Source organism: Desulfonatronospira thiodismutans ASO3-1, assembly GCF_000174435.1.
GTDB lineage: Bacteria > Desulfobacterota > Desulfovibrionia > Desulfovibrionales > Desulfonatronovibrionaceae > Desulfonatronospira > Desulfonatronospira thiodismutans.
The window spans coordinates 295,744-353,414 of sequence record NZ_ACJN02000001.1; the positions used below are offsets into that span (position 1 = coordinate 295,744).

At 50.1% G+C, this 57,671-nt stretch carries 51 protein-coding genes, 1 tRNA gene and 2 riboswitches (2 of these 54 only partly in view); of the genes, 23 read left to right on the plus strand and 29 right to left on the minus strand.

Going from position 1 to position 57,671, the window contains the following annotated elements; genetic code table 11:
• Positions 1-626 carry the 5' end (the start) of an ATP-binding protein gene (locus DTHIO_RS01405; RefSeq protein WP_208596359.1) on the minus strand. Its footprint begins 748 nt before the window's first position, so only the first 626 of its 1,374 coding nucleotides appear in the window; it begins with the start codon at positions 624-626; its stop codon lies beyond the left edge, outside the window.
• A gap of 536 nt (positions 627-1,162) precedes the next feature.
• On the opposite strand from DTHIO_RS01405, the gene DTHIO_RS01415 reads away from it, so the two are divergent.
• Positions 1,163-1,780, plus strand: coding sequence for a type IV toxin-antitoxin system AbiEi family antitoxin domain-containing protein (locus DTHIO_RS01415; RefSeq protein WP_008868573.1), 618 nt, complete (start codon positions 1,163-1,165; stop codon positions 1,778-1,780).
• Positions 1,777-2,559, plus strand: a complete 783-nt coding sequence (locus DTHIO_RS01420; RefSeq protein WP_008868574.1) for a nucleotidyl transferase AbiEii/AbiGii toxin family protein — start codon at positions 1,777-1,779, stop codon at positions 2,557-2,559. Before DTHIO_RS01415 ends, DTHIO_RS01420 begins: the two co-directional genes overlap by 4 nt.
• A gap of 594 nt (positions 2,560-3,153) precedes the next feature.
• Here DTHIO_RS01420 and DTHIO_RS01425 read toward each other — a convergent pair.
• The 4 genes from DTHIO_RS01425 to DTHIO_RS21290 all read right to left on the minus strand — a co-directional run bounded on the left by DTHIO_RS01425 (position 3,154) and on the right by DTHIO_RS21290 (position 6,908).
• Positions 3,154-3,960 (minus strand): glycine/sarcosine N-methyltransferase, encoded by an 807-nt coding sequence (locus tag DTHIO_RS01425; protein ID WP_008868575.1) that lies wholly within the window; start codon positions 3,958-3,960, stop codon positions 3,154-3,156.
• A gap of 10 nt (positions 3,961-3,970) precedes the next feature.
• Complete coding sequence (locus DTHIO_RS01430; RefSeq protein ID WP_008868576.1) at positions 3,971-4,618, minus strand: hypothetical protein; 648 nt, start codon at positions 4,616-4,618, stop codon at positions 3,971-3,973.
• A 148-nt stretch (positions 4,619-4,766) separates the two neighbouring features.
• Positions 4,767-5,064, minus strand: a riboswitch (cobalamin riboswitch).
• Positions 5,065-5,152: 88 nt separating this feature from the next.
• Positions 5,153-6,211: a sirohydrochlorin cobaltochelatase gene (locus DTHIO_RS19375; RefSeq protein WP_008868577.1), complete on the minus strand. Its 1,059-nt coding sequence runs from the start codon at positions 6,209-6,211 to the stop codon at positions 5,153-5,155.
• A 164-nt stretch (positions 6,212-6,375) separates the two neighbouring features.
• A riboswitch (cobalamin riboswitch) is annotated at positions 6,376-6,599 on the minus strand.
• Between the two features lie 171 nt (positions 6,600-6,770).
• On the minus strand, positions 6,771-6,908 hold the full coding sequence (locus DTHIO_RS21290; protein WP_153305054.1) for a hypothetical protein: 138 nt from the start codon (positions 6,906-6,908) through the stop codon (positions 6,771-6,773).
• 327 nt (positions 6,909-7,235) lie between these two features.
• Between DTHIO_RS21290 and DTHIO_RS01440 the strand changes: the two genes are divergently transcribed.
• From DTHIO_RS01440 to DTHIO_RS01450, 3 genes are all read left to right on the plus strand, one after another.
• Positions 7,236-8,396, plus strand: a complete 1,161-nt coding sequence (locus DTHIO_RS01440; protein ID WP_008868578.1) for an iron ABC transporter substrate-binding protein — start codon at positions 7,236-7,238, stop codon at positions 8,394-8,396.
• Between the two features lie 188 nt (positions 8,397-8,584).
• A complete protein-coding gene (locus tag DTHIO_RS01445) occupies positions 8,585-9,658 on the plus strand; it encodes a FecCD family ABC transporter permease (protein ID WP_008868579.1) in 1,074 nt (357 codons plus the stop codon).
• Positions 9,655-10,413, plus strand: coding sequence for an ABC transporter ATP-binding protein (locus DTHIO_RS01450; RefSeq protein ID WP_008868580.1), 759 nt, complete (start codon positions 9,655-9,657; stop codon positions 10,411-10,413). The genes DTHIO_RS01445 and DTHIO_RS01450 overlap by 4 nt, the downstream gene beginning before the upstream one ends.
• Positions 10,414-10,846: 433 nt before the next feature.
• Here the strand turns inward: DTHIO_RS01450 and DTHIO_RS01455 are convergent, their stop codons facing one another.
• The 7 genes from DTHIO_RS01455 to DTHIO_RS01485 all read right to left on the minus strand — a co-directional run bounded on the left by DTHIO_RS01455 (position 10,847) and on the right by DTHIO_RS01485 (position 18,251).
• Entirely contained in the window at positions 10,847-11,341 is a 495-nt protein-coding gene (locus DTHIO_RS01455) for a rubrerythrin family protein (protein WP_008868581.1), read from the minus strand.
• 77 nt (positions 11,342-11,418) lie between these two features.
• Entirely contained in the window at positions 11,419-12,234 is an 816-nt protein-coding gene (locus tag DTHIO_RS01460) for an ion transporter (RefSeq protein WP_008868582.1), read from the minus strand.
• A gap of 308 nt (positions 12,235-12,542) precedes the next feature.
• A complete protein-coding gene (nifS, locus tag DTHIO_RS01465) occupies positions 12,543-13,730 on the minus strand; it encodes a cysteine desulfurase NifS (protein WP_008868583.1) in 1,188 nt (395 codons plus the stop codon).
• Positions 13,727-14,572, minus strand: coding sequence for a Fe-S cluster assembly protein NifU (gene nifU, locus DTHIO_RS01470; protein WP_008868584.1), 846 nt, complete (start codon positions 14,570-14,572; stop codon positions 13,727-13,729). The genes nifS and nifU overlap by 4 nt, the downstream gene beginning before the upstream one ends.
• Positions 14,573-14,846: 274 nt before the next feature.
• The gene (locus DTHIO_RS01475; RefSeq protein WP_040417364.1) at positions 14,847-15,443 is read right to left on the minus strand and encodes a stage II sporulation protein M; all 597 of its coding nucleotides are present in this window, start codon (positions 15,441-15,443) and stop codon (positions 14,847-14,849) included.
• Between the two features lie 35 nt (positions 15,444-15,478).
• Positions 15,479-16,849: an MBL fold metallo-hydrolase gene (locus DTHIO_RS01480; RefSeq protein ID WP_008868586.1), complete on the minus strand. Its 1,371-nt coding sequence runs from the start codon at positions 16,847-16,849 to the stop codon at positions 15,479-15,481.
• Positions 16,850-17,102: 253 nt separating this feature from the next.
• Positions 17,103-18,251, minus strand: a complete 1,149-nt coding sequence (locus DTHIO_RS01485; protein ID WP_008868587.1) for an amidohydrolase family protein — start codon at positions 18,249-18,251, stop codon at positions 17,103-17,105.
• A 125-nt stretch (positions 18,252-18,376) separates the two neighbouring features.
• Here DTHIO_RS01485 and DTHIO_RS01490 point away from each other — a divergent pair, with 125 nt between their 5' ends.
• Positions 18,377-19,150, plus strand: a complete 774-nt coding sequence (locus tag DTHIO_RS01490) for an HD domain-containing protein (RefSeq protein WP_008868588.1) — start codon at positions 18,377-18,379, stop codon at positions 19,148-19,150.
• Positions 19,151-19,254: 104 nt separating this feature from the next.
• Complete coding sequence (locus DTHIO_RS01495) at positions 19,255-20,637, plus strand: sigma-54-dependent transcriptional regulator (RefSeq protein WP_008868589.1); 1,383 nt, start codon at positions 19,255-19,257, stop codon at positions 20,635-20,637.
• 14 nt (positions 20,638-20,651) lie between these two features.
• On the opposite strand, the gene DTHIO_RS01500 is transcribed toward DTHIO_RS01495, so the two are convergent.
• Positions 20,652-21,302 (minus strand): HAD family hydrolase, encoded by a 651-nt coding sequence (locus tag DTHIO_RS01500; protein WP_008868590.1) that lies wholly within the window; start codon positions 21,300-21,302, stop codon positions 20,652-20,654.
• A gap of 127 nt (positions 21,303-21,429) precedes the next feature.
• On the opposite strand from DTHIO_RS01500, the gene DTHIO_RS01505 reads away from it, so the two are divergent.
• Complete coding sequence (locus tag DTHIO_RS01505) at positions 21,430-21,990, plus strand: Uma2 family endonuclease (protein WP_008868591.1); 561 nt, start codon at positions 21,430-21,432, stop codon at positions 21,988-21,990.
• Positions 21,991-22,029: 39 nt separating this feature from the next.
• Here DTHIO_RS01505 and DTHIO_RS22845 read toward each other — a convergent pair whose 3' ends face one another.
• The gene (locus tag DTHIO_RS22845) at positions 22,030-22,326 is read right to left on the minus strand and encodes a type II toxin-antitoxin system PemK/MazF family toxin (RefSeq protein ID WP_353740052.1); all 297 of its coding nucleotides are present in this window, start codon (positions 22,324-22,326) and stop codon (positions 22,030-22,032) included.
• Here DTHIO_RS22845 and DTHIO_RS22195 point away from each other — a divergent pair.
• Positions 22,258-22,440: a hypothetical protein gene (locus tag DTHIO_RS22195; protein WP_244156287.1), complete on the plus strand. Its 183-nt coding sequence runs from the start codon at positions 22,258-22,260 to the stop codon at positions 22,438-22,440. The genes DTHIO_RS22845 and DTHIO_RS22195 overlap by 69 nt on opposite strands.
• On the opposite strand, the gene DTHIO_RS22850 is transcribed toward DTHIO_RS22195, so the two are convergent.
• The 3 genes from DTHIO_RS22850 to DTHIO_RS01525 all read right to left on the minus strand — a co-directional run bounded on the left by DTHIO_RS22850 (position 22,353) and on the right by DTHIO_RS01525 (position 24,172).
• The gene (locus DTHIO_RS22850) at positions 22,353-22,565 is read right to left on the minus strand and encodes an antitoxin MazE family protein (protein WP_008868593.1); all 213 of its coding nucleotides are present in this window, start codon (positions 22,563-22,565) and stop codon (positions 22,353-22,355) included. The two genes, DTHIO_RS22195 and DTHIO_RS22850, sit on opposite strands and share 88 nt — an antisense overlap.
• Before the next feature lie 218 nt (positions 22,566-22,783).
• Positions 22,784-23,530, minus strand: a complete 747-nt coding sequence (locus tag DTHIO_RS01520; protein WP_008868594.1) for a purine nucleoside phosphorylase YfiH/LACC1 family protein — start codon at positions 23,528-23,530, stop codon at positions 22,784-22,786.
• Between the two features lie 42 nt (positions 23,531-23,572).
• Positions 23,573-24,172, minus strand: a complete 600-nt coding sequence (locus DTHIO_RS01525; RefSeq protein ID WP_008868595.1) for a 5-formyltetrahydrofolate cyclo-ligase — start codon at positions 24,170-24,172, stop codon at positions 23,573-23,575.
• A 1,679-nt stretch (positions 24,173-25,851) separates the two neighbouring features.
• Between DTHIO_RS01525 and DTHIO_RS21775 the strand changes: the two genes are divergently transcribed.
• Positions 25,852-26,022 carry a hypothetical protein gene (locus DTHIO_RS21775; RefSeq protein ID WP_008868596.1) on the plus strand — a complete coding sequence of 57 codons (171 nt, stop codon included), beginning with the start codon at positions 25,852-25,854 and terminating at the stop codon, positions 26,020-26,022.
• A 695-nt stretch (positions 26,023-26,717) separates the two neighbouring features.
• Here DTHIO_RS21775 and uvrA read toward each other — a convergent pair.
• Complete coding sequence (gene uvrA, locus DTHIO_RS01530; RefSeq protein ID WP_008868597.1) at positions 26,718-29,468, minus strand: excinuclease ABC subunit UvrA; 2,751 nt, start codon at positions 29,466-29,468, stop codon at positions 26,718-26,720.
• Between the two features lie 266 nt (positions 29,469-29,734).
• Here uvrA and hypF point away from each other — a divergent pair, with 266 nt between their 5' ends.
• The 4 genes from hypF to DTHIO_RS01550 all read left to right on the plus strand — a co-directional run bounded on the left by hypF (position 29,735) and on the right by DTHIO_RS01550 (position 34,279).
• A complete protein-coding gene (hypF, locus tag DTHIO_RS01535) occupies positions 29,735-32,041 on the plus strand; it encodes a carbamoyltransferase HypF (RefSeq protein WP_008868598.1) in 2,307 nt (768 codons plus the stop codon).
• 1,109 nt (positions 32,042-33,150) lie between these two features.
• On the plus strand, positions 33,151-33,750 hold the full coding sequence (locus tag DTHIO_RS01540) for a DUF8043 domain-containing protein (RefSeq protein WP_008868599.1): 600 nt from the start codon (positions 33,151-33,153) through the stop codon (positions 33,748-33,750).
• 23 nt (positions 33,751-33,773) lie between these two features.
• On the plus strand, positions 33,774-34,124 hold the full coding sequence (locus tag DTHIO_RS01545; protein WP_008868600.1) for a hypothetical protein: 351 nt from the start codon (positions 33,774-33,776) through the stop codon (positions 34,122-34,124).
• Between the two features lie 78 nt (positions 34,125-34,202).
• Positions 34,203-34,279 (plus strand) — tRNA-Met (locus DTHIO_RS01550).
• A gap of 233 nt (positions 34,280-34,512) precedes the next feature.
• Here DTHIO_RS01550 and DTHIO_RS22605 read toward each other — a convergent pair.
• Positions 34,513-34,647 carry a hypothetical protein gene (locus DTHIO_RS22605; RefSeq protein ID WP_008868601.1) on the minus strand — a complete coding sequence of 45 codons (135 nt, stop codon included), beginning with the start codon at positions 34,645-34,647 and terminating at the stop codon, positions 34,513-34,515.
• A 324-nt stretch (positions 34,648-34,971) separates the two neighbouring features.
• Between DTHIO_RS22605 and DTHIO_RS01555 the strand changes: the two genes are divergently transcribed.
• The 4 genes from DTHIO_RS01555 to DTHIO_RS01570 all read left to right on the plus strand — a co-directional run bounded on the left by DTHIO_RS01555 (position 34,972) and on the right by DTHIO_RS01570 (position 36,615).
• Positions 34,972-35,466 carry a hypothetical protein gene (locus tag DTHIO_RS01555; protein WP_008868602.1) on the plus strand — a complete coding sequence of 165 codons (495 nt, stop codon included), beginning with the start codon at positions 34,972-34,974 and terminating at the stop codon, positions 35,464-35,466.
• Positions 35,451-35,765, plus strand: coding sequence for a type II toxin-antitoxin system PemK/MazF family toxin (locus DTHIO_RS22855; RefSeq protein ID WP_008868603.1), 315 nt, complete (start codon positions 35,451-35,453; stop codon positions 35,763-35,765). The genes DTHIO_RS01555 and DTHIO_RS22855 overlap by 16 nt, the downstream gene beginning before the upstream one ends.
• Before the next feature lie 372 nt (positions 35,766-36,137).
• A complete protein-coding gene (locus DTHIO_RS22860; protein WP_008868604.1) occupies positions 36,138-36,383 on the plus strand; it encodes a DUF4160 domain-containing protein in 246 nt (81 codons plus the stop codon).
• The gene (locus DTHIO_RS01570; protein ID WP_008868605.1) at positions 36,367-36,615 is read left to right on the plus strand and encodes a DUF2442 domain-containing protein; all 249 of its coding nucleotides are present in this window, start codon (positions 36,367-36,369) and stop codon (positions 36,613-36,615) included. Before DTHIO_RS22860 ends, DTHIO_RS01570 begins: the two co-directional genes overlap by 17 nt.
• A gap of 270 nt (positions 36,616-36,885) precedes the next feature.
• Here DTHIO_RS01570 and DTHIO_RS01575 read toward each other — a convergent pair whose 3' ends face one another.
• Entirely contained in the window at positions 36,886-37,704 is an 819-nt protein-coding gene (locus DTHIO_RS01575) for a tyrosine-type recombinase/integrase (protein ID WP_161598612.1), read from the minus strand.
• A gap of 604 nt (positions 37,705-38,308) precedes the next feature.
• On the opposite strand from DTHIO_RS01575, the gene DTHIO_RS01580 reads away from it, so the two are divergent.
• From DTHIO_RS01580 to DTHIO_RS01600, 4 genes are all read left to right on the plus strand, one after another.
• Positions 38,309-41,932: a PAS domain S-box protein gene (locus tag DTHIO_RS01580; RefSeq protein WP_008868607.1), complete on the plus strand. Its 3,624-nt coding sequence runs from the start codon at positions 38,309-38,311 to the stop codon at positions 41,930-41,932.
• Positions 41,933-42,280: 348 nt separating this feature from the next.
• Positions 42,281-45,415: a response regulator gene (locus DTHIO_RS19385; RefSeq protein ID WP_008868608.1), complete on the plus strand. Its 3,135-nt coding sequence runs from the start codon at positions 42,281-42,283 to the stop codon at positions 45,413-45,415.
• 68 nt (positions 45,416-45,483) lie between these two features.
• A complete protein-coding gene (locus tag DTHIO_RS19390; RefSeq protein WP_008868609.1) occupies positions 45,484-49,524 on the plus strand; it encodes a response regulator in 4,041 nt (1,346 codons plus the stop codon).
• A gap of 31 nt (positions 49,525-49,555) precedes the next feature.
• A complete protein-coding gene (locus tag DTHIO_RS01600) occupies positions 49,556-49,744 on the plus strand; it encodes a hypothetical protein (protein ID WP_008868610.1) in 189 nt (62 codons plus the stop codon).
• A gap of 21 nt (positions 49,745-49,765) precedes the next feature.
• Here the strand turns inward: DTHIO_RS01600 and DTHIO_RS21925 are convergent, their stop codons facing one another.
• The 4 genes from DTHIO_RS21925 to DTHIO_RS21785 form a co-directional block, all read right to left on the minus strand.
• Positions 49,766-49,948 carry a hypothetical protein gene (locus DTHIO_RS21925; protein ID WP_040417377.1) on the minus strand — a complete coding sequence of 61 codons (183 nt, stop codon included), beginning with the start codon at positions 49,946-49,948 and terminating at the stop codon, positions 49,766-49,768.
• A gap of 721 nt (positions 49,949-50,669) precedes the next feature.
• Positions 50,670-50,957, minus strand: coding sequence for a DUF2442 domain-containing protein (locus DTHIO_RS01610; protein WP_008868611.1), 288 nt, complete (start codon positions 50,955-50,957; stop codon positions 50,670-50,672).
• Positions 50,917-51,156 (minus strand): DUF4160 domain-containing protein, encoded by a 240-nt coding sequence (locus DTHIO_RS01615; protein WP_008868612.1) that lies wholly within the window; start codon positions 51,154-51,156, stop codon positions 50,917-50,919. The genes DTHIO_RS01610 and DTHIO_RS01615 overlap by 41 nt, the downstream gene beginning before the upstream one ends.
• A 525-nt stretch (positions 51,157-51,681) precedes the next feature.
• Positions 51,682-51,993: a hypothetical protein gene (locus tag DTHIO_RS21785; protein ID WP_008868613.1), complete on the minus strand. Its 312-nt coding sequence runs from the start codon at positions 51,991-51,993 to the stop codon at positions 51,682-51,684.
• An 808-nt stretch (positions 51,994-52,801) separates the two neighbouring features.
• Here DTHIO_RS21785 and DTHIO_RS01625 point away from each other — a divergent pair.
• Positions 52,802-52,978 (plus strand): tyrosine-type recombinase/integrase, encoded by a 177-nt coding sequence (locus DTHIO_RS01625; RefSeq protein ID WP_337833158.1) that lies wholly within the window; start codon positions 52,802-52,804, stop codon positions 52,976-52,978.
• 56 nt (positions 52,979-53,034) lie between these two features.
• Here the strand turns inward: DTHIO_RS01625 and DTHIO_RS19395 are convergent, their stop codons facing one another.
• From DTHIO_RS19395 to DTHIO_RS01660, 5 genes are all read right to left on the minus strand, one after another.
• Positions 53,035-54,036, minus strand: a complete 1,002-nt coding sequence (locus tag DTHIO_RS19395; protein ID WP_008868615.1) for an Rpn family recombination-promoting nuclease/putative transposase — start codon at positions 54,034-54,036, stop codon at positions 53,035-53,037.
• A gap of 1,446 nt (positions 54,037-55,482) precedes the next feature.
• Positions 55,483-56,034, minus strand: a complete 552-nt coding sequence (locus DTHIO_RS01645; RefSeq protein WP_040417757.1) for a tetratricopeptide repeat protein — start codon at positions 56,032-56,034, stop codon at positions 55,483-55,485.
• Positions 56,035-56,039: 5 nt separating this feature from the next.
• Positions 56,040-56,669: a C39 family peptidase gene (locus DTHIO_RS01650; protein WP_083803904.1), complete on the minus strand. Its 630-nt coding sequence runs from the start codon at positions 56,667-56,669 to the stop codon at positions 56,040-56,042.
• A complete protein-coding gene (locus DTHIO_RS01655) occupies positions 56,575-56,973 on the minus strand; it encodes a PA2779 family protein (RefSeq protein ID WP_008868618.1) in 399 nt (132 codons plus the stop codon). The genes DTHIO_RS01650 and DTHIO_RS01655 overlap by 95 nt, the downstream gene beginning before the upstream one ends.
• Positions 56,974-57,104: 131 nt before the next feature.
• Positions 57,105-57,671 carry the 3' portion of an SDR family NAD(P)-dependent oxidoreductase gene (locus DTHIO_RS01660; RefSeq protein ID WP_008868619.1) on the minus strand. It continues 180 nt past the right edge of the window, so only the last 567 of its 747 coding nucleotides appear in the window; its start codon lies beyond the right edge, outside the window — the gene reads right to left on this strand; its stop codon occupies positions 57,105-57,107.

Genomic DNA, 57,671 nt, shown 5'->3' on the forward strand with positions numbered 1-57,671 from the left:
TGAACCCGGCTGACCTGCTTATAGCTCTTGGTTGCAGCAAAAACTGATACTGCTTCGGGCATTCCGCCTACAAAGTAATAAGAACGCAGCAAACTCAGCAGTCGTCCATGAACAATCTCTCCTATGGATTGGCCCGGCTCATAATTAAGTATAAAGGAACCAAGCTTTTCTTCCCCAATGCCCATCAGAAATTCAGAAAATGTCATGGGCCCCATATGCAGATACTGTATTCGGCCTACAGGCATGGAGAAAGAATGGTCGGACAAGACAAACTCCAGCAAAGACCCGGCACTTAAAACAGGCAACCAGGGCTTGTCTTCGTAAAAATACCGTAATGCCGGAATCGCCTCGGGAACAGACTGAATCTCATCCAGAAAAAGCAGGGAATTTTGACTGACTTGTTTCATTCCCGGCAGAAATTCAATCTGCTGGATAATATGATCAGGGTCTTTGGTATTAAATATTTCGGATAATTCTGGATAGCGCTCTAAGTTTAACTCAAGCAAATCCTTGCCATATTCTTTTGCAAACAGCTGAACAAGCGTAGACTTGCCGACCTGACGGGCGCCGCGGATGACCAGGGGCTTTCGTCTGCTGTCCTTGAGCCAGCTATCCAGAAATTGCAAATGATGGCGGTACATTTCAAATTTATACAGCTTATTTCCCTACACTAAGCATTAAAATACAGGGGTGTTTTGTGCAATGCAGTATGATTTTGAAGGTATCTTATAATCAACCATCCACCCTTGTCAAGCTTGCCACCTGTAAGCATCAGGGTGCCGGAATCACGCTTCTGGCGTGAGTGCCAGGGACTAAAAACGAGTACCCCTTGAATGCTTACTGCCACCTTATTCTTGTTAATCATAATTATCATCAGTGCCTGGGAAGATTTTTTTGGCACCCCAGTTGAATGCCCTGCGGGCTAGCTCATTGAGCTATTCAATCACGCCAAAGGCGTGACAGGCTGGGCAAGCAGGATTTCAGTGGTAACTCACTAATTTTTTTACTTTTTTGATAGTGAAAGCCTATGAGTAATAGGCCCCCACATGGTCATGCAAAAATATCTGTTGGCTCTGGGCATATTTGCTTACAAAACCTGCTTGACAATTCCCATTTTTTATTTCTAAAAATCAGCATATTTGCTGCATAATGGAAATATATTATGAACTGGATTGAATTCAAAAACAAAATGTTTGACCTTGGCTGTTTCAGTATCCATCAGGTATATGCGTGGCAGCCGGGATTTGATCGCAACAACCTGGTCCGGTGGACAAAAAAGGGGTACCTGGTACATCTGCGGCGTGGATGGTACGCCTTTCCTGAATACAAGGACAAGCCGGAATTCGCCGAATATATCGCCGGCAGAATCTATAACCCCTCCTACATCAGTCTGCACTCGGCACTCGCATTTTATGGCTTGATTCCCGAATCCGTGGTCCAAATAACCAGCGTCACCTCACTGAAAACCGCCTCATTTACCAACGAATTCGGTGAGTACTCCTACAAAAGCGTCAAGAGCGATTTGATGTTCGGCTATTTCCGCCGCCCAATTGCAGACGGTCGGACAACCCCCTATGCGACCAGTGAGAAGGCGCTGCTGGACCTGCTCTATCTGTATCCCTTCTATAATACAGAGTCCGAGCTTCTCGAACTCCGGCTCGATGGGGATATACTGCGTACGCACTGGGACAGGCGGACATGGCTGACAATGGGAAAGAGCTTTCAATGTGCACGTCTTGAAAAGCGCATGCAATTACTGGAAAAGGTGTATAACCTATGATCTCAATCGAACAGCTCAAAAATTACTATCCGGCTTCAATGGCTGAGAATGCGGTCTTTCAAAAGCATATCCTCAAAGAGTATGTGCAGCTGTTGACTCTGGATTATCTTTCCTCCACAGAGCACATCCGTAAAATGACCTTTATCGGAGGCACGAACCTGCGTCTGACCAAGGGCATCGATCGTTTCTCCGAAGACTTGGATTTTGACTGCAAAAACCTGATTGAAGAAGACTTCATCCGGATGTCAGATGATGTTCTCACCTTCCTGCAACGCAGTGGGTTTAAAGTTAAGGCCAGAGCCCGAGAAAAGAGCGGGTTGAAGGCGTTTCGACGCAGCCTGTATTTTCCGGAGCTTCTGTTTAACTTAGGCATTTCCGGACATCGCGAAGCGCGATTTCTCCTGAAACTTGAAGCCCAGGATCAGCAGACACCCTATGAGCCGGCTATGGAATTCATCAAGGGCTGCGGTTTGTTTTTCCCATTTCCAGTTCCGTCCCAGGCAGTGCTGTGTGCCATGAAGATAGCCGCCATGCTCGACAGGGGTAAAGGACGTGATTATTACGACGTCATGTTCCTGCTGTCACGGACAGAACCGGATTATCAGTTTCTTGGGCATCGTTTTGCTATTCACAACCTTGCCGAACTTAAGGCTGCTGTTGAAAAGTCACTGCAAGCAGTTGATATGCGCCAAAAACAAAAGGATTTCGAGCACCTTCTTTTTAATCGTGACCACAGCCGGCGTATCCTGCATTTTGCTGAGTTTATACGTTCCCTGTAATACAGGGATTTACCCGCAGCTGCGCTGCCCCGCGGCTGCGCCGCTGTTTCTCGTTCTTCGTTCTTACTGGACAGTCAGAAGTTCTCGCACAACACCTTGAATTTACAGCACTTTTTTAAACTTGCACATTCAGAATGCATGCAGCACAACCACCTGAAATCATGACCTTTTTTCTTCAACTATTAACAATTAACCGATAACTTTTAACTCTCAAGTTTCTTAGTTCTTTGTTAAAACCAAGAACCAAGAACGGCGGCGATGCCGCAGAACGAGGAACACCTTCCAATCCCCTGGTACTGGATATTACGCAAAAAGCTGGAGTACAAAAGGTAATGCATTTATCCTAATTTAATACTCCGGAGAGAAATATGAAAGGCGGTCAATGACAATGATGGTCCAGGTTAAAAATTAGCCGGCATTTTTCTGAGACATCGGGCCAGGCCCTGGCCGGAAAACATGGACAGACAACTCCACAACCATTGAAAACCGGTTTCCATCCATAATGGTTACCCTTGATGGACAAGACAGTCTTGCAGTGCCTGCAAAAAAATTTGCAGGCACTTTTTTAAGCAGACTAACGCAGGCTCAAGACTGTCAGCTCTGGTCAGGTATGCCTTTATCCGCTACATGGATATAAAAATCAGGTTCCTCGCCTCTGAAGGTTTCCTGAAAATCCCCGTAAGTGGTCACTGACCCAAAGCCGGTCTCGTAGAGAAGTTTCTGCATGTAAGCCTTGCGCAGGGGAAACATGTTCAGATGAAACACAGAAGCGTCTGGAAAGGTATACTCAAACTGGACCAGATCGTCCTTCACCTGCACCGGTTCTGCAGATACGTTCTCGCCGCAGTAATAATATTTGTGTTTGGAGGAATAACCTTCATCCAGGATACGGTCATAGTTTCTCTGGTCCACTATAAGCACCCCGTCCGGCTTGAGTTTGCTGTAGAATTCGGACAGCACCCTGCGCCGGTCGTGTTCATCAAAAAGGTGGGTAAAGGAATTGCCCAGGCAGATAAGGGCGTCGTATTCGCCCTGCACATCAAAGCTGAGTCGTCTCCAGTCCGTATGCACCGTGCTCAGGATATATCCTTTGTCCCGGGCGTTTTCAAAGGCCTGCACCAGCATGTTGGCGCTTCCGTCCACGCTGACCACCCTGTAGCCCTGTTCAAGAAACCTCACCGAATGAAAGCCGGTGCCGGCGGCCACGTCCATAATGCTCTGCACATTCCTCTGTCTGAAAATATCATAAAAAAAAGACCCCTCGCTTTTGGCTCTCTTCTCCCAGTCTATGAGCTCATCCCACTTGTTTACAAAGCAGTCTTCGTAGTCGTGAAGGTATTGATCAGTCAGCAAGCAACCCTTGCTCTGCAATATTTCTTTTTGTTCCTTGTCTGCGTACATAATACACCTCCTATTGAATGGTTCTGGAAATTTCCGAGATCATGTTCTGTGCCCGCCATCCAGAGACAGAAACACTGTTTAAGAGATCAATAAATGAAATCTTCTGGCCGTTACTGCGCACATTGATGGCCTGCATTGCTCCTGGAGAAAGCTCCATGAGCTTTATATTGAACATTTTATGACCATGATATACTTCATTGAACAAAAGACTGTTGTCAATAAGCGATCTTTTAATGGGCAGGCGTATATCCTGAATATTAAGCTGTCCCAGGTGACTGCCCCTGTCTTCAAAGACCATGATGCCATCGTTGATTGCCGCCTTTTCAATGACAACATGTTCATCGCCTCCATCGTCAAGCACTGCATGCCGGGTAAAATTTTGAAACAATCCAAAATCCAGTGTTTTTACCTGCCTGTCATTGATATAAGCATAAACATCCGGCTTATCATTGCAGTACATATAGCACTCTTCTAAGCAATCCACATGCTCTCCCGCGGGCAGAAGACTTCTGACATCCCCGGGTGAATCAAAAAGCCGGTATACATTGATATTGTACTCCCGGCAGAACTGCAGCACAGCTTCCGCACCCGTCCTGGTCATACGCATACTGCGGCTTTTCATGCACACCCCGTGCATTTCCAGGTGGATAGTATCCATTTTTTCCTCCTTGAACGGTTTGGAGGACAGCCGGCGCTTCTGTCCGTTTTCTTGCAAAAAAAATCCCCGGATCGAAATACACTTCGATCCGGGGATGTCCCGTTTTCATCCTCGAATAGGCTCGGCCGCCACCCTGCGCCGAAGGGGCGGTCCAATAAGGTCTCAGGCAGGTCTTCTGACTTGCGGATCGTCCTACTTGCCCAGCACTCACTTCAGGTACTAATTGTTGCCAGTTAAACCGGTTGGCTCCTTGCAGTACAACCTGATTATAAGCAACAAACAGAAATGAAGTGAGTGCTGGGCTTGCCGCGCCTTCCCCTGTTTCTGTCCAGAGTGGCTTAATGCGGCTTTCGTCCCCGCTCACAGCCGCGGGCCGGTTCCCGATTTACACGGGATTCCCTTTTCATTTCCCCTGACTGGGGAAAACCTGAGACGACTGTCCTTAATTATTATTTACTCAAGTAAAAAAAGACGTTCTTGTCAAGTTGCAAAATTAGCCCCTGCAAAAAAATCATGCAGACGCTTCATGTACTGTTAATGCAATTGCTCAACGGCCTTTTTCAGTTGATCCAGCCAGATGTTGACAAAATCATCGTACTCTCCAGTGCCTTTTAAAACTACTTCTGTCTCAATGCCGGCATCCTGCAACCTTTGCTTCCAGGGATCACCGTGGTGATGGTCATGATCGTGGTCATGGCCGTGGTCATGAGAATGGTTATGTTCGTGATCATGATTGTGTTCGTGTCCATGATCGTGGGAATGGTCATGGCCGGAATTGTCCTTGCCGGCCACATCCCTGATGGTATGCGCTCCCACTACGGACATGAATGGCACAAGATAGGCCTTATCAATGCCCTTGGCTTTAACTTCTTCTTTTACATCTTCAAAAGAAGGTGACCCGCCAAGACAGCCGAGAGTGGCCATGAACACGTTTTCATCCTTTCTTTGCAGCTTGTAGGCCAGGGCCTGGTAAAAGGCATTGCTGGGATGATAAGACCCGTGTCCCACCCAGATGACCGCCTCGTCCGCTTTTCTATCTGCTGGAAGATTGTCCAGCATGCTGTCCCGGACCCTTTCCATTACATCCGGTGAACCCAAAAGAGGCGAACTGAGGCTCACCTGCTTCAGGTTGCTCTGCATATCCTGAAAGGCACCCACAACCGACCTGAGTTCATGAAACTCCACACCTCCGATTGTATGCAGGGACATAACCGCTACGTGCGTAAAGCCTTCATCCTCCATTCTGGCCAGGGCCATGGCCGGGGAATCAAAATGCTTGTCCTTTTTGGCCAGAGAATGCCTGACCATCCTGGAAGTGTAAGCCCAGCGTACAGGCACCTCTGGGAAGGCTTCTTTGGTCATTTTCTCAATATTGTCCAAAGCAGGCTGAGCCTGGGGATAACTGGAACCGAAAGCAGCAAGCAGAATACCTTTTTTCATATCTTTGTCCTCGTCATGATGATGGTGTTCATGCCCATGGTCGTGATCGTGATCATGGTCATGATCGTGTCCGTGACTGTGCGCATGACAGCCCTGAATCATCATGAACATGGGCAATAAAAGCAATGTCAGCGAAAGCAATACTTGTCTCATACCTATCTCCTTATTGATGTTTAAACAAAAAAAATCCCGCACTTACTTGGACTGATCTGCGTCAGCCACAGGGCAGCATAAGAATGCAGCCCAAGTAAGTGCGGGATTTCCCGGTTTTATCCTGCCACTCACTGCGCAAGACTCTCCTGCCACGAAGAATGCTGTCTTACGCGCTCACTCAGGCAGGTCTTCTGACTTCCGGATCATCCTCCACCGCGCCTTCCCACCCAGCACTTACTTTTTTCTTGAAGGAAAAAATTTAGAAAAGTAAGTGCCGGGCAGTGGCCTCATGCGGCATTCGTCCCCGGTTACAGCGGCGGGCCCGTCCCTGATTTGCACAGGGTTCCCTATTAAGCTCATTTTGAGCACCCAAGTGATTGAGAGCACCTTATCCACAGGTAAGCCGGACAGTCAAGAAAGAAAATCCAGAACTTATGGCAATTCTGTTTTTATGTTTTGTGTTTCGCTTTCGAGAAGTCTCACCACATCCGGTTTCCACCGGACCCAACAGTGTTGGTTGTATAGCGCAGGACTTTTTTGCAGACATAGCCTCCAGTAATCACTTGTCCCAGACCACAGAATATGGATCCGCACTGGTTATCTTGTCCGCTGTTTGCGCATTTCCGGAAAAGGATTCCATCTCCACTATGTATTTCTGAAGCTTATCCATGGGAATGCGGGCCAGCTCCCTGGACATTAATTGTTACAAATCGCTCCCTGGACACCATATACTCTGCATACTTCAGCCCTTCAACGTGTTACTGCACAACCGACATTGTTTTCATTTTGACATCTTTTTTTTATTCGTGTAACGATCTGCACTTCTGCCTGGCACGCTGAACCCGTAAATTTTTGTTCATGGTCTACCGGGGCAGATTCCAGGGATACATAATCCTTGCCATTTGTACTCAGGCGTTAATGCTCAGAGGCCGATAATCTCTGCCTGGCTTAGCTGAAAACCACTGTATTGCCTTGGAGATACTTCGAAAGAGGACATAAAACCTTTATTTAAGGAGATACAAATATGCTTAAACCTGCACCTGGACATTTCTTCGGCAATTTTCTCCGGCCCGGATTTGCTTTCCTCGCCGGCATGGTCATGCTGGCGATTCTGGCGGCACCAATCGGAACCCTGGAAGCCAAAGACAAAATAAGCATAACCGACAATACCGGCCGGGAACTGAGCATCCCCTCCCAGGTGGACAGGGTCATCTGCTCCGGCTCAGGCTGCCTGAGGCTTTTGACCTATATTCAGGCCCATGACCGCATTGTGGGCGTGGACAGCATGGAAAAACGCGATTCAGGCATCAATCCCCGCCCCTATGCCCTGGCCAACCCCCAGTTCAAGGATTACCCGCTTTTCGGAGAATTCCGCGGGCACGACTCCCCGGAACTTATAGCCGGACTTGATCCCCAGCCCCAGGTAATCTTCAAGGTCAACCCTGATTCAGGACCCAACCCGGACCAGTTGCAGGACAAAACCGGTATCCCGGTGATAAGCCTCTACTACGGCAATCTAACTCATGCCAGAGATGACCTGGACGACTCTCTGCTCCTCATGGGCAGGGTCATGGACGAGGAAGAAAGGGCCCGGGAGGTAATAGAGTATTTTGACGACCTGGAAGAGGACCTCAGAAGCCGCACCCGGGACATCCCGGAACAGGACAGGCCCACCTGCTACATCGGAGGGGTGGCTCACAGAGGCCCCCACGGTTTTCAGTCCACCGAACCATCTTATGCACCTTTTGAATTTTTAAATGCCCGCAATGTGGCTGACGAACTGAACACCGAAGATAAAAGGCTGGATCACGCCACAGTATCCAAAGAAAAAATCATGATCTGGGACCCGGAAATTATTTTTCTGGACCTGTCCACTATGCAGCTGGACAGAGGGGCCAACGCCAGAGACCAGCTGCAGCGAGACCCGGCATACAGGCATCTCAGCGCTGTTGCTGAAGGCAGGGTGTACGGGGTGTTCCCATATAATTACTATACGCAGAACTTTGAAACCATTTTCGCCAATGCCTATTATATCGGCAGCGTTCTCTATCCTGAACGCTTCCAGGATATTGACCCCATGCGCAAGGCTGAAGAGATTTCCGTATTTCTGAATGAGGACAAGGCCTTTGAAGAGATGAACCGTCAGTTTGACGGCATGGGTTTTTCAAGGATCGACCTGGAATAAACGGAACCATTCAGGGGGTCCTCGGTATTGATTACTGGCACCAGTCTTGGGGACTGTCCCCGCTGAGTACTATCTATGCAGGTTCACACAACTTAGCTTTTGTCATATATTAATTTGTACAGGAAAGGTTATCGCGGGGACTGTCCTCAAGCCGGTCTCCGCACCAACTGAATGGTTAAAAATAAGCTATGTCACACTTCGAGAACGGACACCTGCCTCCTGAGTACAGGACATATATCCGGCGCAAGGGACTGTTTCTTATCTTTCTTGCTGTCCTGGGGGTATTGTTTTTCATCCTGGCCATATCCAAGGGGGCTGTTTACATTCCAGCCTCTGATGTTCTGCGCATCCTCCTTGGCCAGGGCGAAGAGTCGCGCTTTCAGACCATAGTTTTAAATATCCGCCTGCCCCACGCCCTGGCCGCTTTTCTGGCCGGAGCCGGACTGGCCGCTGCCGGCGCAGCCATGCAGTCAATACTTAGAAACCCTCTGGGGTCTCCCTTCACCCTGGGCATTTCCCAGGCCGGTGCGTTCGGGGCCGCCCTGGCCGTCATGATCCTGGGAGCCGGAGTCATGCAGAGCACCCAGGTGGGGGCGGTAAGCATATTAAACCCCTACCTGACCACCATAGTGGCCTTTATCTTCTGCATGCTGACTTCCATGGTCATCGTGGCCATCTCCAGGCTGCGCGGGGCCACCCCGGAAGTACTGGTCCTGAGCGGCGTGGCCCTGGGGGCCCTGTTCAACGCCGGGACCATGTTTCTGCAGTATTTTGCCGACGACATACAGCTGGCGGCCATGGTCTTCTGGACCTTCGGGGACGTAGGCCGCGCAGGCTGGAATGAAATCCGCATTATGGCCGTGGTGGTGGCCGTATGCCTGGTTTTTTTCGTCTACAACCGCTGGAACTACAACGCCATCGAGGCCGGCGACGAGACAGCCAGAGGACTTGGGGTCAGGGTGGACCGGGTCCGCCTTCTGGGCATGCTCATGGCTTCCCTGGCCACGGCCACAATAGTCTCCTTTCTGGGAATCATAGGTTTTGTGGGTCTTATCTGCCCGCACATAGTGCGCCGGGTCATCGGCGATGATCACCGTTTTCTCATGCCCGCCTCCTGCCTCACCGGGGGGGTGCTGCTTCTGGCCTCGGATCTGGCCGCCAGGCTCATTCTGGCCCCGCATGTTCTGCCGGTATCTGTACTCACCGCCTTTCTGGGGGCACCGGCATTTCTGTATCTGCTGATAAAGGGGCGCAGGCCATGATTCTCAATGTACAGGACCTGTGCATAGGATACGACCAGGGACTGGTACTCAAAAACCTGGACTTCAGGGTGGCCCACGGGGAAATACTGGGCATCCTGGGCCCCAATGGCGCAGGCAAGACCACCCTGTTGCGCTGCATCAACCGCATCCTCAAGCCAAGCCAGGGCCGGGTACTGGTCAAAGACCGCGATGTTCTCAGGATGCGCTCCGAGGAGATAGCCAGGAACCTGAGCTACGTGGCCCAGAAAACGGAAATGGGACGCATGACCGCTTTTGATGCCGTACTTCTGGGACGCAGGCCTTATCTTGGGTGGAAAGTGACCCACAATGACCTGCGCATAGTTGACGCCGCCATCAAACGCCTGGGACTGGAAGAACTCGCCCTGCGCCACCTGGACCAGATGAGCGGAGGCGAGCTGCAGAAGGTATGCATCGCCCGGGCCCTGGTGCAGGAGCCCACGGTCATGCTTCTGGACGAGCCCACCAGCAGCCTGGACCTGAAAAATCAGCTGGAAATCCTGCGCACCATCGACTTTGTAGTCCAGGAACACGAACTGGCAGCGGTCATGACCATGCACGACCTGAACCTGGCCCTGCGTTTCGCGCATAAGTTTTTGTTTCTAAAAGACGGCGGTATTTATCACCACGGCGGGATAGAAGAATTGACCCCGGAGATGGTTAAGGCGGTCTACGGGGTAGAGGTGGATATTTTGAATCACCAGGGCAACCTGGTAATAGTCCCCAAAAACAATTAGCAAGAACCTGCCTGTATATTTCAGCCAAGCTGAAAACTTCGTAACTATTCACCACCTGAGGACGAGTAGCCAGGGTCCGGGGGTTCGGCAAACTGGGTCCCGCACTTACTTTTCTATGTCCAACCAATTTTCAAAGCAAAGTTTGCCAGAAAGTAAGTGCGGGATTTGAGCGACGTAGGAAGAGTTAATCAAAACCGTAAAACACCGAACTTGATTCAAAGCATGTTACAGGAATATCCTGGCTTTCAATCCCGTGTATAGGTTTTGATTTACTCTTCCTTGAAGCGAGTTTTTACGTCCTGTTTGCCGAATCTCCGGACCACTGGAAATATATATGGTGAACAGTTACAAAGCTTCAACCAAAAAAGCCAGTGGCACTGAAGATTCTACTTCTGCGCCACTGGCTCATACCTTTTAAAAATACAAACCGGTTTTATTCAGGCTTGTAAAAGGCCTTCTTGACTGCGTTGCAGATGGGGCACTTGTCCGGTGCATCGTTTTCTACAGTGTATCCGCACACAGAACAGATGTAGTACTCCGCCTCTTCCAGGTTTTCCATCTTTTCCAGGGCCTTCTTATACAGGTTGGCATGGACCTCTTCCACGTCATTGGCAAACTGAAAGCTTCTTTTCACCGCATTGTGGCCTTCTTCCTCGGCTTCCTTGATCATCTGGGGATACATATGCTTGAACTCGTGGGTCTCCCCGGCAATGGCCGTTTCCAGGTTCTCTTTTGTGGTCTTGATTTCCCCCATGTTTTTCAGATGAGTATGGGCATGCACTGTCTCGGCTTCGGCAGCAGCCCGAAACAGTCTGGCCACCTGGGGAAATCCTTCCTTCTCAGCCTGCTTGGCAAAGGCCAGGTATTTGCGGTTGGCCTGGGACTCACCGGCAAAGGCATCCTGCAGATTCTTCTGGGTCTTGCTCATAATCTACCTCCTGTGTTGCTAAATGTTCGTATTAGTAACTATTACTATCTATTTCTTTTCTGTCTGTCAACACTTTTTTATCTTCTTTTTTCCCTGAGCAGTTCTTCCATCTTGGAGTCCATATCATCCAGGCGTTTTTCAAGCCGGGTGAGTACTACTGCCGGGTCCTGCTTGGACCCCTCTTCTATGGCCCGGTCTTCCATTGCCCCTACTATGATACCTACAACCAGGTTGATGACAGTATAAGTAGTCACCAGGATAAAAGGCACGAAAAAAAGCCAGGCATGGGGGTAGACTTCCATTACCGGCCGGACCACATCCTCGGACCAGCCCTCCAGGGTCATGACCTGAAACAGGGTATACAGGGAAGCCCCGATACTGCCGAACATATCCGGAAATTCCTGTCCGAACAGCTTGGTGGACATGACTGCGCCCACATAAAAGACAATGGCGATGATCCCGGCCACAGAACTTACCCCGGGCAGGGCATGAAGCATGGCTCCCACCACCCGCCGCATGCTTGGCAGGGCGGAAATCATGCGCATCACCCGGAGCACCCTCAAGGACCTCAGGACTGCAAGCCCGGCTTGCTCCGGGACCAGGGAGACGGCCACCACCAGGAAATCAAAGACATTCCAGCCGTCTCTTGGAAACTGCCTGCGCTGGGCATACATCTTGATGAGCAGTTCCACCACAAAAAAGCCCAGGCACAGCTTGTCAATGGTCAAGAGAACCGGCCCGGCCAGGGACATGATTCTGTCCGAGGTTTCCAGCCCGAGAACAATACCGTTTAGTATGATTACAGCTATAACCAGGCGCTGGAACTTCTGGTTCTCTACCAGGGCAAGGGCCCTGGACTGCAGGCCTTCGGGCTTATGTATTTCTTGTTGCATGGTTGTGTTAAAGCCTTGTTTTACTTTCCGACTGTTCGCAGCTGCATCAAGCAGAAAGGTTCGGGGATTACTTATTCTATATTGCTATCAAAATGATTTTAATCAGCGTAGATCAGTTTACCCCGTGAAATCTCTTATTATTTCACTGGGGCGAGATCAGCGGCTAAAATATTTCTTCTTCATGCAAATGGTGACATCAAAGGCAAAGAATCTTGGCCGCTGATTGCGCAGATCTCCGCAGATAAGAAAAGCATTGCCAAAGGGTTTGTAGTGATAAACATTAAGATCATCTTGATTGCAAATTGGAATTAGTACCGGGGCGCTGATGCTGCCGGCTCGCGGCCCTGGCCAAAGGGGGACATATCCCGCAGCTTGTTGATAATCCCTGGCAGGTGGTCCAGGACCAGGTCCACTTCCTCCTGGGTGGTATAACGGCTGAGGCTGAAGCGGATTGAGCCGTGCACGTGAGTGAAGGGTACACCCATGGCCCGCAGCACAGAAGAGGGTTCCAGGTTGCCCGAAGTGCAGGCAGACCCGGAACTGGCACACACGCCCAGAGTATCCAGCATGAGCAGGATAGCCTCCCCCTCCACGTACTTGAAGGAAATATTCAGGGTATTGGGCAGTCTGGACTCCCGGTCACCGTTGATCCTGGTCTGCTCCACTTCTCTGGTCAAACCCTGCTCCAGCCTGTCCCGCAGGGCAGCTACCCGGGTATTTTCCTCGGCTATATCCATGGCCGCCAACTGCATGGCCCTGCCCAGGCCGACAATACCGGCGGTGTTTTCCGTGCCTGCCCGGCGCCCGTTTTCCTGGTGCCCGCCCAGGATAAAAGGCCTGAAAGGCGCTTTCTTGCGCACAAACATGGCCCCCACACCCTTGGGAGCATGAATCTTGTGCCCGGACAGGGCCAGGTAATCCACAGGGAGCTTTTGCATGGACAGGTCAAGTTTTCCAATGACCTGCACCGCGTCGGTATGAAAAAGTACCCCCCTCTCCTTGACCATTTCGGCCATGGCCTGCACCGGATAAATATTGCCTGTCTCATTGTTGGCATACATTACCGACACTAAGGCCGTATCCGGACGCAGGCTTTCCCTGAGCTGATCCAGGTTCACCCGGCCGTATCCGTCCACCGGCAGATAAGTCACCTCGTACCCCCTGCCCTCGAGATACTTGCATGTGTTTAGAACCGCCGGATGCTCCACCCGGGTGGTAACCAGGTGGCGTTTGTCCGGCTGGGAGTTCACCGCGGCGAAAATGGCTGCATTGTCCCCTTCGGTGCCGCCGGAGGTAAAAATGATCTCCTCCGGGGAGCAGTCCAGGGCCTGTGCTGCACGCTCCCTGGCCTGGGCCAGGTGCTTTTGTACCTGACCGCCGAAGGTATGCATGCTGGAGGGGTTGCCGTACAGGGTATCCATGAAGGGAAGCATCTCTTCCATTACTTCCGGGGCCACCCTGGTGGTGGCGTTATTATCCAGATATGTGACTTTCACAACCGCACCTCCTCCACCTGGATCTGAGAATCAACGCGCTCTTTGAGCTTTTTTTCCACCACTTCCTTGGCCGTGAGATGGCTGGACGGACATCCGGCACACGCTCCGCGAAAGGAAACCATGACCTTTGGTCCTTCAATATCCACCAGTTCTATATCTCCTCCATCCTTGTGCAGGCTTGGCCGGATCTCCTCGTCCACTACCCTGGTCACCAGCTGCATGCGCTTGATATTGGTCATGGGCCTTTCTTCGCTCACCGGCTCCACAGGGGTAAGAGTTTGTGAGCGCACCTGGTCCAAAAGCTTTTCTATCTCTGCGTGGCAATCTTCACAGCCACCCCCGGCCTTGGTATAATGAGTCACATCCTCCACCGAGGTCAGGTTATTATCCCGGATGGCCCTCTTTATCTCTTCATCCGTGACACCGAAGCATTCGCAGACCACTTCCCCCTCAAGATCACGGGTGGCAGCCTCTTCACCACGCAGGTTTTTCAGAGCCGCTTCCAGGGCCTGCTGCCCCATTACCGAGCAGTGCATCTTTTCCTTGGGAAGCCCTCCGAGTTCCCGGGCAATATCTTTATTGGTGATCCTGGATGCCTCGTCCACGGTCTTGCCCTTTAAAAGCTCGGTCAAGACCGAACTGGAGGCGATGGCGCTGGCGCAGCCGAAAGTCTGGAAACTGGCGTCCTGAATGACACCCGAATCATCCACCTTCAAAAAGAGCTTCAGGGCATCCCCGCAGGCCAGACTGCCCACCTCGCCCACTGCGTCGGCATCGCTTATTTCGCCTGCGTTTTTGGGGTTCAAGAAAAATTCTTTAACCTTATCCGTGTATTCCCACATTCCTTCCTCCGGGATATTAATGTTGAAAATCAAACCTGATCTTTAAGAATCTGGCTACTTTTCACCTAAATGATAGTGACCTCCAGTGGTCCGGAAATTCGGCAAACAGGACGTAAAAACTCGCTCCCCCCCGGCCACTGGCTTTTCGTCCGCAGGTGCTGAATAGTCACAGAATCTGAAGCTTAAAACAGCCTACATAATCTGATCCGAAATTTTCTTCTTTACGCAGCTTTTAGAACAAAAGCAGACCCCAAAGAGCATAGTTGCTCACAATCTACATCAAGAGCTCCAGCAGGTGGTACCGGCCTTCCAGGATGGCCGCCACAAAAAGCAACGGCACCACAAAGACGGCAAAGACGCAGTGCACCCTTTTCAGACGTTCCACCCAGCCCGGCTGCTCCTGGTCCATGCGGAAACCCACGCCCCGCCACATGCCGACTCCAAAAGCGATGAACATGGCCGGCAGTTCAAAAATTCCGTGCGGACCGAGCATGATCAAAAAATCCAGCCCGGAGAAATGATCCATCCAGTTGATGAACCAGCCGAGCATAAATCCGTTCAGTGCAGCCAGGGCCAGGGGTACCGCGCCAAAAAAGACAATAAAGCACAAGGCCAGGTAACTGGCTATAAGGTTGTGCACAAAGATACGCAGGATAAATTCCCAGGCCCCCAGCCCTTCGAACTGTTCCACCAGTGTTCCGAACTGGGCCTCCATGAAATCAAAATGTTCGGATTGACTCCAGGCCACGACCGCAGCGGCGCAATAGATCATAAACGCAGCCAGAACCCACATCCTGGCCGCCTTGATGGTCATAACCGCCTGGCTCAACACATATTCCGGAAACTTCTGCATCTTATTGACCTGCGGCATTGCTCATTTTTGCATGCTCAAGAATCATAAAAAACTCACGAAGACACTATCTCGCAAAGAGATCTGGAGCAGGCCTGAATGGAACCCAGGCAGTTTTCCACTTCCCTTATCCCGTGTTGCCGCAGAAGGGAAACAGCTATGACCGCCCTCTTTCCGCTGCCGCAAAACGCGGTTACCGGCCTGCCGGGGCCTATCTCCTGCATCCTTTGCGGCAGTTCTCCCAGGAAAATATGCTGGGCACCCGGGAGATGTGCCTTGTGAAACTCTTTTCTGGTACGCACGTCGAGAATAGTAAAGTCTTCCCCGGAACTAAGACGTTTTTGCAGTTCTCCAGCAAAAACAACAGGGGCATGCTCGTAGCGCTTTCCCTGTACCGACCATTCATGCAGACCTCCTTCCAGCCAGCCCCTGACCCGGTCGAATCCCAGCCGCAACAGATATTCCCAGGCTGAATCCAGGTCCCGGTGTGACTCCGCGATCAAACCCACCTCCTGGTCCAGGGGCACAAACCAGCCTGCATATCTGGGCAGCATATCCAGGGGGACAGAAAGGGATCCGGGAATAAAGGCCCCGCAATAGGCCTCGGGGCTGCGCACATCTAAGGCCAGCATGCCCTCCTGCATGGCCTGGCCGAAATCTTCCGCGCCCATGGGCTGTAATGAGTTAAACGGGACTATGGCCGGCGGGCCGTCAAGATTGTACTTTTCCATGCGCGAAAAATAAGGCGGGTAAGAATGCTCTTCCCCCTGTTTGGCCTGTATAAAAGCTTCCCGGCTTTGTGCCTGCAGATCCGGATTGCAAAGCCTTTCATATCCCAGGGTGGAAAACTTTCTCTCCGCAAGGCCCTCCCCGCAGGCCGAGCCTGCTCCATGAGCCGGATAGACAACTGTCTGATCTCCCAGGGTAAGCAGCCTGGAAAAAATGCTGTCATAAAGCTGGCCGGCCATTTCCTCTTCCTGTCCAGGGTAAAAATCAGTTCGCCCGCTACCGCCGATGAAAAGCGCATCCCCGGTAAATACCCCAATGGGAGCATCTCCAGTGGACAGGTCATGGATAACAAGGGAGATGCTTTCCGGGGTATGCCCGGGGGTCTTCAAGACCTTGAGCCTGACCTGCCCCAGGTGGAATTCATCTCCTTCCCGGGCGGGCAGACCGTAAGCAAAGTCCAGCTCTTCACCGTGATAAATACCGGCTCCGGTGATTTCGGCCAGCTCCCTTGAGCCCACAACAAAATCCTCGTTGCGGTGGGTCTCGAAAATATGGGTTATCCGGCCCCCCTGGCTGCGGACAATATCCAGGTATACCTGGCAGTCCCGCCTGGGATCCACAACTGCAAACACCCCTTCGCTGCCCACAATATAGGAAAACTGGGCCAGACCCGGATTCTCTATCCTTTCCAGAAACATAACACTCCTTTAACAGCTTGAAGTTTAAGCAACCTTTAACACTACAGCGAAACTTATAAAATTTTTCAACCTGTCTAAACTGGGGACAGGCACCCCCGCACTTATTTTTATTACAAACGATCTTGGTTTTATTGGAAAAAATAAGTGCGGGGAGAGCCAGTCCCCGGAGGTCAATCATAAGTTTCGCTGTAGTGTTAATGCCAGGCCGGTTTAATAACTGCAAAACGGTTGTTTGTCACCTGGCAGATGCCTGTCACGCTTCAGCGGTATAAACAGCACTGCCTTCCCCGTACACTGCCTCCGGATAACCGGCCAGATCAAAGGGATCATCTTTCCAGCAGATAAAAGAGGCCCATTTGCCCTTTTCCAGGGTGCCAAGCCTGTCATCTAAACCAAGAAGGGCGGCATTCTTTCTGGTCAGGATTTCCACCACCTCCTGTCTGGACAGCCCCAGGCGCAGAAACCAGCGGGTCTGCAGGAATAACTGCCGTGCAGGGGTTACAGGGTGGTCGGTCATGAGACCGTACTCCACCCCTGAATCCAGAAGGTGCTTCAGGTTGCGCCAGTTCTCGTGTTTCAGCTCCACCTTGTAGGCAAAAGCATCCACGGGTCCGTAAACTACGGGAATACCCCGCCTGGACAGTTCTTTGAAGATATCGCCATGGTGTACACCCATGGCGTGCTCCACACTTACACGCAATGAAAACTCATCCACCAGTCTCAATAGGGCGGCAATATCATCGATCTTGTGCACGTGCACCCTTAAAACAAGCTCTCCCTTCAGAACCTTAAGCAGAGTCTCTTCTTCCGCGGACAGGATGATTTCTTTTTTCTTTTCCTCGTCCGCCGCCTGGCGGCGCTTTTCCTTGACAAGCACCTCATCCAGCCTGTTGCGCAGCATGGCCAGCGCCCCCATTCTAGTCGTGGGCCTGGAGCCGTTCCAGGAGGTAGTGGACATGGGATTATATCCCAGGGCTGCCTTGAGTCCGGCCCTGTCCACAAAGGCCCTGGTGCTGTCAGAGGCATAGTTTCGAATAACCGCGCTTTTGCCGCCAATTATATTACCGCTTCCCGGAAGTATGCAGGAATAAAGCACCCCTGCTTCCACAGCCTCCTGCAGGGCCTGGTCATCCATCTGCAGCGAATCCAGTGCATCGGCCATGACCAGAATCGGATCCTGCCTGTCGTTGGATTCGGCCTCGGCCCTGGGCTCACCGGCCCGGACCATGCCTATGTGGCTGTGGGGATCAATAAATGCCGGGGTTATGACCCGGCATTCCCGGATAATTTCCCCGTATACCTCGGGAAAGACCCCAACTATGCCGGAATCATCAAACACAAGGCAGGCATCCTGAACAACCTGCCTGCCGGTGTATATGGTCTCTGCGCGTACGCAATACATATGTGCCTTCTCTTTGTTTTTGGTTCAGTTATGCCTTATTACCGCTAAACGCTTGTCCTTTGAGGCGTTGTAATTTAAAAGTAAGTCACTACATTCAATCAACAACCCGCTAACCAAAAATCCAAATGAATATCAAACCATATCTGAATTATTTCCAGGATTATGTCCAGGCTTTCATGGACGCTGCACCTGCTGGGGATTTAAACTTTGAGCTGAAAAAAGAGCACAGCCTGAGGGTAATGGAACAGGCCCGGGAGCTGGCATCTTATCATGGCTTTGACCCGCAATCATGTTTTTTGACTTCTCTGGCCGGGCTTTTTCACGACCTGGGCCGCTTTGAGCAGTACTGGCTTTACCGGACATTCAACGACAAAATATCCGTCAACCACGGCCTTTTAAGTACAAAGATCCTGCACAGGGAAAAGGTTTTAAGAAAACTTTCTGCACCTGATAAAAGGTGCGTTCTTCTATCTGTACTTTACCACAATAGAAAAAGCCTGCCCCGGACCCTTGCCCCGGGCATCAGGGCAGTGGCCGGTGCAGTTCGGGACGCGGACAAACTGGATATATATCCCATTATTTTACACCACATCTCCCGGGATTCAAAGGGCAGCAACACCATCACCCTGGAGCTTGAGGATGCAAACGAAGTCAGCCCGGAAATACTGGAGCAGGTAAGATCCGGCAGGCTGGCCGATTACCACAGGATGCGCTATAAGAACGACTTTCTGCTGCTCATGTCCTCCTGGATATACGATCTCAACTATGCTTATTCCTGTCGCCGGGTACTTCAAAAAGGCTACTTAGACACCATTTTTGCCATGCTGCCCCAAAACAGCCTCATGCACTCCCTCAGAGACAGTCTGCTGGCATACCTGCAAAAGTACGCGAAAGGATGACAGCTTGAAAAAAGATGACAGCAGAATAAAAAAAAGCTAAAGAGGACACTTGATAAATAAATCCCAGACGCCTTTCATGTATAACCCCGAACCCCGCTTTTTATATGTCCGGAAAAATTTTGATAATCGATGACGAGGAAGACATCCGGCTTTCCCTGCGAGGAATTCTGGAAGACGAAAACTACCAGACCCTGGAAGCCGAAAGCGGTGAGCAGGGACTTGGACTTCTGGGCCCGGGCGTGGACCTGGTCCTGCTGGACATCTGGCTGCCGGGCATGGACGGCCTTGAGGTCTTAAACCGCCTCAGGGAAAGCCACCCCAACCTGCCAGTGGTCATGATCTCCGGTCACGGCAATATCCAGACCGCTGTACAGGCCATCAAGAGCGGCGCCTTTGATTTCATAGAAAAGCCTTTGTCCCTGGAAAAGGTGCTCATCACCTCGGAAAAGGCCCTGGAGTTTTCCAGGCTCAGGCGGGAAAACCGCAAGCTGCGCCTGAGCAGCAAATCCGCGGAAGTGCACAGGATAACCGGCGAGTCAGACCATATCGAGGAACTTCGGCAGAACATTGAACAGGTGGCCCCCACCGAGGCCTGGGTGCTCATTACCGGCGAAAACGGCACCGGCAAGGAAATTGTGGCCAGGTCCCTGCACATCAAAAGCAACAGAGCCGATCATCCCCTCATTGCAGTCAACTGTGCGGCCATCCCGGAAGAACTCATTGAATCGGAACTCTTCGGCCATGAAAAAGGCTCCTTTACCGGAGCATCATCTTGCAAGCAGGGCAAGTTTGAGCTGGCTGACGGGGGCACCCTTTTTCTGGATGAAATAGGAGACATGAGCCTCAAGACCCAGGCCAAGATACTTCGAATCCTGCAGGAGCAGAGTTTTGAGCGAGTGGGCGGACACAAAACCATAAACGTCAACGTCCGGGTCATCGCCGCCACCAACAAGAACCTGCAGCAGGAGATGAAGAAGGGCAATTTCCGGGAGGATCTGTTTTACAGGCTGAACGTCTTTCCCCTGAACCTGCCTCCCTTGCGGGACAGAAAAAAAGACATCCCGCCCCTTCTGGAGGAATTCACATCTCAGTTGAGCCAGGAGCACAATTTCAAACCCCTGAGTTTCAGTCCTGATGCCATAAGCATACTGCAGAAACACCCCTGGCCGGGAAATGTACGCGAACTCAAGAACTTTGTTGAGAGGATGTATATACTGCATCAGGGCAAGGAGATCAGCGCTTCCATGCTCCCGGCGGAAATCAGGGAGGCTGCACTCTCAGGGCAGGGACCTGATAAAAGTGCCCCCGACATACCAGATGCCATGCCCCACGACTTCAAACAGGCCAGGTCCCTGTTCGAAGCCAGGTTCCTGGATCAGAAACTCAAAGAACATGAAGGCAATGTGTCCAGACTGGCCGAGGCCATAGGCCTGGAAAGAAGCTACCTCTACCGCAAGCTCAAGAACTACAATATAAGCACGGAGTGAAAAACATCCGTTTTTCAAAAATATTCGGAAAGCTCCTGTGGCGACTCCAGAATATAATGTGCTCCGGCCTGCAGCAGTTCTTCTCTGCCCCGGAAGCCCCAGGCAGCTCCAAGGGCGGTCATTTTTGCCCTGAGCGCAGTATACATATCCACGTTGGAATCACCCAGGAAATATACCTGGTCCGGTTTCAGGCCCATTCTGGCAGCCACCTCCAGAGCCGGTTCAGGATCAGGCTTGACAGCCCCATTGGGCAGGGCTCCCTGCACCACCTGAAAATACCCGTCCGGAAAAAAGTGTCCCACAGTATGCAGGGTGGCCTCATGGGGCTTGTTGGACAAAACAGCCATGGGAATCTCATTTCGGGCCAGTTCTTCCAGCGCCTCAAGTACCCCCGGGTACGGAGCGGTCCTGTTTGCCCAGCGCCTGGAGTACTCCTCTCGGGCCGCCAGGATGCATTCATTGATGACCGACTGGTCCTGGACATCCTCAGGTACAGCCCGCCTGATGAGCATGGTCAGCCCGTCGCCTACGAAATTGCGGTAGGCATCCACCGGATGCGTGCTCCAACCCCTGCCCTTGAGAACACTGTTCACAGTATCCGCCAGATCCTGCAGAGTGTTCAGAAGTGTTCCGTCCAGATCAAAAATTATCCCCTTATTGCTCATTTTTTCCTTCTTTTTTGCAGAGATTCATGATAATTTGAAATACAGTATTCCAGCACACTGACCAACCGATCATAGTTCGTATATCAGCCAGGATACCGTCCTGGCAAACTTATTTAAGGAGATTGGTATGGGAGAAGCTCACCCCGTGCAGCCCATGACGGCTGCAGAATACTTGGACTGGGAACCGGCCCAGCTGGAAAAGTATCAGTATATCCATGGTGAGGTTTTTGCCATGGGCGGAGCCTCCAGGCGGCATGTTACCATAACCTTGAATCTCGCGTCTTCTCTGGATCAGGCATTGGAAGGCTCGCCCTGCCGGGTTTATATGGCGGACATGAAGCTGGAAATAAAAAAGGAAGAGATTTATTTTTATCCAGATGTCCTGGTCACCTGTGATCCGGAGGACCACAAAGCAGAACAGTTCATGCGCTCCCCTGTTGTGGTGGGCGAGGTTTTGTCCGAGTCCACCGCGGCTTTTGACCGGGGAGACAAAGCGACATATTACCGAAGCCTGCCCTCATTGAAAGAATTCGTGCTCATTGACCCGGAGCGCAGGCGCATGGAACTATACCGCCGCACCCAGCAGGACACCTGGGAACTCCTGGACATCCCCCCGGAACACCACCTGCCCCTGCACAGCCTGGAACTGGAAATCCCCTGGCAGCGCATATTCCGCAATGTGGACTGAAACAGCCTCCCGAAACAATTTGTCAAGCAGCCATGACAGCTATCCAATTCCCATCCAGACAGTCAGAAGCCGCTCTACTTCCCGCATGTACTCGTATTCGAGATGGCCAAAAGGCTCTCTCAACTTATCACTTGGCAGGGTTGTAATTTTGTCCACCATGACTTCAGATACAGACAGCAGTCCGTTCTGGACTGTCGGATCTACTCGAAGCCGAAATAAGGGCGCATCACGCAGCTTGCTGGTTATAGGCAGGATTGTAACAGATGGGTGGACGCCAAAAAAGTCCGACTGGATGACCAGGGCTGGGCGAGGCTTGCCGTAGGTTCCTGGTTGCACAACAGGCAATATGTCGCCTCTTCCCATTACTCCCAGCCTTCCCTGTCGGATACGTCCTCGATCCAGGACAGAACTTCCTTCTCCTGGGGATCATTCGCTACAAGCAGGCTCTGACGGCGGCATTCCTCCCCAAATCCCTCCTCTCGGGTATCAGGAATCCAAATCTGGATAGGACGCATACCAGCGGACCTCAACCCCTCTCGATGTTTACGCACTCGTTCTTTTACTGGAACAGTCATCTTAAGCTCTCCTTATGTTTCATGTAACCAGTAAGTGTATAAAAGTCAATTTATCCAAAGACCCCGGCTCGGGGGATATAAATATTTATCTCTTCCTCCTGCCTTGCTCCGCGGCTCTAGGGCCGCTTCCCTCCGGGGCGTAGGCCCTATGGGCCGGAGGCGGCCCGGGCGTGAGAAATTTCTTCCAGGATGAATTGCTTGTCACTTCCTGTTTAAACTCAGGCAAAAATATTTATTATACTGGCCTGCCTTCCGCCTTTTTTTTCCCGTCGATAGGAGAAAAAGAGCTCTTCCCGGCACATGGTGCACATATCCAGGGAAAAAACATTCTGCGGGAGCAGTCCGGCCTGCAGGAGCTGATCCCGGGTCAGGGACCACAGGTCCATTGTTTTTTGCTCCTGATGATAATAATCGGCAAATTCCGGAGTCCAATGTTCCTCAAAAGGCTCGAACCTGGCACAGCATGGCCCCAGGGAGGGGCCGCGCACAGCCGCCAGGTCTGCCGGACTGAGATTGTAGTATTTACACAAATCTCTTACGGCGGTTTCAGGAAACCCGGCCCGGTTGCCCCGCCAGCCGCAGTGCAGGGCCAGGACGTATTCCTGGGACTTGTGTGCAAGCATGACCGGCTGGCAGTCAGCGGTCTTGATCACAGCACCCCGGCCAGGCCGGGACAGTCCAAGACCGTCGCCTTCCAGGGACGACCCGTCCAGGCAGTCTTCATCAGGGTCAAAATGAACAAGCGTACCGTGCACCTGCCTAAGCTCCACCCACCCGGACAGTCCCAGTTCATCCTTCAAAGCCCTGCGATTGGCCCCGGCCCGTGCAGGTTCATCCTCCACATCCAGGGAAATGTTGCCCTGCCCGAAACTTCCCGAACTTACCCCGCCCAGCCTGGTTCCGAAAATACAGGTCACTTTTTCCAGGCCGGGAAAAGAAAAACTTATATACTGCGGACTATTCATAGTTGCACTCCAGTAGTCAGGTTCCCGCACTTTTACCCATTTTCAGCTTGACTTATTTTGGGTAAAAACTTCAATGGTCCTTGTTTCGGTAAATATAAAATGCATGGGTATATCCCAGGGATCTGCCGGAAGTCTTTCCACCACCTGGAAATCGTATGCAAAGCCCGCAAGCAGCGGCCCTGGGTCTGACAGCAGGCTGAAATAGCGGTCATAAAAACCCTGGCCGAAACCCAGGCGGTATCCGGATTCGTCAAAGGCCACCCCGGGCACCACCGCCACAGAGGGAGCATGATTCTCAAAGATATTCTCCTGTTTCGGCTCCGGCTCGTAGATATTGCAAAACCCCGGCCTCAGGCAGCTCAGGTCCTGCACCCGGTAAAATTCCATCCTGCCGGGCCGGTGCGGGTCACAGTACGGGGCGTACACCTCACGGCCCTGCTGCAGAAGTTCCCGCAACAGAGGCTTAGTGTCCACCTCGCTTTTGATGGGCAGATAGACCAGAAAACAGGTGTGCTGCATGAGCTTCTTAGTAGAGAGAAAATTTTCTATGACGGCAGCGCTTTTGGCATTTACCTCCCCGGGGTCTAAGGAACTTCTTTGCCTGAGCATCGCAGCCCGCAATTCTTTTTTGTCCGCATGCATAAGATTTGACCTTCAGTTTTTCAGAGGATATATGCCTTTTATCTGTTAACTGTTATTTGTTATTCGGTTTTTCCAGGTAAGGCAACTCCCGGAAAATAGAATTATAAACCTGGGTGGGTGGCGACCTTTTAATTTTCCGCATGTTGCCCAGAACTCCCCACCCTGAAACTGTTACGTTATTTTAAGGTAGTTGCCTTAATCAAGCTCCAGTAGGAGTATTTATTCAGATGCATGCGACAGAGTGTTGCCACGCCTCGATCTGCTCCCCTCCTTGGCTAAGGAGGGGTTGGGGGTGGTTCGATATTTAGCTCCCTTCCTTAACCGGCTTCTTCCCAGGCCAAGCAGGGGAGCTGGACCGTGGCCTGGATTTACTTGGGTGGTGGACTTCTGGAATGTTTATAAGGAAGGGATTTCATACAACCACCCCCGGCCCCTCCTTGGCTAAGGAGGGGAGCTACACCGTGGCCTGGATTTACTTGGGTGGTGAAAACTTAGGCAACTCCCGGAAAATAGAATTATAAACTTGGGTAGGCGGCGACCTTTTAATTTTCCGCATGTTGCCCAGAACTCCCCACCCTGAAACTGTTACGTTATTTTAAGGTAGTTGCCTTAATCAAGCTCCAGTAGGAGTATTTATTCAGATGCATGCGACAGAGTGTTGCCACGCCTCGATCTGCTCCCCTCCTTGGCTAAGGAGGGGTTGGGGGGTGGTTCGATACTTAGCTCCCTTCCTTAACCGGCTTCTTCCCAGGCCAAGCAGGGGAGCTGGACCGTGGCCTGGATTTACTTGGGTGGTGGACTTCTGGAATGTTTATAAGGAAGGGATTTCATACAACCACCCCCGGCCCCTCCTTGGCTAAGGAGGGGAGCTACACCGTGGCCTGGATTTACTTGGGTGGTGAAAACTTAGGCAACTCCCGGAAAATAGAATTATAAACTTGGGTAGGCGGCGACCTTTTAATTTTCCGCATGTTGCCCAGAACTCCCCACCCTGAAACTGTTACGTTATTTTAAGGTAGTTGCCTTAATCAAGCTCCAGTAGGAGTATTTATTCAGATGCATGCGACAGAGTGTTGCCACGCCTCGATCTGCTCCCCTCCTTGGCTAAGGAGGGGAGCTACACCGTGGCCTGGATTTACTTGGGTGGTGAAAGCTTAGGCAACTCCCGGAAAATAGAATTATAAACTTGGGTAGGCGGCGACCTTTTAATTTTCCGCATGTTGCCCAGAACTCCCCACCCTGAAACTGTTACGTTATTTTAAGGTAGTTGCCTTAATCAAGCTCCAGTAGGAGTATTTATTCAGATGCATGCGACAGAGTCTTGCCACGCCTCGATCTGCTCCCCTCCTTGGCTAAGGAGGGGTTGGGGGGTGGTTCGATATTTAGCTCCCTTCCTTAACCGGCTTCTTCCCAGGCCAAGCAGGGGAGCTGTACCGTGGCCTGGATTTACTTGTGTGGTGGACTTCTGGAATGTTTATAAGGAAGGGATTTCATACAACCACCCCCGGCCCCTCCTTGGCTAAGGAGGGGAGCTACACCGTGGCCTGGATTTACTTGGGTGGTGAAAACTTAGGCAACTCCCGGAAAATAGAATTAACAATTAACTGATAACCGATAACTGGCACCCCCCTGAATGGTTACAGTTTAAGCCGTCTGTAAAAAACAAAGAGGAAACAGTCATGAACATACCAATATTCAGAGGCGTTATACTGGGCGGCACCGTGGGCCTGACCGCCAGCCTGATCTTTGGCATCGACCCCCTGCGGGCACTTATCCTGGGAGTTTTGTGCGGCCTTCTGGGTGTGGCCACCCGCGTGGCCATAGAAAACAGAAAAGAAAAAGACAAGTAGAGCTGCACTAACGCGGGCCATGCCCGCAACCCAGTTATCTGTTATTTGTTAATTGTTATCAGGGTAAGGCAGTGAATTCAGGCTTTTGTTCTTCAACAATTAACAATTATGGATGTTCAAAATACCAATATGCCGTTACTGTTCAGACGTATCTGTTTAGCGCTTTGCATGTGGCATGGGGACTGGCTCTTCCGGGACCCACTTGTCCCAAAAAATGAGATGTTTTAAGCACAAAATGATGCTCAAGTGGGTCCCGGAGTGCCTGTCCCCTGCTTTCCTTAAAAGCGCTAAACAGATACTTCAGACATAACCGTTGAAAGCCTGTTACAAAAAACAAGAATTTTTAGACAGGATTAACAGGATGGACAGGATAAGCAATCAGCGGCCGGAAGCCGCAGATTGCATTAGCCATCCGGCACTCATGAATGCCGGAAGAAAGTGAGTGCCGGATTGAAGACCTTTTAGCCCGCCTTCCGGGCGGGATAAAAATGCTTTTCTCTTAATCCATCTCTTAATCTATGCCTGCCACGCGTCTTTGTCGTGGTTAATCCTGTCAAAAAACTCTTCTCTTTATTGTTGCAGACAAAGCATAACTATGGCGGTACATCAGTATTTTTCTGATCCCTTAACTGATAACAATTTCTAATTTTTTATGCCAGGGCTTCAAGAGTAAGTCACTACACTGACTGCCCTTATCAAGTCTCAAGGGATAGAAACCTGCCCGTAACCGACCCGGGGTTGTCCCTGACTTCCTCCGGTGTACCCCGGGCCACAATGTATCCTCCGCTGTCCCCGCCTCCGGGACCCAGGTCCAGGAGATAATCCGCACAGGCCACCACGTCTAAGTTGTGCTCGATGACAATTATCGAAGCCCCTTTGTCCACCAGCTGGTTCAGGACCTGGATAAGCTTGCCCACCTCGTGGGTATGCAGGCCTGTGGTGGGCTCGTCCAGCACGTACAGGGTCCCTGGAAGGCTCTTCTTGGACAGCTCCCTGGATATCTTTATCCTCTGGGCCTCTCCTCCCGAAAGAGTAGTGGCCGGCTGACCCAGCCTCAGGTATTCCAGGCCTACTTCCTCCAGGATGCCCAGCTTGCGCTCCAGGACCGGGTAATTCTGGAAAAATACCCTGGCCTGAGCCACGGACATATCCAGAACCTGAGCGATATTATACCCCCTGTACTCAATGTCCAGGGTCTCCCGGTTGTACCGCTGCCCCCCGCACACCTCGCAGGTCACGAACACATCCGGCAGAAAATGCATCTCCACCCTTATCTGTCCGTCTCCGCTGCAGGACTCGCAGCGACCCCCGCGCACGTTGAAGCTGAAACGCCCCGGCTTGTACCCGCGCTTTCTTGCATCTTTGGTTTCGGCGAAAATATTTCTGATTTCATCAAAGACCTTGGTATATGTGGCCGGATTGGACCTGGGGGTCCGGCCGATGGGTGACTGGTCAATGGGCACCACCTTGGCGATATGCTCCGCCCCTTCAATTCCGGCAATGCTTCCGGGTTCATCCACCTTGAGTCCCCTGGCCAGGGCCAGGTGCTTGTACAGCGAATCCACCACCAGCGAGCTCTTGCCAGAGCCGGAAACTCCAGTGACCACCACCAGCTGGTTCAGGGGAATGTCGCAGTCTACGTTTTTGAGGTTGTTGGTGCTCACTCCGCGCAGAGTCAGGCAGCGACCGGAGTTTCGCCTTTTATCCGGCCTGGGGATAGTCATCTCCCGGCGCAGGTACTTGCCTGTAAGGGTATTGGAACCAAGCAGGGCATCCACGCTTCCCTGGTGCACCACTTCCCCGCCCAGAGCTCCGGAACCGGGGCCGAGCTCCAGTACGTGGTCCGCGCTTCTGATGGTGGCCTCGTCATGCTCCACCACCAGCACGGTGTTGCCCCGGCCCTGGAGTTCGCGCAGGGTGGACAGCAATCGGTCGTTGTCCCTGGGATGCAGGCCTATGCTTGGCTCGTCCAGGACATAGGTCACCCCCACCAGGCCGGAGCCCAGCTGCCCTGCCAGGCGGATGCGCTGGGCCTCCCCCCCGGACAGGGTGGACATGTTCCGGGCCAGATTTATATAATCCAGGCCAACGTTGACCAGAAATTTGAGCCTGTGGCTCAGTTCATTTATAAGCGGCTCTGCAATCCTGGCCTGGGACTGCTCAAATTTCAGGCTTTGCAGCCACTCTAAGGCCTTGTGAATGGACAAACGGGTAAATTCGTAGATGTTTTTCCCGTTTACGTGCACGGACAAGGACTCGGGCCTCAGCCTGGCCCCCCTGCATACAGGACAGGGCCTGGACTGCCTGTATCTGGCCAGTTCATCACGCCAGACCGGGCCGATGGCGAACCCCTCCTCCAGGAGGCTAAGCACCCCCTCGAAACCAAGTTCCTTGTCTCCGGCAAAAAGCGCTTCTAAGGCCTCCGGGGGGAAATCAGCCAGCCGGGTGTCTAAGTCAAAGCCGTATTTGCGGCCCAGGGCCAGCAGGTCGTCCTTGTACCTGGCAAAGACCGCAGGCTTTTTCCAGGGGATGATTGCTCCCCGGTTCAGGCTCAGGCCCTTGTTGGGGGCTATCAGGTCCGGCTCAAAATACTCCACGCTGCCGATACCCGAACATTCCGGGCAGGCCCCCTGGGGACTGTTGAAGGAAAAAAGCTGCGGGCTGGGAGCAGGCATGGAGATCTTGCAGTCAGGGCATACCGCCTGGGTGCTGTAAAAAATGTCCCGGCCGTCCACAATGGACACCAGCAGGCTGTCCTGGCCATAAGCCAGGGCCAGTTCAACCGAGTCGGCCAGCCTTTTGCGCATGTCCGGCTTGTGCACTAAGCGGTCCACCACCAGCTCTATGCGGTGTTTGCGGTTTTTATCCAGCGCGGGCAGAGTGTCTAAGCTCTGGACCTCGCCGTTTATGCGCACCCGGACAAACCCCTGGGACTTGAGCTTTTTCAAAAGCTCCTGGTGCGTACCCTTTTTGTTGTTCACTAAGGGGCTTAAAATCATAAACTTTGTACCCTGGGGCATGTCCATGATATGTTCTATGATGCGGCTGGCGGACTGGGCCTGTACCTCCAGGCCGCACTCGGGACAGGTGGAAGTCCCAAGCCTGGCGTAAAAGACCCTTAAAAAATCGTACACCTCGGTCACCGTGCCCACAGTGGAGCGCGGATTCCTGGACAGGGTATGCTGCTCAATGGAGATGGCCGGGGAAAGCCCCTCAATCTTGTCCACTAAGGGCTTGTCCATCTGCGGCAGAAACTGCCTGGCGTAAACGGACAGGGATTCCACGTAGCGCCTCTGCCCCTCGGCATAGATAATATCAAAGGCCAGGGTTGACTTGCCCGACCCTGAAGGACCACAAAGGACCACCAGCTTGTTGCGGGGAATTTCTAAGGACAGGGACTTGAGGTTATGCTGCCTGGCCCCGCTTATGCGAATTGAATTTTCCATAGTTTATAAAGGTGAAGGTTGTTTATCAGGCAAGGACATGAAGGCTTCTTGTCTTTTCCGGTTTAAAATCTTAAATCAGTTAACACTACAGCGAAACTTATGATTGGCCTCCGGGGACTGGCTCTTTTGCCGCCGAGATTTTTGAGCAGTTGAAGGTTTTCCATCGGCAAAAGTGCCTGTCCCCAGTTGAGATACCATAGTGTATTTTATAAGTTTCGCTGTAGTGTTAATGGCTTCGATTATTATTTTTATCCAAACAGAAAATTATGAGGCGTAAGAGATATATTGTCAATGGCCGGGTCCAGGGAGTAGGCTTCAGGCCCTCTGTCTACCGTATGGCCGCTCAACACGGCCTTACTGGTTCGGTGCAGAACACCTCCCTTGGCGTGGTCATCGAAGTCCAGGGCAAAGAGGAGGCACTGGCCTGGTTTGAAGAAGAACTCAGGGGCAACCCCCCGCCCTTAGCTGAAATTACCCGGATTCAGACAGACGAGACAACACCTGAGGCAGGTGAATCCGGATTCATCATCCTGGAAAGCTCTGCCCTGGAGCAAAGCCAGGTGCTCATAAGCCCCGACTCCGCCGTATGCAGCGACTGTACCCGGGAGATACTGGACCCTAAGGACCGAAGATATCTCTATCCCTTCACCAACTGCACCAACTGCGGCCCCAGGTATACCATTACCGGGCTTATCCCCTATGACCGGCAAAACACCTCCATGGCCTGCTTTGAAATGTGCCTCCAATGCCGCCGGGAGTACAGCGACCCCGGAGACCGGCGTTTCCATGCCCAGCCCAATGCCTGTCCCCAGTGCGGCCCCGGGCTCTGGCTGACAGATGCGGACGGCAACAGGATTTCAGAACATGATTCCCCCCTGAAGAAAAGCGCTTACCTGCTTAAACAGGGCAACATCCTGGCCATAAAAGGCCTCGGCGGTTTTCACCTGGCCTGCGACGCTGCCGATCAGGAAGCCGTTCGGGAACTTCGTCGCCGCAAGAACCGACCGCACAAACCCCTGGCTGTCATGGTCCCGGACATAGCTGCCGCTGTAGAGCTGGCGGAGCTAAGCCCATTGGAAGCAGAAATCCTGCAGAGCCCCTCCAGCCCCATCCTGGCGGTGAAGCCCATCCAGCCCTGCCCCTTGAGCCCCGAACTGGCCCCGGATACAGACCTGCTGGGCATCATGCTGGCATACACCCCCCTGCACCTGGTTCTCTTTGAACACTTCAAGGCTCTGCTCACCCGGCAGGAAATACCCGCCCTGGTCATGACCTCGGGCAACATGAACTCCGAGCCCATAAGTCTTGGCAACCGGGAGGCCCTGGGGCGTCTGGGTCAAATTGCTGATTACTTTCTTCTGCATGACCGGGACATCCTGGTGCGCTGCGATGACTCGGTAATGTGCGCCCGCGGCCCCGGGCCTGCCTACTTGCGTCGGGCCAGGGGATATACCCCGCAGCCGGTATTTCTGTCCCGGGACGGCCCATCTGTTCTGGGCACAGGCCCGGAACTCAAAAACACCTTCTGTCTCACCAGAAATGACCAGGCCTTTGTCTCCCAGCACATAGGCGACCTGCAGAACCTGGAAAACTACGGTTTTTACCGGGAGTGCATAGCCCATCTGCAGCACGTACTGCAGGTCAACCCGGAAATGGTGATCAGCGACCTGCACCCTGACTACCTGAGCACCAGGTACGCCAGGCAGGAGTCCGGTCTGCCGGTGCAGGCCCTGCAGCATCACTACGCCCACATCCTGTCTGTCATGGCTGAAAACTGTTTTGAAGGCCCGTGCCTGGGCCTGGCCCTGGACGGAGCCGGGCTGGGGGATGACGGCACCCTGTGGGGAGGCGAGCTTTTGCTGGTGGACAACCGGGACATGACCCTGCAAAGAGTGGGCAGCTTTGAGCCCGTGCCCCTGCCCGGAGGAGACCTGGCCGTGCGCGAGCCCTGGCGTATCGCTGCCGGCTTTATCCATAGTCTGGGCATGGAGCATTCCGTACTGGCCAGGGATTTTGAGCAAGGGCTGACTAAAGAGGAGATGCTTTTGAGGCAGATGATAGAAAAAAACATCAACTCCCCCCTCTCCAGCGGGTGCGGTCGTCTTTTTGACGCAGTGGCCGCCATGCTCGGGCTGGTCAGAAGCATCAGCTACGAAGGCCAGGGGGCTGTTCTCCTGGAAAAAATCCAGTCCCACGGACAAGAAACCGCATACGAGCTGCCGGTTCACCACCGCAATGGGCTTGGCATTCTGGACACCCTGACCCTGTTTCGTCAAATTCTGAAAGACCATATTAGTGGCCTGAGCCCGGCCATAATCAGCCGCAGGTTTCACCTGTCCCTGGTCCGGGGCCTGTGCCTGTGGGCCGCGCAGGCAGGAAACGCCACCGGCATCAGGACCATAGGCCTTAGCGGCGGTGTCATGCACAACCTGACCCTGGCCCGGGAGCTTGAAGCAGGTCTTGTCCGGAGATCGTTCAATGTTTTGACGCACAGATTCCTGCCCCCGGGAGACGCCTGCGTCAGCCTGGGCCAGGCCGTGTACGGCCGGCATCTTGCACGCCTGAAAACATAAACCTGCAGTGCTTTTCCCTTGTAAAACCCTTAGGCGCTGTCAGAAATTTCAAACCAACATGCTGGTAACTTTATCTGACATCCTGCTCCCCTGTATAGGCTTAAGTGCACGGCGTAAACTCCCCTCCTTAGCCTGGGAAGGGCCGGGAAAGGAAGGGAGCTAAATATCGAACCACCCCCAGCCCTTCCTTAACCAAGGAGGGGAGCACATCGAGGGGCGACAACACTCTGTCGCATGCATCTGCATAAATACTCCTACTGGAGCTTGATTAAGGCAACTACCTGAAAATAACGTAACAGTTCTAGGGTGGGGAGTTCTGGGCAACATGCGGAAAATTAAAAGGTCGCCACCCACCCAAGTTTATAATTCTATTTTCCGGGAGTTGCCTAAGCTTTCACCACCCAAGTAAATCCAGGCCACGGTGTAGCTCCCCTCCTTAGCCAAGGAGGGGAGCAGATCGAGGCGTGGCAACACTCTGTCGCATGCATCTGAATAAATACTCCTACTGGAGCTTGATTAAGGCAACTACCTGAAAATAACGTAACAGTTCTAGGGTGGGGAGTTCTGGGCAACATGCGGAAAATTAAAAGGTCGCCGCCTACCCAAGTTTATAATTCTATTTTCCGGGAGTTGCCTAAGCTTTCACCACCCAAGTAAATCCAGGCCACGGTGTAGCTCCCCTCCTTAGCCAAGGAGGGGCCGGGGGTGGTTGTATGAAATCCCTTCCTTATAAACATTCCAGAAGTCCACCACCCAAGTAAATCCAGGCCACGGTGTAGCTCCCCTCCTTAGCCAAGGAGGGGAGCAGATCGAGGCGTGGCAACACTCTGTCGCATGCATCTGTCAAACACTCCATCTGGCTCGTGATTAAACTTCCACCACCAAAGTAAATCCAGGCCACGGTTTAGCTCCCCTCCTTAGCCAAGGAGGGGTCGGGGGTGGTTGTAACCGATCCCTTCCCTATTAACAATTAACAAATAACTGAGTTGCGCGCGTACCCCGCTTTAGTTAAACCTCAGTGGCATGCAACTTGAATTAAGAATTTCATACAACAGTTGCAGCAAAATTTTCCCTTTCAGAAGTTATTTCATTCCCCCAAGGAGGAGCAGATGATAATTATCGACGGCCATCAGACCGATTTCAACGTAAGCAATTTCAACAACCTTGAGGACCTCCTGGTCAAGGTCATAAAGGACAGGGATCTGGGAGAGAGGGTGGTCACGGACGTCCTGGTCAACGAAGAATCCTTTTCGGAAATATACCCGCATCAGGCAGAGGATGTGGACACATCCGACATAGAAAAGGTGGAAATAAGAACCATGGACTCCATCACCATGGCCATGAATATCACCAGAGAACTTTACAAGGTGGTCACCCTCATGTCCAAAGGCGGGTCCGAAGTGGCGGAACTGTTCAGACAAGGGGAAGAGACCCGGGCCCTGGAAATGTATCAGGACCTTCTGTCCGTGGTGCGTGACTTCATGAATACCGTCACTGTGCTGAAGCAGGATTACCAGCTCACCAGCCAGGAGGATCTGGACAAGGGCATTGAAAAACTCTCTGAACTGTTCAGCGAGATGATCGAGGTCCAGGAAAAAAATGACTGGAATCTCCTGGCGGACCTCCTGGAATACGAATTCCTGCCCTTAGTGGATACCTGGAAGAAAATCGTTTCCGAACTCAGGGCAGAAGTCCGCCAGGCCGCCTGATAAACCCTGCAAAGGAGTCAAATATGAAAGACGGACCTGCATGCCTGGATATAGCCCTGGAACTGGGCCGGGAGGAATTGACCCACCTGCAGGAGGCAAATCTGGATGAAGCGGAAAGACTTTCCCTGAAGCGCAAGGATGTGATGGACAGGGCCTTTGCGGCCCCTCCTGTACAGGAAAAAGACGAATTCCTGGAAAAGCTTGATCGCCTGCAGAACCTGCAAAACAGAATAACCGCCTCTGCCAGAGAGCTGCATGCCACTCTGAGCCAGGAGCTTAAAAAGATAAGAACTGAAAACAAGAGATTTACAGGCTACAGAAAAGCTTCCACGGTTACGCCCATGTTTAACGCCAAGCTGCACAAAAAAGGCTGAAAAACACTTGGGGCTGCACCTTGCAAATTTAATCCTTGACACAGCCAGAGCAAATCATTATAAATATAAATTCGTTGATGCGGGGTGGAGCAGTATGGTAGCTCGTCGGGCTCATAACCCGAAGGTCATCGGTTCAAATCCGGTCCCCGCTACCAAGAAAATCAAAGGCTTAGAGGCAACAGCTTCTAAGCCTTTTTCATTTTTGATACCCGATTGCTACCCAACAAAAAAAACCGGGGCACCCCAAAGGAGCAACCCGGCCTTGTGCTAATTTTTTTCAGAACCTATCCTGCCTTTTCCTGCTGCCTGGCCTCTTCATATTGTCTGGCCAACTCCTTTGGTTTGACGGTTACGCCGGGGTTAGTGGTGGAGCACTGCCCCGGAATTTTTATTTATCCATTTCCTTTCCCTCTCTAAGCCGTTCCACGCACATGAGCAGCAGGGCCTTGATAGTCAGACCCATTTCAGCCACCAGGACCTTCAACTTTTTAAATACGCTTTTTACACAAAAGCTGTCAGACATTTTTTGCAAAAAACCATACGGGAAAAAATATTTTTTAAAATAAAAAAGACTAATAAAATCAGCACATAAACAAAAAACTTGGAGTTAATTCGAATTTTCCGGTTCTAAGTGAAAGAGGCTTGCTGGACACTCATATAATGCCACTAAGGATTAGTCTTGAAGCTGTTTTTTTGGGTTATTTTTTTTAAAATCTTGACATCAGGATCGAAAGCAACTTACCTTTTATCCAGAGGCAAACTGAACATATCTAAACTAAATATAAATCAAGCCGATTAGATTTTTGGTAACATATCATCAAACCTTAACCTTGATGGGGTGGTTAAAATGAAAATGGGTGCACCAAAGACGATAACTGAAGAATTGATGAACAAAATCTATCAAATGTATGATTCAGGGATGATCAATGAAATTACTTTACAGAGCATTGTTAATAAAGCTAAGCCATTAGCTTGCATTGAGCCAGTTCATTATGAATATATCATGGGCGCAGTAGCATGCCTTCGAAAAGATGAGACTTCTATGAGAAAGTGCTACAATAGAGTGTTAACTAACCATCCAGACATACCAGAGTCTCATTATAATTTTGCTCTTTCTTTATATAAGATAAACAAATATCTGGAAGCTTTGCATCAAGTAAACATAGCTCTTAACCTTCAACCTGATTATGAGCCTGCACAAAATTTAAAGAAGAATATTGAAGATCACATCGAAAAACAAATGTGGGATGGCATCGAAAATGATACTGAGGAAAGCTTATTAAGCTTTTGCGCGAACACAACTATGGCTCTCGAGAAGAATGATAGTTGCGAGGTTCAATAGTCCTTCTTCCGTTTCCACATACTGATCTGTCGACAGCGAAAATAAGACCTGCGCTGGTTTTGAAAAAGCTAGATGGCAGTGATGCAATACTATGTATGTTAACCACTAACTTATCTAGCAAACACGCTATTAAGATAAGCCAGAAAGATGTTAAGCAAGGAACCTTAAAAAAAGAGTGCAATGTTCGGCCTGATAGACTATTCACTGCTGACACTGAGACTTTTATCGATAAAGTCTGTACGTTAAATGACGTCAAAATGGAAGAAATTCTCCAACAAGTAACAAGTCTGTTTTCTTAGGATGTCTTTATTAGTCGACAGCTTTAAGGGAGATCTTATCGCTGACGGCATAAAGATATTAACTGTTTATGATGCTCACATTTTCTTGTGTTAATACGTCCTATACCTGATGCGCCTGCAAAAAGTCGGAGTACGAGCAATTTAGCAATAAAGCAAGCTCATAAATATTAGTTTTTATTGACTCCTGACCCCTGTCACCTGACCCCTGTCACGCGTCTTCGCGTGACAAAAAGGATTTTTTGCAGTTGCATCATTAAATACCGTTTGTAGTCTGCACATTAAGGGTTTGAGGACTATGGCAACTAGCCCTCAATTGACTGGTACTCAAAAATATGCAACTTGAATATAATGAATATTCGGCGGAGGAAATGAATGGCCCCTGTGGTGCTTCGTTTTGAGGGCTTAAAATTCTTTTTTTATTCAAACGAGGGCATACCTCCTGAGCCTGCTCATATTCACGTAAGGCAAGGGGGTTCTGAGGCCAAATTCTGGCTGTCTCCTCACATTCAGCTGGCCAGAAACCATGGCTTTAACGCTCAAGAACTCAGCAAAATCGCCCGCTTGACCGCAGAGAACAATGAATATTTGCTGGAGGTTTGGCATGAATATTTCTCCTAAAGGGGTCATAGTAGACAAGGATCGCCTCTGGGTGGAGTTGAACGACGGCCGTACAATTGGAGTGCCCCTGGCTTGGTTTCCCCGCTTATTGAATGCTTCTCCTGAGCAGTTGCAAAAATACGAGCTTAGCCCAAGAGGTGTGCACTGGGAAGAACTTGACGAAGATATTTCCATTCAGGGTCTTCTGCTTGGGCAGGGTGATTTGACCCTCAGACATAGAGAAGTTGCATAAACTTTAGATCCTTATATGTTGTTCCAGGCAGCCTGACAGTTGCCATGCAAAGAGACCGGGAGAAGTTCCTCAAGGCTGGCATGAATGACTATCTGGCCAAGCCGGTACGGTTAGAAGACCTGGAAAAGGCTCTTGCCAAGTATGCAGAATAAAGCAGGCGAGCAACATAACGGCTATGGGATGGGAGTAGTCCGGTATCAGATTTGAAAGGAATACTAATCCAAGGCTTGAATGGGTGGGGCAGGCAGCTAATCCTGCCCCGGGTTGATTTTAACGGTAGATATTTTCAATCCAATGCAGCGCTTCAGTATCGCTGACCTTGCCCAGATACCGCTGTGTGGTGGCCAGGTTGGCATGCCGCAGGATGACCTTGCTCACAATTTCCAGAGGAGCCCCAGCACGTGAGGCGTAGGTTGCAGCATGACGTCTCAGGTCGTGGGGGCACAGATTAATGCCTACAGCTTGACCTGATTTCTTGACAATAGCTCTTGCACCAGTGTAACCAATAGGAAAAATGCGCTCGGCTGGAGAAATCCCATTTGATCTGATATATTCCCGAAGCCGCTCTGCTACTTTCTTGGGGATAAAAACCACTTCGGATTGACGGCCACTTTTGGGTCTATCAATGAAAAGCTTTCTATCATCAAGATCGTCAGCCCTCAGCTTAAGGACCTCGCCAATCCGCATTCCCCCTCTGGCCATCAGTTCGAGCATTAGCCTGTTTCTGGGGTTGTCCGTTCTGAAAATAATTTCATCGACCACATCCTTTTCCAGTATGTTCCATTGTCTCCCGGTGGGATCACGAAAGGATTTTCTCAGCACCTGGGTATGGCAAGGGTTGGGAAGCTTTTCATCAACATTTGCGGTTATGAAATTGAAAAAGGCCTTGATAAGGGTGAACTTGAGTCGCTTCGTGCTCTGCTTTTGTCCTTCGGTGTTTTGGACAAGGAAATTAAAAATGTCCTCTGAGGTGACCTGACTAATCTCCTTTTCTCCGAGATGACCATCAAACTTGTGAAGCAAGATCTTATAATTCTTAATTGTTTTTTCCCCAGAGTTAATCCTCTGGTAACCCATAAACGCTTCCACAGCCTTTGAAGTGCTCATAGCTAACCTCCATTGGGTTGCAGTTACCCCAGTTAGGGAAATCTGAGGACAAGACTACCATTCCCAAGGTGCATTTGCCAGGAGGTCAAACTGGCATGCTGGAACGTTATGTCTAATTTCATCAGAAGTGCAGACTACCTGCAATCCGAGTCTACTGCTACATGAAAATACCGGCAGGTATAGTAGCTGTTTTGGTATTTTTCCGACAATAGCCCATCACAACCTTTCGTGCACCACCGGCTTCCAAGCGCCAAACACATACTCCAGCCCCAGGAAGTCATGGTCAAGGTAAGTTTATTGCTAATGCATGACTGCAATTCCAATAAAAAAGGTATGTTTTTATAAAAGATAATTCAGTCTTAGAATCCTTTTATATTACCAGTTGATATATAACATCTTTTTTGTAAAATTTTGCATTTTGCCAGATGCATTACAAAAAAAATGTAGAAATTTTAAATCGGTTATGGCATTCAGTTTAGCAACAAAGTGCAGATACAAATATAATGTTGCCAATGGGTTGGCTTTAATACTGATTCAAAGATATTAATCCTGCCTTTCCTCAATTATTCAAGCCAGGGAGCTTGTTATGTCCCAAAGGACCTCCCCGCCAACGGACCAAGGCTCACTCGAGCAACCTGTCTTTGAGAATCCTCAAGAAATCCTGATGAATGCCCCTGTGGGTATTTTTACCACCACACCTGACGGACGCTATTTATCCGTCAACAATACCTTTGCCCGGATGCACGGCTATGATTCTCCCCGGCAGCTCACGGACTCCATTACAGACATAGCAACCCAGATCTATGCAGACCCTGCTGATCGGGATGAACTGCAAGGCATGCTTGAAAAACACGGCCAGGTCACTAACTTTGAGTGCCGGTTGCGGCACAGAAGCGGCAGAATTTTCTGGGTGTCTGAAAACATCAGTGTGATTAAGGATAAAGACGGAAATATCACTGCCTACCAGGGCTTTAATCAGGACATCACCGAGCGCAAACAGATAGAGGAGGCCCAGCAGGAGTCGGAAGAAACAATCAATGGAATCATAGATTCATCTCCATTTTCCATCCAAATGCTTGACCCACAAGGCTATACTGTTTGCACCAATCCAGCTTTTAAGCGGCTCTTTGGGGCTGTTCCGCCTCCTGATTATACAATTTTTAACGACCCCAATTTTGATCGTTCCGGACCTGAGTATGATCTTCTGATGCGTTTTGCAAAGGGCGAACGTATCAGTTTCTCAGAACATTTCTACAATACTCGCCGGATCTCCTCACACTTGCCAGACAACCCCTTATGGCTTCGGGTTGAAGGTTTTCCTTTGCTGGACAAGGCAGGCAAAATCAAGAACCTGGTGCTTATGCATGAGGATATTACTGAGTATAAGCAGGCGGAAGAAGCAAGAATTGCAAGTGAACAGAAATTTAAAAACCTCATCGAGAAATGTCCTGCCTCTGTTATGCTGCTTGACCATCAGGGCCGGGTAGAATTTGTTAATGACTGGCATATAGAAAAATTTGCCAACAACAAGCTGGGCAAGGAATATTTTCTGGGCAGGTCCATACACGAGCTTCCCGGCCTGGTCAGTGCCGGAGTGGATACAGAGATTTCCCGAGTATTCCAGGGGGACGATGTTGAACTGGAAAATGTATATTTTCCCGAGTTTGCTGTGGGAGGTTCCGGATGGGTAAATATCAGAGCGGTGCCTGTTTATCAGGAAGGACAGGTTGCAGGCGGTATTCTGCTCCGGGAGAATATTACTGCACGAAAAAAAATGGAAACTGCTCTACAGCAAAGTCAGCAAAAGCTCAGATCGCTGGTGGAAAATACCCAGGACGTTATATACTCTCATACACCTGAAGGGCATTTTACTTATCTTTCTCCTCAGGTATCAGATCTTTTAGGCTACGAAGTCCAGGAGCTATTAGGCAAAAACTTTCAAGACCTTGTTCATCCCCAGGATCTGCCGGTGGTGCAGAGGGGGTTGGATAACGCTCTTAAAACCGATCATAATCATGGCGAAGTAGAATATCGCCTGCTGCACAAAGACGGCCATTATCGCTGGTTTCATGTACGTGTTTCTTTTCAGCGAAACTCTGAAGGAGAGATTGAGTCGGTATTGGGAGTGGCCCGGGATATTACTGAACGTAAGCAGGCAGAGGAGCTTCTGCGGGAATCAGAAGAGCGCACCCGGCATTTGAATGCAGTGCTGAAGGCCTATAACCAGGTCAATGAGGTGATTTTCAATGCCAGGGATGTAACCTCGCTGCTGCAGGAGGTTTGTCAGGCTCTGATTTCCACCAGGGGATATTATAATGCCTGGATCATCCTTCTGGACAAAAACCAGAATGTCACACATTTCGGCCAGGCGGGTCTTGATGATGAGTTCCAGGAACTTATTGACGGCTTTCAATATGGAAAGAAGCCTGCATGCGCTCTAAACGTATCAACCTCGCCAGGCCTGCAGGTTGTCATGGATCCGGGCACTGATTGCGAGGGCTGCCCTTTGGCTGAACAATATTCAGACAGATCCGGCTTCTCTGCACGCCTGGAGGTTGAAGGGTTTGTCCTTGGGCTGATCACAGTTTCAATCCCTGCAAACCTGGCCGGAGATTTAGAGGAGCAGGATTTGTTCAACAGCCTGGCCTGGACCATAGCCCAGGGAATTCAGAGAATCCGCCTGGAAAAGATCCGCCGCAGTCAAAGAGAACGCCTGAAGAATTATGAGCGGATCATCTCCAGGATCAATGATGGTATGGCTATAGTGGCTCCTGACTACAGGTATATAATTGTCAACGATGCTTACCAGCGGGAATTCGGCAAGCCACGTGAAGAGATTGAAGGACATACCGTGGAGGAACTGGTCGGGAAAGAAGTATTTTACAGCAAGATCAAGCCTCGTCTGGATACAGCATTCGCAGGTGAAGAGGTGGTCTCCGAGGACAGTTTTCCGGGACTGGACGGTGTTTTGAAGTATAAGGTGATGAACTATTATCCTTTCTATGAAAAGGACGGGAGTGTCGCCGGAGTCGTGGCAACGGGTAAAGATTTTACTGAGCAGAAAAAGGCCGAGGATGCTCTCAGGGAAAGTGAGGAGCTGTTACGGACTGTCAATGAGACAGTAGGCGAGGGAATAGTTCTTAAAGATGCCTCGGACAGGTTCGTCCACTGGAATAAAACCGCTTCAGATATTTTCGGACTGGATATTGAACATGCCAGAGGTCAAACTCCAGAGGTGTTTGATATAAAGTTCATTCACGAAGATGGAACCGAGTATGCTGGAGACGATTTCCCTTCTCAACACACATTACGCACTGGAGAACCTTGTAACAATGTAATCATGGGGATCAAGCGCAACAATCAGTCCACAACATGGCTGAAAATAAACACCCGTCCGATTTTTACGCCTGGCGAGGCAAAACCGTATCTTGTTGTCGTTTCTTTCTCGGATATCACCGAGCGAAAGCATGCTGAAAAAATACTCAAGAGCATGAACCAGCAACTTCAGAAGTCCAATGTTGAAAAAGATGAGCTTTTTTCATTTGTGGCCCATGATCTCAAGGCTCCCATTGCAGGGTTCTTGAGCTTAACCGAAATACTGAACAAGTATTTCGATGATTTTTCCATGGACGAGTTAAGGGAGATGCTCAGTGAAATGCATAAGAGTTCGGAAGGTCTGCATGCTCTCCTGGAAGACCTCCTGCAATGGGCTCGAGTCAAAAAAGGGATGCTTGTATATACACCAGAATCAGTCTGCCTGAATGATCTTGTAACTGCCGGCATTTCTCTTGCCAGGAGCGTGGCTGACAAAAAGGATATTGATCTCTGGAATAATGTTCCCAGAAGGATGAACCTGTATGCAGATCAGAAAATGATATACTCAGTTATTCGCAATCTGCTTTTCAATGCACTCAAATTCACTTATCAGGGTGGAAACGTGTCCATCCACGCCCATAAGCAAGGCTCCATGGTCAAGATCATGATACATGATGATGGAATGGGCATGGACCAGGACACAGCGGCCAGGGTGTTTGCCATCGATAAAAGAAAGTCTGTCAAAGGTACTGATGGTGAAAAAGGAACCGGCCTGGGCCTTGCTCTGTGCAAAGAGTTTGTGGAGCAGCACGGAGGACGGATATGGATAGACAGCGAGCCTGGCCAGGGAACAACTGTTAATTTTACAGCACCTTATGACCAAAACAGCTGTTGAAACAGCAGTTGATCATGATCCAGCTTTGTACTTTAAAATTAAAACACATAAATGGGTTTTTTGATGCCATCCATTTAATTAGTTTCCATCCGGAAATTCTTTATTTCCGGATGCTGAAACTGATGGTTTTCTTTCCGGAAACGAGGAGTTTTTTCTTTTGGCAAGGAAATCAAGCAATTATGAGGAGGCGTATCTTAATACGTTGACGAATAATTGTGCAGATTGACCACGCGAGGCGCGTGGCAGGCTCAGCCAAAGGGAAAAAGAACCGTTTCCGGATGAAAACTAATTATATTCGTAACTTTGGCACGGCCTTAGCCATCTCGCATTGTATCCAGGGAGGCATTAATGATCAGTTCAAGCCAGACTTTTTTAAAGGCAGATATGTTGAAAAGCACCGGGATTACAGAGAAAAACGGCCCCCGTTCTATTCTTATTGTGGATGATGAACCGGAACAAAGAATTATCATCAAAAAAATCCTTACTTCTGCCGGTTACCGGGTTCTTGAGGCTGAATCAGGTGTTGAGTGCACAGAGCTTATTCGCAGACAGCAGCCTGACCTGGTTTTGCTTGATGTCAAACTTGGCGATGAAAGCGGCCTGGATATCTGCAGGCAAATAAAGACCGATTCTGATATTGCAGACACCCATATCATGTTTTTGTCCGGGGTGAAGACAAGCCCTCAGGAACAGGCCCGGGGACTCAGGGCAGGTGCGGATGGCTACATAGTCAAGCCGGTGAACAAAGAAGAGTTTCTGGCCAGGATTGAGGCCTTGATGCGTGTTGTACACACAGAGGAAAGGTTGAAGGAAAGTCAGCATAGACTTGTGTCGGCACAGCGCATAGCAAAAGTCGGGGATTTTATCTGGGATGTGCAAACCGGGAATATAACCTGGTCGGACTCTCTATATGAGTTGTTGCAGTATGACAGGTCCCAGCGAATAGATTATGAGACAGTCAAAAATCATGTTCATCACCCTGATGATGTCCAGGATATTGCCGACTGGCTGAAAAAATCCCTGGCATCCGGGGAAAAAGACCTGCCACCCATGGAATACAGGGTTTTTCGAAAGGACGGCCAGATCTTATACGTAAGGACCACAGGTGTTATTTACTACCAAAATAACAAAGCTTCCAGGGTGTTTGCCACTGTACAGGACGTTACCCAGCAAATAATGGCCCGAGTGCGCTTGTCTGAAATCAATGAGTGCCTGCTCAGCTTAGGACCTGATTTTAATGAAAACATTGAAAAACTTACCGCTCTTTGCGGCAGAATCCTTGGTGCGACCTGCGCACTTTATAATCGTCTTGAAGGCGATCTGCTTTGTTCAAGAGGACAATGGCAGACTCCTCCCGACTACCACCCTGAAGACACCCCCCAGGGACATATCTGTTTTGATGTAATTCAAAAGGGGAGTAACAGCCATGTGGTGGTTACCAGCCTGCAGGAAACGTCATATGCTGATACTGACCCTAATGTCACAAAGTACGGATTAAAAACATATATCGGCCAGGCTGTGAGACAAGGCGACAGTTATGTGGGCTCCATCTGCGCGGTCTACCAGACCGACATCATACCTTCAGAGGATGACCTGCACGTTCTAAGACTCATCGCTTCAGCCATTAGTGCTGAAGAGAACCGTAAGCGTGCCGAGGAGGCCTTACGGGAGAGCGAGAAAAAATATAGACAGTTGTTTGAAAATTCGCCGATTTCCTTGTGGGAACAGGATTTTTCAGAAGTCAAAAAGCGCCTTGATGAGCTTAAAGCTCAGGGGATAAAAGATCTTGAGGCTTATTTGAAGCAACGGCCTGAACTGGTTTGGGAAATGGCCGGACTGGTAAAAGTCATAGATGTCAATCAGGGAACATTGAATTTGTATAAAGCAAACTTCAAGGACGAATTATTAGCTGGAATATCCAGGATTTTTGGTAAGGAATCCTATGCTGATTTTTTGCAGGGCCTGTTATTAATAGCATCCGGAGAAACCAGCTTTTCTTTTGAAAGAGAGCATGTGACCCTGGCTGGTCAGAATTTGAAAACACAGCTCTACTGGTCTGTCATTCCTGGATATGAGGTGGATTATTCCCGTGTACTGGTCTGTATTGTCGATATCACCGAGCTTGTTAACATTCAGGAGGAATTGATTCAGGCCAAAGAGCAAGCCGAGGCCGCAAACCAGGCCAAATCCGAATTTCTGGCCAACATGTCTCACGAGCTGCGTACGCCATTCAACGGCATAATGGGCATGATGCAGGTGTTGCAGAACACGGACCTGGATGATGAACAGCAGGAATTCGTCAATCTGTCCATTCAATCATCTGAAAGGTTCGCCCGCCTGCTTTCGGATATCCTGGAACTGTCCAATATAGAAGCGGGCAAAATGATCATCTGCCCTGCACATTTCAGCCTCCAGGAACTGCTTGAGTCCTTATCCGGTCTGTTTTCGGCAGAAGGCCATCAAAAGGGACTCGCCCTGGAATTTTTAATGGACTCCAATGTTCCGGCAGAAGTCATAGGAGACGCGACCCGGGTCAAGCAGGTTATGTTCACCTTAGTGGGCAATGCCCTGAAATTTACAGAACAAGGGTCCGTGCAGGTCCAGCTGACCCCTCTATCTGCGACCAAAGGAGGAGATGTCAGGGTGCAGTTTTCCGTCTTCGATACCGGAATCGGTATCCCTGAGGACAGGTTGAGTGATCTGTTCAACCCCTTTGTACAGGTGGATGGATCGTATACACGCAAATACCAGGGCGCAGGCCTTGGCCTGTCCTTAGTCAAACGCCTGGTGGATTTGATGAACGGAAACATTTCCGTTGAAAGTGAAGTGGACCGGGGGACCACAGTGCACGTGGTCCTGCCCTTTGCCTTGCCGCCTGTAGATCACTTAGAATCTGCTATTGCAGCCGCTAATCAGCAAGATTCGAAAAAGCACTTAGATATCCTGCTGGCAGAAGACGATAACTTGAATCAGTTATTTATGAAAAAGATGCTGGAAAAGCAGGGCCATAATGTCGTCCTGGCCAATAACGGGCAGGAAGCCGTAGACCTTTTCCAGGAACAGAACTTTGACTGCATACTCATGGACATTCAAATGCCTGGTATGACCGGGGTGGAGGCGACGCAGCGGATAAGAAGCATGGAGCATGGGGCATGGGGCCCCAGTGAAACCCCAGTCTGCGACAGGGAGCCCTTTGGGCTGTTTCACGGGGCAGGCATGGAGCATGGCGCAGAAGTCAGAGGTCAGGAGACAGAGGACGGAGACCAGACGTCAGAGATGGGAAAACGTATCCCGGATTTCCTCAATACCTCAATTCCTCAATCCCCCAATCCCCGAATTCCAATAATCGCTGTAACCGCCCATACCCAGCCTGGTGACCGGGAGAGATTTCTGGAGGCCGGAATGGATGATTACATAGGCAAACCGGTGAATCACGAGGATTTTCAAAGGGTGTTCAGTAAGTTTTTTGGGCAGGAGCATTAACAGCAATAACTGCGGAGTGCCTGTCACCTGCTTTCTTCTGAACTACTTATCCAGCCTTGGAGATAGTGATGTCAACGAGACCAACCAGCTTAAATGACCAGGATCAGTCTGAGCAATCTGTCTTACCGGATGCTCAGGACATCCTGGATAAAGCCACCATCGGCATTTTTAAGACAACTCTTGAAGGTCGGTTTATTTATGCAAACCGAGCCCTGGCTGAAATATTCGGCTACTCATCCCCCCGGGATCTTATCGCTTCAGTAACCGATATTGCAACACAGTTGTTTGCTGATCCAGTTCAGTGGGAAGAGGTCAGGCATCTTCTGGATCTGCACGGGATAGTCAAAAATTACGAGTGCAGGCAGATTCGACGGGATGGTACAGTATTCTGGGCATCAGGGAGTATTCAGGCTGTAACTGATGCCAAAGGAAAAGCCTCCCATTTCCAGGGTTTTGTTTCAGATATTTCAGACAGAAAGCTTGCCCAGGATCAATGGCAGTCCACTTTTGAAGCCCTACCTGACTTGATTGCCCTGGTAGATAATGACCATCGCATCCTGAGGGTTAATAACGCCATGGCCGAGCATCTTGGTTTACAACCCAGGGAAATTGAGGGACGTTTCTGTTATGAAGTAGTTCACGGATTGTCGGCTCCCCCGGATTTCTGTCCACATTCCAGAACGTTGAGAAGCCGGAATGAGGAGAATGCAGAAGTTTTTGAAGAAAGACTGCATGGGTATTTTAATGTCACCACTACACCTTTTCGAGATGCCGGTGGATTTATTCTGGGCAGTGTGCATGTAGCCAGGGATATAACAATCCAGAAACATAAACATGATGTAATGCAGCAGGCTATAGAGGAGTCCAGACGTTCTGAAGCTCATCTTTCCAGCATGTTTGAGTCGGCAAGAGCCATACTGACAACTAAGGACTTTCCATCCGCTGCCAGGCATATATTTGACAGTGTGTCCAGCCTGATAGGCTCCAGTGCAGGCTATGTGGCCCTGCTGGCCGATGACGGCCGGGAAAATGAACTGGTTTTCCTGGAGTCTGGAGGAAGACCCTGCTATGTAGATCCGGCGCTGCCCATGCCCATCCGGGGGCTCAGGGCCCAGTCATACAGCCTGAATGCTGTAGTATTTGAAAATGACTTCATGAACAGTCAATGGATGGACTTCATGCCGCCGGGGCATGTTCAGCTGGACAATGTTCTTTTTGCTCCGCTTGTTCTGGACGAAAAAACCGTGGGGATAATCGGACTGGCCAACAAGCCTGGTGGATTTACAGAAAAAGACGCAAATGCCGCCAAGTCCTTCGGGGACCTTGCAGCCATTGCTCTACGCAATTCCAGGAATCTGGAAAAGCTTGCCGAAAACGAGCAGTCACTCAACTACCGCCTGGATCTGCAACGCCTGCTCATGGACCTGGCCATGGACTTTCTCAATGTTCCAACCGACAACCTGAATCAGGCTACTGACAGAGCTCTGATGCGTCTGGGGCAATTCACCGGGACTGACCGGGTTTATATTTTTTACTATGATTATGAAAACCATGTCATGACCAACACCCATGAATGGTGCGCCCCTGGAATAGAGCCGCAAATTGACAACCTCCAGAAAATCCCTCTTGCTCTCAACCCGGAGCATGTACGAATGCACAATGAAGGCCGGCCTTTTTACCTGCCCGATGTTTCTAAGCTTGATAATAATGACCCTTTTAGACTTCACCTTGAATTTCAGGATATACAGTCTTTGCTGGCCATTCCTCTTATGGGTCCTGAAGGATGCCTGGGGTTTGTCGGCCTGGATTCGGTCCGGTCTACCAGGACATGGTCGGATTCCGAGATAAATCTGTTTGCATTACTGGCAAAGCTGTTGGTCAATGCCCAACTCAGACAGAGCAGGGAGCAGGACCTTAAAGATGCCATGGAGCAGGCTGAAATAGCCACTCAGGCCAAGTCTGAATTTCTGGCTAATATGAGCCACGAAATCCGTACTCCTATGAATGGTGTGATCGGCATGACGGATCTCTTGTTGGATACTGAGCTGCGTCCGGAACAGAGAAGCCTGGCCGAATCCATTCAGAGCAGTGGCGAGGCCTTACTGGCCCTGATAAACGATATCCTGGACTTTTCCAAAATCGAGGCCGGTCGTCTGGAACTGGAAAGCGTGAACTTCAACTTGCACTACTTGCTTGAAGATCTGGCCTCTCTTATGGCTGTACGGGCTGATGAAAAGGGTCTGGAACTGATCTGTCTGCCTGATCCGGATGTACCGGCCCAGGTCCAGGGCGACCCCGGACGCCTGCGACAGATACTGACCAACCTGGTGGGCAATGCCATCAAGTTTACTCACCAGGGAGAGGTAGTGGTCATGGTGCAGAAGTCAGAGGCTAGAAGTCAGAAGTCAGACAACAGTGCAGATGATGTCCTGCTTCTCTTCACAGTCCAGGACACCGGCATTGGTGTTCCTGAAGACAAGATTGATCTTCTTTTCAACAAGTTTTCCCAGGTGGACGCATCCACCACCCGCAAATTCGGGGGTACAGGCCTTGGCCTGGCTATTTCCAGACAACTGGCTGAAATGATGGGTGGTGAAGTCGGGGTCCAAAGTGAATACGGCCGGGGTTGTAAGTTCTGGTTCACGGCCCGGCTCACCCTGCAGAAGAAGCAGGAAGAGCCCCTGCCTGCTCTGCCACAGGATCTGCATGGTGAGCATATACTTATTGTCGATGATAATGAAACCAACCTGGAAATTCTGAAAAAACAGCTTGAGGCCTGGGGAGTAGAGGTAGAGCAGGCCTCTGAAGGTCACGAAGCCCTTCTCATTCTGGACAGGGTATACTCAGAAGGCAATTATTTTGCCATGGCCATTCTGGACATGCATATGCCCGGTATGGATGGAGCAGAACTCGGCCGGCTTATAAGAAACACTGACATACTTAAGGACCTGCCTCTGGTAATGCTGACCTCTCTGGGACGTCCCGGTGATGCCAAAATTTTTGAAGAACAGGGCTTTAATGCCTACCTGAACAAGCCCGTCCGCCAGTCCGAACTCTTTGATACCCTGCTGACGGTTCTTTCCAGTGCCGGCAAAGCCCCGGGCCATTCCATCATCACCAGGCATCAGGCCCGGGAGATAAAAAGACAGCAATCCGAGCTGATAAAATTTAAAGGCCATGTGCTTGTTGCCGAGGATAACCCGGTCAATCAGAAAGTGGCTGTCGGCCTGCTTAATAAAATGGGGCTGAGTGCGGACATTGTAGATACTGGACTGAAGGCGGTTGAGGCCTTGCAGAACCAAAGCTATGATCTGGTACTTATGGATGTGCAGATGCCGGAAATGGACGGACTGGAAGCGACCAGGCGCATACGCGCTGCAGAGGACAGAAATCAGAGGTCAGAAGTCAGAAATCAGATATCAGAGGAAAGAAATCAGAGTACAGGCGACAGAAGGTGGGAGAGCCAACCCCTGAACCCCTCAACCCCAGAATACCATAATCCCTCAATCCCAAAATCCTTCAATCCCAAAATTCCTCAATCCCTCAATCCCAAAATCCCGATAATCGCCATGACCGCCGGAGCCATGCACCAGGACCGGGAAAGGTGTTTAGATGCCGGTATGGACGATTATGTCACCAAGCCTGTCAACCCGGGTCAGCTTGCCACTGTTTTATCCAGGTGGCTGAAAAAAGAAAACAGCTTCATTCCTCAACAATACGGAAGCATAGATAACAGTGCATGCCACTTTCAGAAAGCAAGCAATCCTTCAAATCCGCCATTTGATTACAAGTCCTTATTGGACCGCCTTGAGCAGGACCATGAGCTGGCCAGGGAAATTGCAAATATGTATCTGCAGGATATCCCTGCCAAAATAGAAGAACTGCAAAAGGCTCTGGAAGACAAAGCAGTACAGAAAGTCCTGCGCGCAGCCCACTCCATCAAGGGTAATTCTGCCAATACCGGTTGCATGGCCATAAGCGCTATAGCTGAAATGATGGAAAGCCTTGCACAATCTGGTGAACTTGACAAGGTCGCAAACCTTATGCCTGAACTGAAAAGACAGTTTGAAATCTGCAAGACTGAAATAGAAAAAATTCAGGACACTTAAATCCCACATCAAGCATATCCAGGAGGCTGTAATGGCAGAAAAAGGCGATGATCCCCAGACAAAAGCTCTAACCTGGGATGAAGTTTCTTATTCCAACATGATTCAGCACGAGGCTCTTATTTCCCTGCTTCTGGAAAAGGGTGTAATCACTGAAGAGGAATACTTGGACAAGGTCAGGCAGGTCACCAGGGAGCTCCAGGACAGGCAGGCAGGGCAGTAATCTGTGAGGTGACTGCCTCTCTCAAGCCGGGATGGGGAAAGGCATTTTTTGACAAGCCATCTCTTTGTATCCACCCAAAGAATAGCCAGGCTGCTCCACTCCCAGCTCCTTGAAGACCGCATCCACAGGATCGGCGTAGAAGCTGGTCTGGAACTTGGCGAAGAGTTCTCCCGGGATAGTCTGGATGTCGCCTACGCTGCTCATGGGCAGTAAGACGCTTAGCACAAATCTCAAACCAACAAATTGGAACCTTTATCTGACACCCTGCTTGTTACGCCTATGGAGTAATTAAACACCCAGCACTCACTTTAATTATTTCGGTCTCATCATCATATGCAATCAAATGAAAAGTGAGTGCTGGGTCCTGCAAAGCAGGGTTTAACTGGGCCTGCCCGGTTAAACAAATCTGAAGGATTACCCGGTTAAACCGGGTCCCTCTGGGTGTTTAACACGGGATTTCCTGCAAAGCAGGGTTTAACTGGGCCTGCCCGGTTAAACAAATCCGAAGGTTTACCCGGTTAAACCGGGTCCCTCTGGGTGTTTAACACGGGATTTCCTGCAAAGCAGGGTTTAACTGGGCCTGCCCCAATGAATAGGCTTACGTGCACGTAGTATCTCCCCTCCTTAGCCAAGGAGGGGCCGGGGGTGGTTGTAACCAATCCCTTCCTTATCTCTCCCCGCCTTAGCCAAGGAGGGGCCGGGGGTGGTTGTAACCGATCCCTTCCTTATCTCTCCCCTCCTTAGCCAAGGAGGGGCCGGGGGTGGTTGTGACCAATCCCTTCCTTATCTCTCCCCGCCTTAGCCAAGGAGGGGCCGGGGGTGGTTGTAACCAATCCCTTCATTGTTCAACCGGGCAAACTCGCAACATAATGTCCCCATCTTCTGCTTTCCTGTCTTTAATGTCCTCATCTTCCGATATACTGGCTTAATCAAAATGGCTTTCTGAAGAAAATACTTTGGATTTGAGGGGGAAGCGTTCGGGATGTCTGATAATTTCTTCTGTGAGGTCAACGTCGATTTCAGGCCAATAAAAATGACCAGGGGATTGTTCCTGAACATTCAAGATATTTTTGAGCGGCTGGTCTTTAAACCAGGGGAATTCATCATAAGGCATGAAAAGTTCATTATCATGAGTCAAGATCCAGATTCCGTGACTGGAAACATGAGTAACTTCAACTGCTGAAGTGTTTAATCCACGCGCTGGCAAGCTCATGGTGGTGCTCCTCAATAATTGCTTCTATTTCTTTCAATTCTTTTCTGGAAAACCTGTAATTATTCGCCAGTTCCAGTTCCGGCTTAAGCCAGAACTTGGCTTCTCCTTCATTGGAGACAACATGCACATGCATTCTGGTTTCTTCTCTTGAAAAAAAGAAAAACCTGTAGCCTTTTTTTCTGAATACTGTTGGTGTCAAATATTATTCCTGTTAACAAATATCCGCATGGATCTCTTGTAAGTCAAGTACCGGCAGTCAGAAAAATAATCAACTCTCACTTCACCCCACCAAGCATCTTAATCATCGGCAAAGTAGCGTTCATAAAGGGCTCAAGTCTGATTTTCAGCCCGCTCCAATCTCTTCATGGCATACAAACCCTCAACCCCGCCAACCGAAGTAAACTTCCTTGTATCCTTGGAGCCAAGCAGGTGCTTGACCTGGTCAAATATTTCCCCCGCCTGCCTTGTGAATCCGGGCTCCCTCTGGGTGATTCACTGGGTAAAATTCCTGTCACGCCTCTGGCGTCATTGAATCTCTTCTTATTCAACCGGGGTCTTCCCATTTTACTGGGGCCTCCTGCACAAAGTCCTTGCTTGCCCTGTGAAATGCCGTAACACGGCCCTGCTACGCAGGATTTCACTGGGCCGCCGATAACTCCGGAATCTGTTTACCCGGTTAAACCCGGCCCCGCGTGACCCAGCACTCACTTTTCCATTTGTTTGCTTATGATAGAGCCGAAAATATTAAAGTGAGTGCTGGGTGTTTAACCGGGTTCACCCGGTTAAACACGGCAGAGCCGTAGACCTTCGGTCTGTTTAACCGGGTGAAATACCTGCATCTGTACCTGAAACGCTCTACCCTGGAAATCTTGTAACCCTTCTTTCCGGCCTTTTCCACAACCTTTTGATCAATTCCTCTACTCACTGACCCTTGTCCCCTTTTGTCCTTGATGGGCAGGCCCTGCAGGGCGGTTCTTGATATTATATGGTAGACTGTAGGCTGGTTGTCTCGGACAAATCTGGCAATTCCAGGCATGGTGGACCTTCTGGAAGGCTTGCGGTTGCTGGGGTTGAGAGGAATTTAGCGAAATTGAGTAGAAAAGGCAACTCAAAGAACCTGTCCCCTGCGTCTCTCACCGCCTTAGCCAAGGAGGGGCCGGGGGTGGTTGTAACCGATCCCTTCATTATCTCTACCCTCCTTCAGTGGCTTACTCCTGAAACCCTGTCATAAAAAACAAGAACCACGCGCTGCGCGTGGCAGGCCTTAGACAGGATTAACAGGATTGACCCCAGTTGAATGGAAGAGATTCAACGGGGCAAGCAGGATAAGCAATCTGCGGCCCCGGTGAAATCAGCTGCGCTGTCCTTCGGCCCCGGTTAAGCATAAGAAGGCTTCACGGGGTAAAAATTTCACAGGGCAAGCCGGAAGCCGCAGATTGCATTAACCATCCAGCACTCACTTTCTTCTTCATGAGTGCCGGAAAAAAGTGAGTGCTGGAGTGATAACCTTTTGGCCTGGCTTCCGCCTGTCCCGTTTAATTGCTCGCAGAGCAAGCCCGAAGGGCATTAAACTGGGAGCCAGGACAAAGATGATTTCCTCTTCATCAATCTCTTAATCCTGTTAATCCTGTCAAAAAAGTTCTTTTCTTTATTGGGTTGCGGGCAAAGCCAGCATTAGGAAGAAAGTATGAGTGTAAGTGGGTATCCATGTATGGTGTAAAGATTTTTTGACTCCCATACTCCCATACTCCCATACTTCTTAAGGCCAAGGGTGGTTGTATGTGATTCCTTCCTTTCCATATATTTCGTGGAACACTGCCAGAAAAAAGGCTGGTCTGGAGGATGTGAAAATCCATGCCCTGAGGCACAGCTTCGCCAGCTTCCTGGTTAACGCCGGTCGGAATTTGTATGAGGTAGGGAAGCTGCTGGGACATACCCAAATAAGTACAACTATGCGCTATGCTCACCTTGCGGATGAGACCCTGGAGGAGGCGGTAACACAATGCCTATGGGAAAAGTAGCTTAAGGCAGGCCACCCTGGGTTGTATGAACTCAGGGTGGCCCTGTGGAAACGTTGTTACTGTGCTGCTCTGTTTACGAGCTCAGTGAATTCTTCGAGGGACTGGGTTCTGAGCACCTTTCTGTTCAGAGCCCTTAAGTTCTCCAGAGATTGAATTGACTTGATTTTTTCGTTGAGTGATCCAGGCAAAGGACCGTATGCTTCTGTGGCGATATCTATAAGGGTTTCATGGGCGTTTTTTAGTTCAGCTTGCTTCTCCCAGTAAGGTCTTCTTGTTCGTTCAACCCGCTCCTCTATTTCTCGTGCGGCTACACCTATCATTTCCTCACCCCCTGCAAAACGTTTGGTATGCTCAAGCAGTCTCTTCTCTGGAATAGCACCAGAAGCCATAACGTATCTGACAATAATGAACAGGTAATCAGTCAGCTTATCGTTATCAGGGAATTTTTCCAAAAGGTCATAAATTTCATGGATTTTAGTATCCAGCTCAGGATAATATATGTATTTCAAGAGCAGATGGAATATCTCCATTATGGTGGTCGTCTTGAATGAAGCTTCATCCATCTGCCCGATATCGTGCAAAATATGCCGGAACTGGGGAATGAAATCCTTGAAATGCTCAGATGGCAGCTGAAAAAGGTCCTCAAACTGAACACTGAAATTCCACCCCTTATAGCCATTATAAATAACCACCGGAACAATGATTGGCAAGTACTGGTCGAGTTTACCATCCACTAAAAGCCGCATCCATTTCTGCACCTGGTAATTCAGGGTCTGCAGTATGGTGAACCTGTACGGTTTGCTTTTGTGCTCAAACAGGAAATACAGTTCCAGCTCATGAATCCTGTCCTTGAAATAAACCTTGGCTACCACGTCTGAATAAAATTCTTTAAATTCCTCAGACAGATAACCCTCCATATCAATCTCAATGATTGTCAGGTCCAGGTGCTTTTTGACTTCCTCAGGAAGATAGTACTGGATGAAGTCCCGAACAAACTCCTCTCGGCTGAAGAAACTCTTAAAACAGAGGTCGTGTGCATTTGGAATCTTCTTGCTCATATATAAAAACTACCTGTACCAGGCTGTTTTTGCAAGATTTATTTGAATCAGTCCGAGATTTTTTTATAAAGCGGTAAATAATTGACCAGATTACTATGAAATTGGCAGGAAGATCCTAGATAGCAGGGCCTTCATGTGTATTTTACTTGCTATGCAGCATGTTTCCTGCTCAAACCGTCCAGGTAGGTGACGAATCTTTTGAAGAGCTCCGGTTCGCGCTTGCAGCGCTGCAAGTTGTTAAATGCAAGGATGATTAGGAGGGTTAGGTCTGGCGGTAATCCTGGATAGCTTGAAACGGGTAAAATCAAGGCCAGATTGCCCATAACATGCCAAGCTTGAAATGGGAAAAAAGTCGTCTGAATTGCCCAAATTATACCAGGCTTAAATGAGATGCCACTCTTCAACCGTGCGCGGCAGAGCCGCCCGCCTGTCACGCCTATGGCGTGATTGAATAGCTCATGAGCTAGCCCACAGGGCATTCAACTGGGGTGCCAAAAAATCTTCTTGGGCTCGGTAAGCCTTCAGGCGTACACCCGACAAATGCGGGTCTTGCCCGCAACCCAGATAAGATAAGAGTTTTTAGCCCACAGATCACACAGATTGACACAGATAAAAGAGATTGAAGAAGCATGTTTTTTCCTTGCGGGAATAAGAACCCGCAAGGAAAAGGCATCAGCCGCTTGCGCGGCGGGGGAGCACCTAAGCTTAGTGTCCAAAAAAGAAACAGTCCCAGCGCCAGGTGCTGAACCCCCGTCATGGCTCAAATTTTTCTTGTTTTTGTGAAAGGGTTTCAGGAGTAAGCCACTGAATACGCTTTCCTGTCCTGCGGAATTTTATGCGGGCAGGCAAATGCTACGCACTCCGCACACAAAGTTTTGAAGAATAAAGAGCCCCAACAAAGCGTTGTCCGCCTGGCAGACAGGCAAATTGACATATCTCCAGCCTGAAGGGTTACGCGGGGGCAGTCCCCTAGTCTTGTGCCGTTGGTCACCACAGTACCCTCCTGAATGGTTAAAATAACCCGGCAGGTATCTTGAGAACCATGATCGGTCTTTTGAGCCAGGGCATGTCCGACTTTGATCACGCCAATGCTGTTTTTGGTAAGGTGTAAATACCGAAGAGAAATACTTATTCAATATTGCTATCAAAATGATTTTAATCAGCGTAAATCAGCTAGATCAGCGGCTAAAATCTTTCTTCTTCATACAACTGGTGACAACAAAGGCAAAGAATCTTGGCCGCTGATTGCGCAGATCTCCGCAGATAAGAAGAGCATTGCCAACTGGTTGGTAACGATAAACATAAAGATCATCTTGATTGCAAATTGGAATTAGACAAGATCAGGCTGGTCACAAGGGAGCTTCAGGACAGGCAGGCAGGGCAGTAATCTGTTTTCAAAAGCCCGCCCTTTTCCTCCGTAATGTCAGTTACAGCGGGCCAGGAACATTATTTATTCTCTACCTCTTTTAACCCCTCCTTGACTCGCTCTCGCAAAGGGTCTTCATCCGGCAATTGGCTTAATGCCCGAGTAAAAATCCTTTTGGCTTTGTCAGGATTGCCGGTCTTGAGGCAGGCTCTGGCGTGAGTATTTAAAAAGGCGGGGTTCTCCGGCTGGATCTTTACTGCCTTGGCGGACCAATCCAGAGCATCATCATTTTTGTCCTGCTTCATGAGCACATAAGCCAGGTTGTTCATGGCTTCCGGGTTATCCGGGCTGCGCTCAAGGGCTTTTCGGTAACTTTCTTCCGCCCGTTCCCAGTTTTCCAGTCCAGCATGAACATTGCCATGATTTATAAGGGGCTGATCCCACTCCCGGTCATTTTCATATGCCAGTTCGTACTGCTTAAGGGCCAGTTCCATTTCGCCCATAAGCTCATAGGAAACTCCAAGATCGTTATGTTCCCCAGCGGTCAACGGATCGGACAGAACCGCTATCCTGGGCATGGAGCAGGCCGATAGAACAAGACAAATAATAAGTACAGAAACAGGTTTAAACATACTGCTCATTCAAAAACCATCAGGTAAAGCCGGTTCATGCTCTGCCACTTTTCATCCAGATCGTTGAAACTGATATAAACGTCCCTTTCCACCCCGGCATGAGCCAGGAAGCCATCAGAGGTATAGCCGGTGATTACAATATAGTGTCCTCGCCTGGCCAGTGCCGGACCAGCGTCCATAAGAACAATCACCGGCTTGCCTGCATCGATTGCCTGCTTAAGCTGAGCAACTGTTCCCCTGCCTGACATGGTTTCAAGGCCCTTGGATCTGGCATGGTTTTCCATATCAGGCAAGAGTGTTCTGCCTATCGATGAAATATAAATTTCATCACTTATTTTTTCCAGACTGACTTCAACACCATGGTACTTTAAAACTGAAGCTAAGGCAGCTGGACCACAATCGTTATCCCGGGCCTGACTTACGTAAGGAACTTCAAGCCAGACAACATCCTCTTTTTGCCTGAGACTTTCAGGAGCTGACTTGAAAGGGCTGCAGCTGCAGAGCAGCAGAACAAGCAGTGCAGCAAAAGCATATTTGAATTTACTGGACAACAATTCTTTTGTCGCTGATTTGGAGTATAACAACCACCAGCAGAACAACAAGCAATACTCCGATAGCCAGGCCGACACCCCCACCTCCGACTTCGTCGGACAAGGTTGCGAGCTGATGCAGCTGTTCATCATCCAGGCCTTCCATTCTGGCCATTACTTCTTCCTGGGAAAGACCGTAATCAGCCAGCCTCTGGGCCACTACCTCATGTTCCAGGGCCTTTCTGATGGATTCAATCTTTTCAGATCGTTCCGACATTTTCTCTCCGGTGGAAAGGCGGCTTTCTATGAGCGAGGCTTCGCCGATGGAAGGGATAAAAGCCACTAAAGAATAAAACGCCAGGATGAACATGCAAAGCCTTTTGTTCATCACCAATCTTTTAACACTCATTTGGCACCCTCCAGAAATAACAGGTTAAAAAAGCCATGACACTCTGATGAAATTTTTCATTAAAATACCTAATACTGGTTGTTTGTCAACTTGTAAATCGATATACTCAAGGTCTTTTTGCAGCCGGATCATTACTCCCCGGCCCTGAATATTCCCCCGTGCAGCTTGTTCAAGTCGCCCTTCAGAAGTTTAATCAGACCGGCAGCAGACTGCTCTGGAGTCAAAAGCTCCCCTCTTTCCTTCCACGGCCTGAACACCCGGTGCAGATGACCGGCTGCTCCTCCTTGAGCCTGCCTGGCCTGATCCTGCATTCTTGTATCAACAATGCCGGGGCGAAACACGAAACAAGTAATCCTGTCTGTTTCTGCGGCAAGCTGCCTGGCCAGATGTTCTTGGGCGGCTTTGGCTGAGCAGTAGGCACCTATCCCCGGCTGTGTGATTTCTGCAGCACCAGAGCCCACGAAAACCGCCAGTCCGTTCTGACGATTCATAATTTCAGGTACAGCATACCGTACAAGGAGAAAAGAGGCCTTTACATTGGAATCCATGACCTCATTGAAGGACTCCTCCTGCATTTCCCACAGATACGCCCCGGGGCTGAGTATTCCGGCTGCATGAATAAAACCGGACAGGCCGCCCATCTCACGGGCCTTTTCTACGCACTGCTTTACGGTCTCAACCCTGGAGATATCCCCGGC

Bases quoted from the DNA above. Each gene is read 5' to 3' on its own strand.
- hypF (WP_008868598.1), top strand. From the start codon at position 29,735: ATGAGGCGTAAGAGATATATTGTCAATGGCCGGGTCCAGGGAGTAGGC.
- DTHIO_RS01415 (WP_008868573.1), top strand. From the start codon at position 1,163: ATGAACTGGATTGAATTCAAAAACAAAATGTTTGACCTTGGCTGTTTC.
- DTHIO_RS22850 (WP_008868593.1), bottom strand. From the start codon at position 22,565: ATGACTGTTCCAGTAAAAGAACGAGTGCGTAAACATCGAGAGGGGTTG.
- DTHIO_RS19375 (WP_008868577.1), bottom strand. From the start codon at position 6,211: ATGAGACAAGTATTGCTTTCGCTGACATTGCTTTTATTGCCCATGTTC.
- DTHIO_RS19385 (WP_008868608.1), top strand. From the start codon at position 42,281: ATGATCAGTTCAAGCCAGACTTTTTTAAAGGCAGATATGTTGAAAAGC.
- DTHIO_RS01555 (WP_008868602.1), top strand. From the start codon at position 34,972: ATGAAAATGGGTGCACCAAAGACGATAACTGAAGAATTGATGAACAAA.
- DTHIO_RS01520 (WP_008868594.1), bottom strand. From the start codon at position 23,530: ATGAATAGTCCGCAGTATATAAGTTTTTCTTTTCCCGGCCTGGAAAAA.
- DTHIO_RS21775 (WP_008868596.1), top strand. From the start codon at position 25,852: ATGAACATACCAATATTCAGAGGCGTTATACTGGGCGGCACCGTGGGC.
- DTHIO_RS01430 (WP_008868576.1), bottom strand. From the start codon at position 4,618: ATGGATACTATCCACCTGGAAATGCACGGGGTGTGCATGAAAAGCCGC.
- DTHIO_RS01495 (WP_008868589.1), top strand. From the start codon at position 19,255: ATGTCCGGAAAAATTTTGATAATCGATGACGAGGAAGACATCCGGCTT.
- DTHIO_RS01600 (WP_008868610.1), top strand. From the start codon at position 49,556: ATGGCAGAAAAAGGCGATGATCCCCAGACAAAAGCTCTAACCTGGGAT.
- DTHIO_RS01505 (WP_008868591.1), top strand. From the start codon at position 21,430: ATGGGAGAAGCTCACCCCGTGCAGCCCATGACGGCTGCAGAATACTTG.
- DTHIO_RS01440 (WP_008868578.1), top strand. From the start codon at position 7,236: ATGCTTAAACCTGCACCTGGACATTTCTTCGGCAATTTTCTCCGGCCC.
- DTHIO_RS22860 (WP_008868604.1), top strand. From the start codon at position 36,138: ATGGCCCCTGTGGTGCTTCGTTTTGAGGGCTTAAAATTCTTTTTTTAT.
- DTHIO_RS19390 (WP_008868609.1), top strand. From the start codon at position 45,484: ATGTCAACGAGACCAACCAGCTTAAATGACCAGGATCAGTCTGAGCAA.
- uvrA (WP_008868597.1), bottom strand. From the start codon at position 29,468: ATGGAAAATTCAATTCGCATAAGCGGGGCCAGGCAGCATAACCTCAAG.
- DTHIO_RS01445 (WP_008868579.1), top strand. From the start codon at position 8,585: ATGTCACACTTCGAGAACGGACACCTGCCTCCTGAGTACAGGACATAT.
- DTHIO_RS22605 (WP_008868601.1), bottom strand. From the start codon at position 34,647: ATGTCTGACAGCTTTTGTGTAAAAAGCGTATTTAAAAAGTTGAAGGTC.
- DTHIO_RS01450 (WP_008868580.1), top strand. From the start codon at position 9,655: ATGATTCTCAATGTACAGGACCTGTGCATAGGATACGACCAGGGACTG.
- DTHIO_RS01455 (WP_008868581.1), bottom strand. From the start codon at position 11,341: ATGAGCAAGACCCAGAAGAATCTGCAGGATGCCTTTGCCGGTGAGTCC.
- DTHIO_RS01500 (WP_008868590.1), bottom strand. From the start codon at position 21,302: ATGAGCAATAAGGGGATAATTTTTGATCTGGACGGAACACTTCTGAAC.
- DTHIO_RS21925 (WP_040417377.1), bottom strand. From the start codon at position 49,948: ATGAGCAGCGTAGGCGACATCCAGACTATCCCGGGAGAACTCTTCGCC.
- DTHIO_RS01525 (WP_008868595.1), bottom strand. From the start codon at position 24,172: ATGCATGCGGACAAAAAAGAATTGCGGGCTGCGATGCTCAGGCAAAGA.
- DTHIO_RS01485 (WP_008868587.1), bottom strand. From the start codon at position 18,251: ATGTATTGCGTACGCGCAGAGACCATATACACCGGCAGGCAGGTTGTT.
- DTHIO_RS19395 (WP_008868615.1), bottom strand. From the start codon at position 54,036: ATGAGCAAGAAGATTCCAAATGCACACGACCTCTGTTTTAAGAGTTTC.
- DTHIO_RS01480 (WP_008868586.1), bottom strand. From the start codon at position 16,849: ATGTTTCTGGAAAGGATAGAGAATCCGGGTCTGGCCCAGTTTTCCTAT.
- DTHIO_RS21290 (WP_153305054.1), bottom strand. From the start codon at position 6,908: ATGTCCAGGGAGCTGGCCCGCATTCCCATGGATAAGCTTCAGAAATAC.
- DTHIO_RS01420 (WP_008868574.1), top strand. From the start codon at position 1,777: ATGATCTCAATCGAACAGCTCAAAAATTACTATCCGGCTTCAATGGCT.
- DTHIO_RS01475 (WP_040417364.1), bottom strand. From the start codon at position 15,443: ATGCCGCAGGTCAATAAGATGCAGAAGTTTCCGGAATATGTGTTGAGC.
- DTHIO_RS01425 (WP_008868575.1), bottom strand. From the start codon at position 3,960: ATGTACGCAGACAAGGAACAAAAAGAAATATTGCAGAGCAAGGGTTGC.
- DTHIO_RS21785 (WP_008868613.1), bottom strand. From the start codon at position 51,993: ATGCCTGGAATTGCCAGATTTGTCCGAGACAACCAGCCTACAGTCTAC.
- nifU (WP_008868584.1), bottom strand. From the start codon at position 14,572: ATGTGGGAATACACGGATAAGGTTAAAGAATTTTTCTTGAACCCCAAA.
- DTHIO_RS01610 (WP_008868611.1), bottom strand. From the start codon at position 50,957: ATGAGCTTGCCAGCGCGTGGATTAAACACTTCAGCAGTTGAAGTTACT.
- DTHIO_RS01545 (WP_008868600.1), top strand. From the start codon at position 33,774: ATGAAAGACGGACCTGCATGCCTGGATATAGCCCTGGAACTGGGCCGG.
- DTHIO_RS01540 (WP_008868599.1), top strand. From the start codon at position 33,151: ATGATAATTATCGACGGCCATCAGACCGATTTCAACGTAAGCAATTTC.
- DTHIO_RS01645 (WP_040417757.1), bottom strand. From the start codon at position 56,034: ATGTTTAAACCTGTTTCTGTACTTATTATTTGTCTTGTTCTATCGGCC.
- DTHIO_RS01570 (WP_008868605.1), top strand. From the start codon at position 36,367: ATGAATATTTCTCCTAAAGGGGTCATAGTAGACAAGGATCGCCTCTGG.
- DTHIO_RS01460 (WP_008868582.1), bottom strand. From the start codon at position 12,234: ATGCAACAAGAAATACATAAGCCCGAAGGCCTGCAGTCCAGGGCCCTT.
- DTHIO_RS01655 (WP_008868618.1), bottom strand. From the start codon at position 56,973: ATGAGTGTTAAAAGATTGGTGATGAACAAAAGGCTTTGCATGTTCATC.
- DTHIO_RS01490 (WP_008868588.1), top strand. From the start codon at position 18,377: ATGAATATCAAACCATATCTGAATTATTTCCAGGATTATGTCCAGGCT.
- DTHIO_RS01580 (WP_008868607.1), top strand. From the start codon at position 38,309: ATGTCCCAAAGGACCTCCCCGCCAACGGACCAAGGCTCACTCGAGCAA.